This is a genomic window from Streptomyces roseus, assembly GCF_001044425.1.
Taxonomy (GTDB): domain Bacteria; phylum Actinomycetota; class Actinomycetes; order Streptomycetales; family Streptomycetaceae; genus Streptomyces; species Streptomyces roseus.
This window is the reverse complement of record NZ_LFML01000122.1, coordinates 77491-135161: the sequence shown is the minus strand read 5'-3', so window position 1 is coordinate 135161 and position 57671 is coordinate 77491. Positions and strand designations below refer to the sequence as shown.

Sequence of the window (57671 nt, the reverse complement as noted above, 5' to 3'; positions counted from 1 at the left end):
CGGCTCGCACATCACCCCCCGGGCCACGGCCGGCCCGAAGGGCAGCTGCTCCGCCCGGACTTCGGCGAGGATCCGCGGGTCGACCTGCTTGAGGTGGAGGTAGCCGATCCGCTCGGCGAACGTCTCGACGGCCTGGACGCTGTCGCCGCCGCAGTATGCGTAGTGCCCGGTGTCCAGGCAGAGGGAGACCAGCTCCGGGTCGGTGGCGTCCAGGAAGCGGGCCACATTCTCGGGGGTGTCGATGTGCGTGTCGGCGTGCGGGTGGACGACGATCCGCAGCCCGTACCGGTCGCGCACCTCGCGGCCCAGGCGCTCGGTCTGCGTGGTCAGTTCACGCCACTGCCCGGGGCTGAGGGTGCGGTCCTCCAGCACCTTGCCCGTCTTGTCGTCGCGCCAGAAGGACGGGATGACGACGAGGTGGCCCGCGCCCACCGCCTGGGCGAGCGCCGCGATCCGCGACACGTGCTCCCAGGTGTCCTCCCAGACCCCGGGCCCGTGATGGAGTCCGGTGAAGACGGTGCCGGCGCTCACGCGCAGACCCCGTCGCGCGGTCTCCTCGGCGAGGCGGGCGGGGTCGGTCGGGAGGTAGCCGTACGGGCCCAGCTCGATCCACTCGTACCCGGAGTCGGCGACCTCGTCGAGGAACCGCTCCCACGGGGTCTGGAGCGGATCGTCGGGGAACCAGACACCCCAGGAGTCCGGAGCCGAACCGATGCGGATACGGGTCAACGCGGGCGGGGAGGAGGTCATGACGGCCACCTTAGGGGGCGAGACGAGTGGGAGGACTGCCTGTGACGACCGCGGACGATGTCACGTTCGACCTGATCACCATGGGGCGGATCGGGGTGGATCTCTACCCGCTGAGAACGGGTGTACCGCTGGCGGAGGCGGACACGTTCGGGAAGTTCCTGGGCGGCTCGCCCACCAACGTGGCCGTCGCCGCGGCCCGGCTGGGCCGCCGGGTGGCGGTGATCACCCGGACCGGAGCGGACCCCTTCGGCGCCTATCTCCGCGCCGAGCTGCGCGCATTCGGAGTGGACGACCGGTGGGTGGGGGAGGTGGCGCGCTACCCCACCCCGCTGACGTTCTGCGAGATCTTCCCGCCCGACGACTTCCCGCTGTACTTCTACCGGCTGCCCAAGGCCCCCGACCTGGAGATCGAACCGCATGAGCTGGACCTGGCGGCCGTACGGGCCGCGCGGCTGTTCTGGATGACGGGCACGGGCCTGAGCGCGCAGCCGAGCCGCTCCGCCACCCTCGCCGCGCTGGAGGCGCGCTCGAAGTCCGGGATCACGGTCTTCGACCTCGACTGGAGGCCGATGCTGTGGGAGGAGGATCCGGGAGAGGCGTACGCGCGGGCGCTCGGCCTGGCCACGGTGGCGGTCGGGAACGTCCAGGAGTGCGCCGTCGCGACCGGCGAGAGCGAACCGCGGGCCGCGGCGCGGGCGCTGCTCGCGGCCGGGGTGGAGCTGGCGGTCGTCAAACGCGGGCCGGAAGGGGTGCTCGCCCTGCGGCGGGACGGAACCGAGGTGGAGGCCGCCGCGGTGCCGGTGGACGTGGTGAACGGGCTCGGCGCCGGGGACGCGTTCGGAGGCGCCCTGTGCCACGGCCTGCTGGCGGGGTGGGAGCTGGAGCGGGTGCTCCGTTTCGCCAACGCGGCGGGGGCGATCGTGGCTTCGAGGCTGGCGTGCTCGGCGGCGATGCCGTACGCGAAGGAAGTGGAGGAGGTGCTGGAGCCGTGACGCTGACGGCATCGCACGAGATGGAGTTCGCGGCGCTGCGGGTGCTGGAGCTCGGGCCGGGGGAGGTCCACGCGCACGCGTGCGGGGACCGGGAGTGGATCGTGCTCCCGCTGGCCGGGGGCTGTACCGTCCGCTGCGCGGAGCCGGCCGCCGCCCGCCCGTCTCCCGGTCACCGCGGCCCCGCCCCGGACCCCGCCCTGGACGCAGCTCCGCACCCGCCGGCGCGTGCGGACCGGCAGGTGTTCGAACTGCGCGGGCGGGAGGACGTGTTCGGCGGGCCGACCGACTTCGCGTACCTGCCCCGGGACGGGCAGGCCGAGATCGGGTCCACCGCCGGAGGCCGGTTCGCGCTCGTCGGGGCGCGGTGCGAGAAGGTACTGCCCGCCCGGTACGGGCCGGCCGGCGCAGTCCCCGTCGAGATCCGCGGAGCCGGCCAGTGCTCGCGCCAGGTCAACAACTTCGCCGCCGCCGGCGTCTTCGACTGCGACCGGCTGATCGCCGTCGAGGTGCTCACCCCCGGCGGGAACTGGTCCTCGTACCCGCCCCACAAGCACGACGAGTTCCACCCCGGCCGCGAATCCCGCCTCGAAGAGGTCTACTACTTCGAGATCGCCCCGCACGGCGACACGCCCGGCCTCGGCTACCAGCGTGTCAGCCCGTCCCCCACCGGGAAGACCGACATCCTCACCGAGGTGAGGAGCGGGGACGCGGTGCTCATCCCGGACGGCTGGCACGGGCCCTCCATCGCCGCGCCCGGGCACGACATGTACTACCTCAACGTCATGGCCGGTCCCCCCGGCCAGCCCCGCGCCTGGCTGATCCGGGACCACCCCGACCACGCCTGGATCCGGGACACCTGGACCGGGCGGGAAGCCGACCCCCGGCTGCCCTTCCACCGACCCCGAGCGGAGGACGCGACCCCATGAGGCTCACCGTCGCCCAGGCCCTCGTACGGTTCCTGGCCGCCCAGCACACCGAGCGCGACGGGCACCGCCGGCGGCTGATCGCCGCCACCTGGGGCATCTTCGGACACGGGAACGTCGCCGGCATCGGGCAGGCCCTCCTGGAGAGCGGACCGCGCGACATGCCCTTCCTCCAGGGGCGCAACGAGCAGGCCATGGTGCACGCCGCCGTCGGGTACGCCCGCCAGCGCGGGCGGCTCTCGGCCCACGCCGTCACCACCTCGATCGGGCCCGGCGCCACCAACCTCGTCACCGGGGCCGCCCTCGCCACCATCAACCGGATTCCCGTCCTCCTCCTGCCCGGGGACGCCTTCGCCACCCGGCCCGCCGATCCCGTCCTCCAGCAGCTGGAGGCGGCCCACGCCGGCGACGTCTCGGTCAACGACACGCTGCGCCCCGTCTCCCGCCACTTCGACCGGATCACCCGCCCAGAGGCCCTGATCCCGGCCGCCCTCCAGGCGATGCGGGTGCTCACCGACCCCGTCCAGACCGGTGCGGTGACGCTGGCGCTGCCGCAGGACGTCCAGACCGAGGCCCACGACTGGCCGCCCGAGTTCTTCGCCGAGCGCGTGTGGGCCGTACGCCGGCCCCGGCCCGACCGGGACGAGCTCGCCCGCGCCGCCGCGGCCGTACGGGGCTCCGCGCGCCCGCTGGTCATCGCCGGCGGCGGGATCCGGCACAGCGCGGCCCAGAGCGCGCTGGCGGAGTTCGCCGGGGCCACCGGGATCCCGGTCGCCTCCACGCAGGCCGGCAAGGGGGCGCTCCCGTACGACCACCCCGCCGACGTCGGCGGCATCGGGCACACCGGCACGGCCACCGCCGACGAGCTGGCCCGCGGCGCCGACCTGGTCATCGCCGCCGGGACGCGGCTCACGGACTTCACCACCGCCTCGGGGACCCTGTTCCAGAACCCGGCCGTCCGCTTCCTCGGGCTCAACATCGATCCGTACGACGCCCACAAACTCGCCGGCCAGCCGGTGGTCTGCGATGCGCGGGCGGGCCTGGAGGAGCTCCGGGCCGCGGTCGCCGGGTACCGCGTGGACCCCGGGTACGAGACGGCGTACAAAGAGCGGAAAAGCGGATGGGAGCTGCTGGTCGACCGGGCCTACGCGGCCCCCGACGAGGACCGGGCCCCGACGCAGGCGCAGGTGCTCGGGCTGCTCGACGCGGTGGTCGGCCCCGAGGACATCCTGATCAACGCCGCCGGCTCCCTCCCCGGCGACCTGCACAAACTGTGGCGGTCCCGCTCGGCCGACCAGTACCACGTGGAGTACGGGTACTCCTGCATGGGCTACGAGATCCCGGCGGCGATCGGAGTCGCGCTCGCCGCCCCCGGCCGCCCGGTCTGGGCGCTGGTCGGAGACGGGACGTACCTGATGAACCCGACCGAGCTGGTCACGGCCGTGCAGGAGGGCGTCCCGATCAAGGTGGTGATCCTCGACAACCACGGCTACGCCTCCATCGGCGGCCTCTCCGGGACGGTGGGCGCGGAGGGCTTCGCCACCGCGTACCGCTTCCGGGCGCAGGACGGTTCGTACACCGGTGCGCCGCTGCCGTTGGACCTCGCGGCCAACGCGGCCTCCCTCGGGGTGGCCGTGATCCGCACCCGCACCATCGGTGACCTGCGGAAAGCCCTCGCGGAAGCGCGTGCGGCGGACCGCCCCACATGTGTCTACGCACAGACCCGAACACCCGACACTGTGTCGGGCCCGCCCCCGGCACAGGCGTGGTGGGATGTTCCTGTGGCCGAGACCGCGACACGGAAATCCGCGGCCGCGGCCCGCGAAGAGTACGACCGGCAAGCCGCGCAGCGACGTCGCCATCTGTGAAGGAGCAATAGGCATGAAGACCGTCAACCACTGGATCGGTGGCAAGACCGTCGAGGGCGCGTCGGGCAACTACGGCCCGGTGACCGACCCGGCCACCGGCGAGGTCACCACGCAGGTCGCGCTCGCCTCGGCCGACGAGGTCGACGCGGCCGTACAGGTCGCCCGGGAGGCCTTCCAGACCTGGGGCCAGTCCTCGCTGGCCGCCCGCACCAAGGTGCTCTTCGCCTACCGCGCCCTGCTGGACGCCAACCGCGACGCGATCGCCGAGCTGATCACCGCCGAGCACGGCAAGGTCCACTCGGACGCGCTGGGCGAGGTGGCGCGCGGCCTGGAGATCGTCGAGCTGGCCTGCGGGATCACCACGCAGCTCAAGGGCGAGCTGTCGACCTCCGTCTCCAGCCGGGTGGACGTCTCCTCGATCCGCCAGCCGCTGGGCGTGGTCGCGGGCATCACCCCGTTCAACTTCCCGGCGATGGTGCCGATGTGGATGTTCCCGCTGGCCGTGGCCTGCGGGAACACCTTCATCCTCAAGCCGAGCGAGAAGGACCCCTCGGCCGCCAACAAGCTGGCCGAGCTGGCCTCCGAGGCCGGTCTGCCGGACGGTGTGCTGAACGTCGTCCACGGTGACAAGGTCGCCGTCGACGCGCTGCTCGCCCACCCGGGCATCGCGGCCGTCTCCTTCGTCGGCTCGACGCCGATCGCCCGCCACATCCACACCACCGCTTCCGCGAACGGCAAGCGGGTCCAGGCACTGGGCGGCGCCAAGAACCACATGCTGGTGCTGCCGGACGCCGACCTGGACGCGGCCGCCGACGCGGCGGTCTCGGCCGCGTACGGCTCGGCCGGCGAGCGCTGCATGGCGATCTCGGCGGTCGTCGCCGTCGGATCGATCGGCGACGCGCTGGTGGAGAAGATCCGCGAGCGCGCCGAGAAGATCAAGATCGGCCCCGGCAACGACCCGGCCTCCGAGATGGGACCGCTGATCACGGCCGCCCACCGCGACAAGGTCGCCTCGTATGTGAAGGGCGCGGCCGAGCAGGGCGCGGACGTGGTCCTGGACGGCACGGGGTACACGGTCGGCGGGTTCGAGAACGGCCACTGGATCGGCCTCTCGCTGCTGGACAACGTCAAGACCGACTCGGACGCCTACCGCGACGAGATCTTCGGACCGGTGCTGTGCGTGCTGCGCGCCGAGACCTACGAGGAGGGTGTGGCGCTCATCAACGCCTCGCCGTTCGGCAACGGCACGGCGATCTTCACCCGTGACGGCGGCGCGGCCCGGCGCTTCCAGCTGGAGATCGAGGCGGGCATGGTCGGCGTCAACGTGCCGATCCCGGTGCCGGTGGGCTACCACTCCTTCGGCGGCTGGAAGGACTCGCTCTTCGGCGACCACCACATCTACGGGAACGACGGCATCCACTTCTACACCCGCGGCAAGGTCGTCACGACCCGCTGGCCGGACCCGTCCGAGGCCCCGGCGGGCGTGGACCTGGGCTTCCCGACGTCTCGATAGTGCCTGACGCCTGACAGGCGCCCCAAACACAGGACCCCCGGCCCACCCTCACCGGCCGGGGGTTCCTGCCGTCCCGGGCTACTCGGGGGCGCGGCTGTACTGCTCCAAGACCGCCTTCGACGTGGACTCGTCCACCAGCCGCAATTCCCACGGCCCGGTGTTCACGTCGAAGTCCTTCCCGAATCCGACCACTTGCCGGCGATGCGTCGGCCGGTCGGCTCGACCAGGAGCTGAACGGCCCCGTGGTAGCGGGCGCCGTTGTAGTAGCCATCGCTCGCGGTCTGCTCCACCCACGACCCCGTGACCACGTTCCTGTCCACGGTGAGGTCCAGGGTCAACGGACACCCTCGCCCGTCAACGGGTGGGGGCCAAGTCCTGGGCGGGCTCGTACGGTTGCGAGGGGGCGCGGCGGCGACGCCGCAGGATCAGGAAGGTGAGCGCGGCGCCCGCCAGTACCAGCAGCGCGCCGAAGGCCGGCCACGGCACGGCGATGAACTCCGCCTCCGACGCCGACGCGAGGTCCGGGTAGGCCGTCGCCCCGGCCGAGACCCTCACGGTCACCCGGTCCGACTGGGGTGCGTCCGCCCAGGGTTCGGTCAGCTCGATCCGCTGACCGGGCAGCAGCACCAGCTTCAGCTCGCGGGCCGGCCGGTCCAGCACCGTACGGCCGAACAAGCCCTCGGCGGACACCGCCACCTTGGGCTCGACGACCACGTTGCCCCGGTTGACCAGCGCGTACGAGACCGTGGCGCGGGCGGTCCCGACCCACGGCAGCAGCGGCGCGGAGCGGCTGACCTCGACGTCCTCCACGCTCAGCCCCGGAGTCACGGGTCCCGGCACCCGGAAGTACAGCCGCGAGCCGACCTGCCGTTTCACCCCGACCTGGACCTTGCCCTCCTGCCGGACGCCCTCCACGGCGGTGTTGAGGGCGACGATCCCGCCGACGTGGTCGCCGGGCGTCGCGTCCACGGGGACCCTCACCGTGAACGGGATGTCCTTGCGGCTCTTGGGCGGCACGGTGACGGTGGTGGCCGCCTCGGGCGCCAGCGCGATCCACGCGCCCACGTCCTTGGGCTTCTGTTCCACCGGCAACAGCGCGAAGGCGCCGCCGGCCGGGGTGTTGACGGCGTCGGTGGCGAAGACCTGGAAGGTCAGCTCCCTGTCCGAGGAGTTCAGGACGGTCACGCTGTCGCTGACCGTGGTCCCGGCCGCGCCCTGGTGGAAGAAGTACGCGCGATCGGTCATCGCGGCGCCGGCCGGGGGCGTCGGGAACACCCCCCAGGTGCCGTTGTCCGCGGCCGTCGCCCGCGTGGCCGGCCCCAGGAGCAGGCCCGCGACCAGCAGCAACAGGGCGAGGAGCGGACCGTACGGAGCGATGCGGGGGCGGGGACGCATGGGCGGTTCTCCAGTCGGCGCGGGGGCGGAAGGCGAAGGGGTGGTGCGGCGCCGGGGCGCCGCACCACCCTGGGTGCGCTGTTCCTGCGGGGTCAGGCGGTTCCTGCCGGTCAGGTGCTACCTGGCCGGTCAGGTGGTTCTTGCCCGGTCAGGCGATCGAGAAGGTGACCACCGTCTGGTAGGTGTCCGCGAACATGAACGGCGGGAGCTGGATCATCCCGGCGCCGCCGACGGCGAACTCACCGCCGGTCAGCTCGTCCCCGCCGGCCGCCTGCGAGGCCACCTTCAGCGGGGTCTCGGAGATCGCGCCGGGCGTGCCCGCGGTGCAGGTGCTCGGGCTGTCCGGGTTGGTCACCGTGCAGGACGGCTGGATGCCGATCTGCGCCTTGGCCATCGAGTGGCCGGTCGTCTGGTTCAGGAAGGGCGTACGGGTCGCCGTCACGTCCCAGCCGAGGGTGCCGCCGCGGAAGTCCTGGACGGTCGCGGCGTTGAACACGCCGACCACGGACTGGGCCTTGCCGTTGATGGTGACCGAGGGGAAGGCGACGGCCGGCTGGCCGTCCTTCGGGCCGAGCGCCAGCGGGCCGGGGAGGACCTCGATGTCGACCGGGTTCTTCACGCCCGCCTGGTCCTCCAGGTACACGAACGACTTGTACGGGGTGACCGAGCCGTCGATCTTTATGGCGTCGGCCTTCTTGGTGACCGTGAGGTTGCAGGTGGCGGCGCCGCTCGCGTCCGCCGTGCCGGTCCCGGTGTCACCGGTCGCCGCGCCCGCGAGCAGGGCGGAGCAGGTGACGGGGCCTGCCGGGAAGTTGGCGCCGCTCACGGTGACGGCCGTACCGGCCTTGCCGCTGTTGGGCGTCAGCTTGGTGGTGACCGGGTCCTTGGGCAGGGCCTCGACGGCGACCGAGCCCAGGGTGGCGCTCGGGCGGGGCGCCGGGGTGCAGGTCGTGGTGAAGACGGAACCGCTGAGGTCCGCGTCGGTGACGGCCAGGTCGAGCTTGACGTCGACGGTGGTGCCCTCGGTGCCGTCCGGGATCCTGATGGTCCCCGAGAACGACTTCGGGTCGAGGGGGGTTCCGGCGACGACGCTGACGGTCTCGGGCGGGCTGGTGACGACCTGGGTGGTCGTGCCCACCTTGAGGGTGATCTTGGTGGTGTTCACCGTCGTGACGGAGAAGCCGGGGATCAGGGGGCTCGCACCCGGGTCGATCGTGATCGGTACGACGTCGCCGGCCTTGGCCGTGCCGGGCACCGTGATCGTGTAGTTCTGGTTGCCCGAACCGTCGGGCTGCGGCGCCGGGGCGTCGCAGTTCTCGAAGACGGGGGTGGTCACGGTCGCCGCCTGTGCGGTGCCGGTCAGGCCCACCACGCCGCCCGTCAGCGCGAGGGACAGGGCGCCGGCCCCGGCCAGGATTCTTCGTCGGAACGTTGTACTCACTGGGTCGCGACTCCTTCGTCAGACGAACCCCTCCCCCCACCCGCTGTGTGGGGGAGGACGAGCCGGTGCGGTGGCCGACATTGACGCGTCGCGGTGATGAGAAGTCAATGGCTTGCTTTCGCCCGAAGCACACACACATTGATGTCCCATCAGGCCGGGTCGTCAGGGGTGCGGGGCGGGTGGGATGGATGGGATGCGGGCGGGGGCCGGGCGGGCTTCGACCTGGTGCGCAACCGGTACGCCGAGCCGGGCGGGTGGGACGTTACGGATCACGCCGGCCAGGGCCGCCGGCCGATCGTGTCGGCTGTGGGCCTCCGCCGGTCAGGCCCGTCGGCCGGACCGGCCTGATCGACGAGATACCCGCTACGGGGTGTCCGATCCCGCGGACGCCGCCGGGGCCGGGGCCGGGGCCGCGGCCGGCTGGTGGTGGAGCAGGAGGTTCACCGTGCCGGCCGGGACTCCGGTGAGGCGGTCCCGTACGGCGTCGCGCACCAGCACGGCGGAGACCTCGGCGGGGGTCCGCGCCCCGCCGCCCGCCGCGATGCCCTCCGCCAGGATCAGCGCGGCGACGCCCGCCGCGTGCGGGGCCGCCATGGAGGTCCCGGAGGCGCGGGCGAGGGTGGTCGCCGAGCCCTTCCAGGCCGAGGTGACGGCCACGCCCGGCGCCACGAGGTCCACGCAGCTGCCGTAGCTGGAGAACGGGGCCCAGCGGTCGGCGGCGTCGGCGGCGCCGATCGTGAGCGCCGTGGGGGCGGCGGCGGGGGAACCGGTGCAGGCGTTGCCGGCGGAGTTCCCGGCGGCGACGGTGAAGGTGATCCCGGCGGCGACCGCCCGGGTCACCGCCGCGTCGAGGGCGCGGCTGCGGGTGCCGCCCATGCTCATGTTGGCGACCGCGGGGGTGCCGGGGGCCTTGACGGCGTCCTTCACCATCCACTCCAGACCGCCCAGGATGGAAGTCAGCGACCCCGACCCCTTGCAGTTGGCGACCTTGACCCCGACCAGGGAGACCCCCTTCGCCACCCCGTACGTCGCCCCGCCCAGGGTCCCCGCGACGTGCGTGCCGTGGCCGTTGCAGTCGCCGGAGGTCTCCAGGAACACCCCGTTGTAGCCGAGGCGGGCCCGGCCCCCGAACTCCTGGTGGCCGGTGTTGATCCCGGTGTCCACGACGTAGGCGGTGACGCCCCGCGCGGTGGTGGCGTACGTGTACGAGCCGTCGAGGGGGAGCTCGGACTGGTCGATCCGGTCCAGGGGCCACGGCGCCGGGCTCTGCGCGTCGCTGATCCGGAACTCGGCGTCCGGTTCCACCGAGGCCACCCGGGGGTCGGCGGCCAGAACTGCGGCGCGGGCGGCGGTGGTCCGGACGGCGAAGCCGCTGAGGACGGTGTCGTAGACCTCCCCGACCCGGTCGCCGGAGGCCGCGGCCTCGGCGGCCACGGCGCGGGTCGGGGCGCGGGAGGTGGTGTCCTTCAGGACGACGACGTACGGGGCGGTGGCGGCGGAGGCGGCTACCGAGGAAGCGGGCGGGGCGGAGGCCGGGGTGTCGGCGGCGGGTGCGGGGTGCGGCGGCAGGGCGGTGGCAGCCGCCAGCAGGGCGGCGGCCGGGAGCAGCGCAGTGAATGCGGTCATGCGCCCGATGCTCGGCGAGCCGCACCCCGCCCGCGCGGAGGGTGCGCCGACTGGCCCCAGGACACGCCGCCGAACGGGTGTCCGGTCCCCGGTCCGATCGGGAAGGCGGGCGTCAGCCGGAGAGGGGCCAGCCGCGCATCGCAAAGACGCCCTCGTCGCGGGAGCCGGCGGCGGCGTACGTGGCCAGGGCGGCCTCGTTGTCGGTGTCGACCCCCACCCACATGCCGTAGCAGCCGCGCGCCTTGGCCTCGGTGGCGAGGGCCTCGGTCAGCGCGCGGCCGATGCCGCGCCGCCGGTAGCCCTCGTCGACGCTGAGCTCGTACAGGCACATCTCCGTGCCCTTGTCGGGGTGGCTCATCTCGACCCCGGACACCATGCCGGCGGGGATCTCGTCGACGTAGGCGATGAGCATCAGGTGTCCCGGCGCGGTGAGGAAGCGCTCGGACCAGTCCAGTCGGGCGGGGCCGTCGAAGAGCCCCTCCGCGGCCTGGAGTTCGGCGACGGTACGGGCGGGGCGGATGTCCATGGCCGTCACGATAGGCGCCGGGCGTCGAGCGGACAGCTTGATTTCGGTCCGGCGTGGCGGGGGCGGGCGCGCCGCGGGGGCGCCCCGAGGGAGCGCGCGCCGCGGTGCGGGGCCGTTACGCGCGCAGGGCCAGGGCCGCCGCGTACCCCGGGGGAGCGGAGAGGTCGGTGAGGTGCCAGCCGGGGACCGGGGACGGGGTGGCGCCCGCGCCCACGTAGGGCTCGGCCACGCCCAGGGCCAGGCCGGTGCCCGTGCCCTTGAAGTAGGCCTCCTTGCGCGACCACACGCGGCTCAGCGCCTCCGCCCGCTCGGCCGCGGGCAGCGCGGAGAGCTCCGCCGTCTCGGCCGGATGCAGGGTGGTCAGTACGTCCTCCACGGCGGCCGCGCTCGGGAGCGCCTCCACGTCGACCCCGACCGGTGCCGCCGCGAACGCGAGGTACGCCAGGTCCCCGCTGTGCGAGAGCGAGAAGTGCACCTCTCCGCCCGCCACCGCCGGCCGCCCGTGCGGGCCGTCGCAGCACGGACAGTCCTCCCGGACCAGGACGACGTCCTGTGGGGCCTGCCCGAGGTAGCCGCCGAGCAGCACGCGCAGTCCCACGTGGGAGGCGAGGTACCGGTGCCGGTCCCCGGCCCGCACCATCAGGGCGGCCCGCTCCCGTTCGCCCGCGTCCAGGATCGCCGGTGCCTCGTCGATCCGGTGGCCGCCGACCGCGTCGAGGGTGGTGTCCAGGGACCACACCGCCACGGCGTTCCCCGCCGGGGCCGCGCCGATCCGGGGGAGGTCTTCGCCGAGTCGGTTCACGTACGTACTCACCCGTTGAGCCTAGACGAGCGCCGATCCGATCCGGTCCGGCCGGCCCGGTCAGTTGCGGTGCGGTGCGGTGCGGTGCGGTCCGGTCCTTTGTGGTCCGTTGTGGTCCGGACGGGCGGCCTAGCCCTGGCTGCCGGCCCGGGCCGTGGCCGGGGGGTTGTCCTGGGGCCGGGAGCCCGGCGACGGGGTGCCGTCGGTCCAGGCGTAGACGCGCTTGCCGCGCACCGCCACCTGGTACTGGTGGACGTCCCGGCATTCGGGCCGCTCCTCCGCCCGGGTCCCGTTCGGCCACCACTTGGCGTTCAGCCGCCGCCCGCCCATGTCCTTCGGCGTGCCGGCCGTGCACTGCGGCCCGTCCAGCGGGGTCGTCCCGAGCGTGAAGCGGATCAGCCGGGCCTCGTCCTGCGCGCGCGTGCGTATGCGTATGTCCGTGGCGTCCTTGGGCACCCAGGACGGCAGCGCGAAGGCCGCGTTGCCGCGGGTGGGCGCGGGCGCGTCGGCGGCGGTCGCGAAGTGCTTGCTCTTCTCCTCGAAGACCTTGTCGTTGATGGAGTCGGTCAAGGGGTTGGGCGGGAGGTTGGGCAGCGCGAGCGCGGCGGCGGCGACGACTCCCACGGTGACGGCGGCGATGGCGAGGGGACGGCGTTTCATGTGATCAGTCTCGGCTGCCCGCGCCCTCGTGCGCGTCCCTCCGCAGGACGAGCCTCTTCTCTGCCGGAAGTCTGACACCGCGTGCTACCTGAGAGCTGCACGTCCTCCAAGCGCCCTGCCCGCCGCACTCCTTACCGGCCGCCCACCCCGCCACCGGCGCCCGGCGGGCGCCGTTATAGCGGCGTTGGGCGGCGGCGCTAGTCCGCCCCCCGACGGTGGGATCCGACGCCGTACCGGGTTGCCTCCCGGCGGCCCCCACCCCGTCCTGGAGGAATGCCATGCGCCGTCGTCTCGTTCCCGTCCTCGCATCGGCGGCCGCGGCCGGCGTGCTGTTCGCCGCCACTCCCGCATCCGCGGCGGTCCCGGCCGACAAGCCGCAGGTCCTGAGCGGTTGGACGCAGACCAGCGCCGCCAGTTACAACGCCTGGGTCGCCGCGCGCGGAAACCAGGGCAAGTGGTCGGCCTACGGGTTCGACTGGTCCACCGACTACTGCTCCTCCTCGCCCGACAACCCCTTCGGGTTCCCCTTCCAGACCGCCTGCGCCCGCCACGACTTCGGTTACCGCAACCACAAGGCCGCGGGGGTGTTCCCGGCCAACAAGGCCCGGCTGGACGACGCGCTCTACGCGGACCTGAAGCGCGTCTGCTCCGCGTACTCGGGTGTGAAGAAGGGCTCCTGCGACAGCACCGCCTGGACCTACTACCAGGCGGTCAAGGCCTTCGGGGTCTCCCCCCAGGACGCGCCCGTCGCCTGAGCCCCGTCCTGATCGGCCCCGGCGCCCCTACCTCGCGGAACGGCCCGCGCCTGGCCCCCACCGAACACGCCCCCCACGAAAGCGGTGTTCGCCCCCCAGCGATCCCAGTCCACCGGACTACGTCAAGGGCCGCTCCGGCCGACCCGCCCGCGCCACCCGCAGGTCGACGACGTAATGCTCCGCGACCGTCCCCCCGGGGAACAGCCGCAGCAGCCGCTCCCTCTCCCGGACCAGGAACTCACCGGTCCCCGGCAGGCCGACCAGGAAGAGGGAGTGGGTCGCCAATTTGGCGAGGTGGGCGTCGACGCCGATCCGGCGGGACCAGCGCAGCGACCGGGTGGTGAACTCCAAGCCGCTCTGCGACCGGGGGTGTTCGTTGACGTACCAACCGGGGCCGAATTCCTCCTCGATCCGCGCCTGCTGGCCGGCGATCCACTCGATCCCGGTGTCCGGGTCGTTGGACCAGACGGCCAGCGCCCCGCCGGGCCGCAGTACGCGCAGGGCCTCCGGCCCGGACCGTGCCGGATCGGTCCAGTGCCAGGACTGCGCGTACGTCAGGAGGTCGAGGGACCCGGACGCGAACGGCAGCCGGTCCCCGTCCCCCCGTACGAGTGGTACCTGCGGATGGCGGCGCCGGAACTCGTCGGCCATGGCGGCCCCGGGTTCGACGCCGACCACGGCGGCCCCGCGGTCATGCAGCAGCCGGGTGGCGATGCCCGTCCCGGCGCCCACGTCGGCGACCCGCGCCCCGGCGAGCGCCACCCCGGAGACCTCCTCCAGGACGTCGAACAGCCCGTCCGGATACGAGGGCCGGTGGTCCGCGTACCGCCCGGCCGCCGACCCGAACGACCGCGCCCGCTCAACAGCTCCGTCCGCCACCCGCCCACCTTCCCGCACCACCCCGCCCCCGCACCAGGGCGCGGAAGGGGGACGGCCGGTCCCGTCCGCATGCGGACAAGCGGATTCCGGACACACGAAAGCCCTCCCCGGGGGGAGGGCTTGGGATGCGGCGTGAAGAGTGCCCCCGGCAGGACTCGAACCTGCGGCCAAGTGCTTAGAAGGCACCTGCTCTATCCACTGAGCTACGGGGGCCGGAAGGTGGCCGTGGTGGCCTGGAGCCCCGGGGTGGGGGTGGGACTGTCGTCCGGACCGGGTCAAGGATAGGGCTCCGGCTGCCTTGTCCCGGTTGCTTCACCCGCGTGCCACGATGTGGAGGTTCGGTGAAGCGGTCCCGATAATCGCAGGCAGGTGCGATTCTCGCACCGCTTTTGCGCCGCGGCGCCCCTGGTGTTGTGCACTCGTTATGCCCGGGTCCCACTCGTCCGGTGTGCCCGAAAGGTCTCACTGGACTCGCGATCGGCGCGCAGAGGGCCTATAAGCTTCAAAAATGGTCCCAAATTGGGCATTCTTCGCATGTGGTGACCTTGGATGTTCGGCCTCAGCTGCTCGATGCCCTGTCCGCCCTGCGCGACCGGGTCGCGTCCGTGCGTCTGCCGCTGCCCCTGCCCGGCGCCCCGCGCGCCCGCCAGACCAGAGCCGAGCTGCTGGCGCAGCTCGACGACTACCTCGTACCCCGGCTGAAGGCGCCCGAGGCGCCGCTGCTCGCCGTCGTCGGCGGGTCCACCGGGGCCGGCAAGTCCACCCTCGTCAACTCCCTCGTGGGACGCCAGGTGAGTGAGGCCGGCGTCCTGCGGCCCACCACCCGCGTGCCCGTACTCGTCTGCCATCCGGACGACCACCACTGGTTCGCCGGCCTGCGCGTGCTCCCCGACCTGATGCGGGTCTGGGCCCCGCCCGGCGAGGACGACCCCCTCCCCGGCTCCCGAACCCGCGGCCCCTCCCGCGGCTTCGGGACCACCGCCGCCACCCGCGAACTGCGCATCGAGACCGCCGCCGGCCTCCCGCGCGGGCTAGCCATCCTCGACGCCCCCGACGTCGACTCCCTCGTGGTCGAGAACCGGACCCTCGCCGCGCAGCTCATCTGCGCCGCCGACGTCTGGGTCATGGTGACCACCGCCTCGCGGTACGCCGACGCCGTCCCCTGGCACCTGCTGCGCACCGCCAAGCAGTACAAGGCCACCCTGGGCATCGTCCTCGACCGGGTCCCGCACCAGGTGCTCGCGGAGGTCTCGCGCCAGTACGGGGCCCTGCTCACCCGGGCCGGCCTGGGCGACGTGCCGCGCTTCACGGTGCCCGAGCTGCCCGAATCGGCCGGCGGGGGCGGGCTGCTGCCCGCCAGCGCCGTCGCCCCGCTCTTCGCGTGGCTCGCCCACCACGCGCAGGATCCCGCCGCCCGCCAGTACGCCGTCGGGCGGACCGCGCTCGGCGCGCTGGACTCCCTCGGGCGGCGGATGCCGGAGCTGGCGTCCGCGGTCGCCGCCCAGCACGCCGCCGCCGTACGGCTGACCTCGGCCGTCGAGGACGCGTACAAGCGGGAGGGCAAGCGGGTCCGGGCCCGCCTCGACCAGGGCGCCGTACTGGCCGGGGACGCCCTGACGCGGTGGCGCGGCTACCCCCTCGACACGAGCAACGACGAACTGCTCGACTCGCTCGCCGAGTCGCTCGCCGCGCTGCTCCAGTGCGCCGTGGCCGCCGCCGACGAGCGGATCGCCCAGGCCTGGCGGCGCGAGCCGGCCGCCGGGGCGGTACGGCTGCCCGGGCCCGACCGGGAGGCGGCGGAACGTATCGGCATGGCCGTACGGCACTGGCGGCGCGTCCTGGAGGAACTCGCCGAGGAAGAGGTCTCCCGGCTCGACAAGCAGCCCGCGCCCGACCCCGACGGGGTGGCCGCCCTCCTCGTCGCGGCCCTCCTCGGCGGCAAGCGGGCCCGCCCCGCCGGCGAGAAGCTCGCCGAGCGGATCGGCGTACAGGCCGCCGTACGACTGCGCGACCGGGGCGGGGAACTGGTCGCCGACCACCTGGAACAGGTGCTGCGCGGCGAACGGGACCGCCGGCTGGCCCCGCTGGAGGCGCTCGAAGTGACGCCGGAGCCGCAGGCCGAGCTGATCGCCGCGCTGTCCCTACTGCAGAAGGAGAGGTGACGCGGTGACCGCCTTGACCGACCGCGACCGCACCGAGGACCGCTGGGACGACGGATTCATCGCACGCTCGCGCCGCCCGGGTGCGGGTTCCAGCGGTCCCGGCGCCGGGGGCGAAGCCGACACCCCAGGCGGGGACGGCGGCGGCGACACGGACGAGGGGAGCGACGACGCGCTCGTGCGCGCGGTCTCCGGCGCCGGGAACGACGGGGGCAAGGCGCCCTCGCCGCCGATCAGCCCGGAGGGGCAGGCGCTGCGCACCCGTCTCGAAGCGCTGCGCCAGCTGGTCGGGCTCTCGCGGACCCGGCTCGACGGGAAGACCCTCGCGGAGGCCGGCCGGGTGCTCGACGAGGCGGCCGCGCGGCGCGGACTGTCGGCGCAGCACACGGTCGTCGCGATCGCCGGGGCCACCGGAAGCGGCAAGTCCACGCTGTTCAATTCACTCGCGGGAGTGCAGATCTCCGAGACGGGGCTGCGCAGGCCGACGACCGCGGCGCCGATCGCGTGCAGCTGGTCCGACGGCGCCGCCGGGCTCCTCGACCGCCTGGAGATCCCGGGCCGGCTGCGCCGCAGGCCGCGCGAGACCTCCGAGGCCGAGGCACTGCGCGGGCTGGTCCTGGTGGACCTGCCGGACCTGGACTCCGCGGTCGGCGCCCACCGGGAGCACGTGGACCGGGTGCTCGCCCTGGTCGACGCGGTGGTGTGGGTGGTCGACCCGGAGAAGTACGCCGACGCCGTGCTGCACGAGCGGTACCTGCGGCCGCTGGCCGGGCACGCCGAGGTGACGTTCGTGGTGCTGAACCAGATGGACCGGCTGCCCGGCGAGTCGGCCGATCTCGTACTGGACGACCTGCGGCGGCTGCTCGACGAGGACGGCATCGCCCTCGGCGAGCACGACGAGCCGGGCGCCACCGTCCTCGGCCTCTCCGCGCTGACCGGCGAGGGCGTCGGGGAACTGCGCGACCTCCTCGCGCAGTTCACCCAGGAGAAGGGCGCCGCGACCCGCCGCATCTGCGCCGATCTCGACCGTGCCGCCGGGCGCCTGCGCCCGCTGTACGTGGCCGACGGCCATCCGTCGCCGGAGATCGGGGAGGCGGCGCGCGCGGAGTTCGAGGACCGGCTCGCCGAGGCGGTCGGGGCGTACGCGGCCGGGCTCGCCGCCGAGCGGGCCTGGCGGCGCAACGCCGGGAAGGCGTGCGGCACGCCGTGGCTGCGGCTGTGGCGGTGGTACGAGAGCCGGCGCGCCCCGCGCACGCTGGCCGGGCTGGCCGCCCTGGCGGTGATCGGCGGCAGCCGGGGCCCGGCGAGCGCGGAGGTGCCGGCCGAGGAAGAGGTGACGGCGCGCCAGCGCGTGGAGCAGGCCGTACGGACGGTCGCCGACGCGGCGGCCGACGGACTGCCCGACGCCTGGGCGCAGGCCGTAAGGGAGGCCGCGGTACGCGGCGCCGACCAGCTCCCGCAGGCGCTGGACGAGATCGCGGTGACGCTCGGGTCGGCGGTGACGGCGCCCAGCGCCAAGCCGCCGCGGCCGGCGTGGTGGCCGGCGGCGGTGCTGGCGCAGGCGGCGATGACGCTGCTGCAGATCTACGGCGGGCTGTGGCTGGTGGGGCAGATCGTCGGGGTCCTGGAGCCGCGCCTGATGCCGCCGGTGCTGCTGATGGTGGCGGGCATCGTCGGCGGTCCGCTGGTGGAGTGGGCCTGCTCGATCGCGGCCCGGGGCCCGGCGCGGCGGTACGGGCAGGACGCGGAGCGGCGGCTGCGGCAGGCCGCGGCCGGCTGCGGGCGGGCCCGGGTGCTGGAGCCGGTGGCGGCGGAGCTGCTGCGCTACCGGGAGGTGCGCGAGCAGTACGCGACGGTCGCCGCAGGGGGGACGAAGTTGTCCACAACCCGCGAGTAATCCACAGGGCGCAGCGGGATGCGGGGCGCGGCGCCAGCATGGTTCGTACCTCGTGCGGATGGTCGTGGGGGGCGGGTCGCGGGGAAGAGCCCCGTGGTCCGTACGGGTACGGATGTGACGGGCACTCATGTGGGGGAGGGCTGCCGGGATGAACGACACCCTGGTGACGCTGGTCGGTTGTGTGGCCACGCAGATCGACTACAAGGAGACGGCGACCGGGCCGTCGGCGCGGTTCCGGTTCGCCGTGACGCCGCGGTACTTCGACCGGCGCAAGGAGGCGTGGGCGGACGGGCCCACCAGCTTCTACACCGTGTGGGCGCGGCGCGTGCTCGCGGTGAACCTGGCGGGTTCCGTCGCGGTGGGGGAGCCGCTGGTGGTGCACGGGAGGCTGAGGGTGCGCGACGATCCGCCCGACGGGGAGGGCAACCGCTGGTTCTCGGCGGACATCGACGCCATCGCCATCGGGCACGACCTGAACCGGGGGACCGCTGCGTTCCGGCGGGTGGTCAAGGCGGACCCGCCGCTGATGCTCACTCAGAAGGCGGCGGTGGTCTGAGTGTTCGAGGCGGTTAGGATTCCCCGGTACTCACGGGCACCTGGGTCATTGGCCCGAAGGGGAAGACTGTGTCGATTGCCGTTCCCGCATCCTCCGCTCCTGATTCCGTTCCTTCTTCGCCGTCCGCTGCCGCCGCTTCCGCGAGACCTGTTCCCGCGGCCGCGGTCGCGGCCGGAGCGGGGGCGCCTGTACGGGCTTCCGTGCGGCGACCGCTGGCCGCGGCGCTGCTGGCCGCGGCCCTGGCCGCCGCCCCGGGCGCGCGGGCGGCCGCCGACTCCGGGGCGCCCGCGCCCCGGACACCGGAGGGCGCGAGCGCCGTGCTGGACGGGCTGAAGACGTACGGGCAGGCGGTCCTGCACGCCAAGGACGGCTCGGTCCGCCAGATTCCGGCCGGGCTGTACGAGATGCGGGTCGACGGCGGCGGGATGCTCCAGACCTACGGGGTCGGCGTGACGGGCAACGCCCAGCCGCAGGCCCGGTACGCGGAGAGCGGCTGGGGCGGCAGCCCCCTCGACGGGAACGGGGAGGCGGGCCGGATCCGCTGGGTCCTGGAGCACTCGTACCCGCAGCTGAACGATCTCGCCGGACTGGCGAAGGCGGCCGGGGCCGGGGCCCTGACCGCGGAGAGCGCGGCGGCCGGGACCCAGGTCGCGATCTGGCGGCTGGCGGACGGGGCGCAGGTGGAGGCCGCCGATCCGGCGGCGCAGAAGCTGGCCGACTACCTCCAACGGTCGGCGGGCAAGCTGCCGGAGCCGCCGGCCTCGCTGGGGCTGGACCCCGGGAGCGTGTCGGGGCCGGTGGGCTCCCGCCTGGGGCCGGTCACCGTGCGGACGGGGGCGCAGAGCGTGACGGTCACCCCGGACGCGGCGGCCGCGGCGATGGGGGTGCGGGTGGTGGACGCCGAGGGGAAGCCGGTCACCACCGCGGCGAACGGGAGCACGCTGTACTTCGAAGTGCCCGCCGGCACCCCGGACGGCTCGGCCTCGGTCACCGTCCAGGGCTCCACGAGGGTGCCCGTCGGCCGGGTCTTCACCAGCGAGGTGCCGAGCCAGGCGCAGATCGTGGCGGGCTCCAGCCAGTCCGCCCTGGCGGCGACGGCGAGCGCGGTCTGGCCGCAGCCGGTGGTCGTCGAGGGAGCCGCCGCCACGGGCGACGGGTCGGCCGTGACGCAGGCCTCGGCGGCGGCTGCGGCCGCGGCCGCCGCGGCGTCGGAGTCCAGCCCGGACGACGAGCGCCTGGCCACCAGCGGCAGCTCGGCGGCGACCCCGGTCATCGCCTCGCTGGCGGTGGGCCTGGTGGTCCTGGGCGGCCTGGTGGTCCTCCTCCTCCGCAAGCGCCCCCTGGACGAAGAAGACCGGCCGTAGGGAGGGACCGGTGTCCGCGTTCCCCTGGGAGGGGGAACGGGGCCCGTGGGCGGCGCCGCGCGGCCCGCGAGGACGCCCGCACCGCGCAGGGATCCGGCATGGGCCGTACGAGGGTCGCTTCGGGCGCCGGCAGGTTTCAGGGCGGGCGTGCGGGTAAGCGGGGGGAATGGGCGATCAAGAATTGACGTGGCGGGGCGCCGCCGCACGCTGGGACCGCAAGCTGTTCGACGGGGTGGCCCGCCGGCGCTGGCCGGCCGGTGACCGTGTACTGCCGAGGCTGGGGCGGGCCGCGAACCACGGGGTGCTCTGGGGCGGGACCGCCGCGGCGATCGCGCTCCTCGGCTCGACCCGGGACCGCAAGGCCGCGCTGTGCGGGGCCGCGTCGCTGGCCCTGGCCTCGGCGACGGTGAACACCGTCGGCAAGTGGTCCGTGCGCCGGGCCCGGCCGCTGCTGGAAGGGGTGCCCGAGGTGCGGCGGCTCGTCACGCAGCCGAAGACCACCTCGTTCCCCTCCGGTCACGCCGCGTCCGCGTTCGCGTTCACCACCGGGCTGGCGCTGGGGGCCCCCGGCTGGGGCGCCCTGGTGGCCCCGGTGGCGGTGTCGGTGGCGTTCTCCCGCGTGTACACGGGGGTGCACTACCCGTCCGACGTGGCCGCGGGGGCTGCGCTGGGCGTGGCCGCGGGCCTCGTCGTACGCCGCGTCGCCCGCGGGGTGGAACTGGCGCGGCTCAACCCCGGCGACGAGCGGAAGGCCACCGAAGCTCCCGCGCTGCCGGACGGGGCCGGGCTCACCGTCGTGGTGAACACCGGGTCCGGTACGGCGGCCTACGCGGGCCTCGACGTACTGCGCGCCCGGCTGCCCAAGGCCGAGATCGTCGAGTGCGGCGGCGCGGAGCTGGCCGGGGAGCTGGAGGCGGCGGCCGCCCGGTCCGCCGTGCTCGGGGTCTGCGGCGGCGACGGCACGGTCAACGCGGCCGCCACCGCCGCGCTGCGGGCCGGGCTGCCACTGGCGGTGTTCCCCGGAGGCACGCTCAACCACTTCGCCCTGGACCTCGGCCTCGGCGGGGCCGAGGACACCTGCCGGGCCATCGCCGCGGGCCGCGCGGTCCGGGTCAGCGTGGGCCGTTTCACCCCCGGCCCGGACCCGGAGGACGGCCGCTCCGGGTACTTCCTGAACACCTTCAGCATGGGGGCCTACCCCGAGCTGCTGCGGCGCCGGCTGCGCTGGGCGCCGCGGATCGGCGGCGGCCCCGCCGCGCTGCTGGCCGCGTGGAAGGTCCTGCGCGCGGAGCGCCCCGTACGGCTCAGCCTGGCGGGGCGGCCGCAGAGCGTCTGGCTGCTCTTCGCGGGCAACGGCACCTACCACGGCACCGGGCCGACCCCCCGCCGCCGCGACAACCTCGGCGAGGGCCTGCTCGACGTCCGTCTCGTCCACGGCGGCGGCCGGCCCGGCCCGCGGCTGTTCGCCGCCGCGCTGGCGGGACCGCTGAGCCGTTCCCCCGTCCACACGGCCACCCGGCTGCGCAGCCTGCGCATCGGCGACATCCCGCCGGGCACCCCGCTCGCGTACGACGGGGAGTACACCCCCGCCCCGCCCGCCCTGGTCCTCGACACCCTCCCGGACGCCCTGACGGTCTACCGCCCGGCCTGAGCCGAGGGACGCGCGGCAGACCCCCCACCCTCGGGGATCGTGACGACCACCTACGTGCTCGACGGCAGCCGGATCAGCACGCTGGACGACTTCCGGGCGGGGGTGGGCGAAGCCGTCAACGGCCCCGGGGGCTACTTCGGCCGGAACCCGGACAGCTTCGCCGACTGCCTGCGCGGCGGCTTCGGAACGCCGTACGAGGACGGCTTCGTGATCGAGTGGCGCGATCACGGACCGTCCCGCCACGCGCTCGGCCACCCGGAGACCGCCCGCCACCTGGAGGGCGTACTGGCGCGCTGCCACCCCGCGAACCGCCCCCGGGTCGCCGAGCAGCCGGCCGAGGCGCGCGCCGGCCGCGGCCCCACCCTGTTCGACGTCCTCACCGAGATCATCGAGGACCGGGCCCCGGGCTCCCTGCGCCTGCGCTGACCGCCCCGCAGGGCCTTCCACGCCCGCCCGCCGATCCGGCGGCCGACCCCACCCATTCGCCCGTAAGGCTGGACGACTGGCAAGATGGGGTGTATCTGCCCACCCCACGATCTGCCGGACGGTTTCTCTTGGCTGAGTACATCTACACCATGCGCAAGACGCGCAAGGCGCACGGTGACAAGGTGATCCTTGACGATGTCTTCCTGAACTTCCTGCCGGGGGCGAAAATCGGCGTGGTCGGCCCCAACGGCGCCGGCAAGTCGACCGTCCTGAAGATCATGGCGGGTATCGAGCAGCCGTCCAACGGTGACGCGTTCCTCTCGCCCGGCTACACCGTCGGCATCCTCATGCAGGAGCCCAAGCTCGACGAGTCCAAGACCGTCCTGGAGAACGTCGAGGACGGCGTCGCCGAGATCAAGGGCAAGCTCAACCGGTTCAACGCGATCGCCGAGGAAATGGCGACGAACTACACCGACGAGCTGATGGAGGAGATGGGCAAGCTCCAGGACGACCTGGACCACGCCAACGCGTGGGACCTGGACGCCCAGCTGGAGCAGGCCATGGACGCCCTGGGCTGCCCGCCCGGCGACTGGCCCGTCACCACCCTCTCCGGTGGCGAGAAGCGCCGCGTGGCCCTCTGCAAGCTGCTGCTCGAGGCCCCCGACCTGCTGCTCCTCGACGAGCCCACCAACCACCTCGACGCCGAGTCCGTGAACTGGCTGGAGCAGCACCTGGCCCAGTACAAGGGCGCCGTCGTGGCGGTCACCCACGACCGCTACTTCCTCGACAACGTCGCCGAGTGGATCCTCGAACTCGACCGCGGCCGCGCGCACCCCTACGAGGGCAACTACTCCACCTACCTGGAGAAGAAGGCCGAGCGCCTCAAGGTCGAGGGCAAGAAGGACGAGAAGCGCGCCAAGCGCCTCAAGGAAGAGCTGGAGTGGGTCCGCTCCAACGCCAAGGGCCGCCAGGCCAAGTCCAAGGCCCGTCTCGCTCGGTACGAGGAGATGGCGGCCGAGGCCGACAAGATGCGCAAGCTGGACTTCGAGGAGATCCAGATCCCGCCGGGCCCGCGTCTGGGCTCGATCGTGGTCGAGGTCAACAACCTCTCCAAGGCGTTCGGTGACAAGGTCCTCATCGACGACCTGTCCTTCACGCTGCCGCGCAACGGCATCGTCGGCATCATCGGCCCCAACGGCGCCGGCAAGACCACGCTCTTCAAGATGATCCAGGGCCTGGAGACGCCGGACTCCGGCGAGATCAAGGTCGGCGAGACCGTCAAGATCTCGTACGTGGACCAGGGCCGCGCCAACATCGACCCCAAGAAGTCCCTCTGGGCGGTCGTGTCGGACGAGCTGGACTACATCAACGTCGGCCAGGTCGAGATGCCGTCCCGCGCGTACGTCAGCGCCTTCGGCTTCAAGGGCCCGGACCAGCAGAAGCCGGCCGGCGTGCTCTCCGGCGGTGAGCGCAACCGCCTGAACCTCGCGCTGACCCTCAAGCAGGGCGGTAACCTGCTGCTCCTCGACGAGCCCACCAACGACCTCGACGTCGAGACCCTGGGCTCCCTGGAGAACGCGCTCCTCGAATTCCCCGGCGCGGCCGTGGTCGTCTCCCACGACCGCTGGTTCCTGGACCGGGTCGCGACCCACATCCTCGCCTACGAGGGTGACTCGAAGTGGTTCTGGTTCGAGGGCAACTTCGAGTCCTACGAGAAGAACAAGATCGAGCGGCTCGGCCCGGACGCCACCCGTCCGCACCGCGCCACGTACAAGAAGCTCACCCGAGGCTGAGCAACATGGCCAGACATCACTACCGGTGCCCGCTGCGCTGGTCGGACATGGATTCCTTCGGCCACGTCAACAACGTGGTCTTCCTCCGGTACCTGGAGGAGGCGAGGATCGACTTCATGTTCCGGCTGGCGCCGGGGGAGGGCAGTGAGTCCTTCACGGGCGGGTCCGTCGTGGCCCGCCACGAGATCGACTACAAGCTGCCGCTCGTGCACCGTCACGAGCCCGTCCTGATCGAGTCCTGGGTGACGCGGATAGGTGCCGCGTCGCTGACCATCGGCTACGAGGTCAAGGACGAGGCGACCGAGGACGCACCGGAGAAGGTCTACGTGCGGGCCTCGACCGTGGTCGTGCCCTACAACCTCGCCGAGGGGCGGCCCCGCCGCATCTCGGCCGAGGAGCGGCACTTCCTGGAGAAGTACCTCGACGAGCCCGCGGGCTCGCGCGCGGAGAGCCGCGTCGCCGCATGACCGAACGGCTGTGCCTCGCCGATTCCGGGGAGGCGGCGGACCTCGCCGCCTTCCTGGGACGGCTCGTGCACTACGACCGCGCCGCCGCCGTCCGTCTTCAGGCAGCCGGCGGCGCGGTCGCCGTCTTCGGCCGGCCGGCCTCCTTCGAGGTGCTGGCCGTCCGCACGGTGCGCCTCGCCGTGCCCGTCTCCCGCCCCCTGGACGTGACCGTCTCGGCCGGGGAGCTGCTGGAAACCGTGGACGAGGCCGCCGCGAGCGCCACCGTCCCCGCGCCGGTCACCGGCCCGCCCTGGACCGGGGTGCTCCCGCCCCGCGGCGGCTGGCGGCAGCTGCCGGGGCTGCCCGGCCCCGAGGCGGTACGGGCCGCCGTGAGCGCGGCCGTCGCCGAGTTCCGCGCCCGCGACGAGGCCCTGCCCCCGCAGCACCGGACCCGCTCCGAGCGGGACCGCATCGGCCGCGAGATCTGGTCCCGGACGCTCGGCGACACCGAGCTCCCGCTGCGGGCCGTACACGCCGCGCAGTCCTTCGGCTTCCTGCGGCCGGTCCGCTCGTCCGTGGTGAGCGGCGCGGGCGCTCCCGGCGCCGCCCCCGAGCCGGTGGCCCTGCTCGCCTCCGGCAGCTGGCTCCGGCTGCGCACCCCGTACGGCTCGATCGCCATGCGCCGCCCCGGCGGCACCGGGGGCCTGGGCGCCCTCCAGGTGAGGCCCGTCTAGCTCCCGGGCCGCCTCCCCCGCTCGCGATTCCCCTTGCGGGCTATCCCGCGGTGTTGATCATCGAGGCGGCGGCGTACGTCAGGTACCGCCACAGCTGTGCTTCGAGTTCCGGCGCCAGTCCCAGCTCGTCCACCGCCACGCGCATGTGCCGCAGCCAGGCGTCGTGCGCCGCCGCGTCCACCTGGAACGGGGCGTGCCGCATCCGCAGCCGCGGGTGGCCGCGGTTCTCGCTGTACGTGTTCGGGCCGCCCCAGTACTGCATCAGGAACAGGGCGAACCGCTCCTCGGCCGGGCCGAGGTCCTCCTCCGGGTACATCGGGCGCAGCAGCGGGTCCTGGGCGACCCCCTCGTAGAAGCGCCGTACCAGGCGGCGGAAGGTCTCCTCGCCGCCCACCTGCTCGTAGAACGTCTGCTCCTGCACCGTGCCCCGCGGAATCTCATTCACCCGACCACCGTCTCAGACGCCCGGCGGAGGACGGAGGTCTTGGGACCGCCGTTCGCCGACCCCCGTTCGCCTCCCGGGCCCGGCCGCAGGACAGTGGAGCCATGGGTGCACACGCCGCTCGCTCCGCACGTTCCGCAGGCGGGCCCCGCGCCGCCCACGCCGAGGCGCGGGACCTGCGGGAGGCCGCCCACGCCGCGCAGGTGCGGGAGCTGACCGCCGCCGGCGTGCTGGACGATCCCGCCTGGCGGGCCGCCTTCGAGGCGGTGCCCCGCCACCTGTTCGTCCCGTACTTCTTCACGGGCCGCGGAGCCGGCCACGAGCGGCTCTGGGGCGAGGACCCCGACCCCGCCCACCGCGCCCGCTGGCTGCGCGGGGTCTACACCGACGCCCCGCTGCCCACCCGGCTGCGCGACGGCGAGCTGGTCTCCTCCAGCAGCCAGCCGTCCCTGATGGCGAAGATGCTGGAGGCGCTGGACGTACGGGACGGGGACGACGTGCTGGAGATCGGCACGGGCACCGGCTACACCGCCGCGCTGCTCAGCCACCGGCTCGGCGAGGAGCACGTCACCACGATCGACCTGGACGAGGAGATCACCGAGTCGGCGCGGGCGCACCTGGCCCTGCTCGGGTACCGGCCGGCCGTGGTCACCGGGGACGGGGCGCGCGGCTGCCCCTCCCGCGCCCCCTTCGACCGGATCCTGGTGACCTGCGCGCTGCCGCTGGTCCCGTACGCCTGGCTCGGCCAGTGCCGTCCCGGGGCGCGGATCCTGGCCCCGCTGTCGACCGGGCTGATCGCGCTGACGGTCCGCGACGCCGATTTCGCGGAGGGCCGCTTCCTGCACACCCCGGCGTACTTCGTCCCGCTGCGCGGGGCCACCGCCGCGCCGACGGAGCCCGGAGCGGCCTCGTACGGGCTCCCGTACGAGCTGGTGGAGAACGAGCGGTTCCAGTTCATGCTCGTACTGACGGCGGGCGTGCTCCACCCGCGCGAGGCGCTGGACCTGTGGCGCGGCGAGGGCCGGCCGGGCCGGGAGCGGTTCGGGGTGACGGTCAGCGCCGAGGGCCAGTGGTCCTGGCTCGACGACCCCCAGGGCCCGTACGTATGGCCCCTGGGGGAGTAGCGCGGCGGCCGGGACTCAGCCCCGGCGGACGGTGATGGTGGTCCAGGCGCCGACGTGGACCCGGTCGCCGTCGGCGAGGGGCACCGGGACGTAGGGCTGGATCGGTTCCTCGCCGCCGTTGATGGTGGTGCCGTTGGTGGAGTTCTGGTCGACGACCGCCCAGCTGAGGTCGGGCTGCTGGACGAGCACGGCGTGCTGGTGGGAGACGCCCGGGTCCTCCGGGGGCACCGACAGGTCGATGTCCGGGGACTCGCCCGTGGAGGCGCGGCGGCGGCCGATGGTGATCTGGCCGCCGGTGAGCGGAAGATGCTGCTCCGGGGAGTAGGCGGGCAGGTTGAGCCCGGCGGCCTCGGGGCCGCTGCGCTGCATCATCGCCATGAAGTACGAGCGGTCGGGGCCGATCGTCGCGCTCCACGTGCCGGTGCTCTGCGGCGGGAACGGCTGCTGGGGCGGAGACTGCTGCTGGTGCTGCTGCTGGGCCGGCGGCGCCTGCTGGTACCCGTGCTGCTGCTGGTACTCCGGCTGCTGGTACGCCTGGGGCGCCGGCGGGGGCGACTGCCGGTACGCCTGCTGCTGGTCCTGCGCCTGGGCCTGGTCCTGCTCCCGGTGCTGCTCGTGCGCCTGGTGCTGCTCGTGCGCCGGAGGCGGCAGCAGCCAGTCGTCCTCGCGCTGCAGCGGCTCGGCCGGCCGGTTGACGCGGGAGGGACGGGAGCCCTGGTACTCGAAGTGGTCCTGGGAGAAGGGCGCCTGGGCGGGCATCTGCGGCGGGGCGGGCGGCGGCGGAGGGGGCGGCGGCGGGGTGGCCCCGCTCCCGGTCCCGTGCCCGTTCCCGGTCCCGCCCGCGGCCCCCGCGTCCGTGCCGAGATGCGCCGGCGGCGTGTACGAGGTCGCCGAGCGCGTGAGGAAGTTGTACCGGCACTCCTCGCAGAACGGGGCCATCGCCTCGCGCGGGGTCCGGCACTGCGGGCAGAGCTCCGCCTGGGCGGTCGGCTCACCGGCGGTGGGAGGGTAGCCGTAGCCGTAGGAGGGCGCCGCTGGCGCGCCCGCGGCGGCAGCCATGCGGTGGCCGCAGACCTCGCACCAGTCGTCGGAAGCGGACTGGTGCCCGTTCGGGCAGGTCGGCATGGCGGCTCTTCCCCCTTCAGCCTGCGTCATCGCGTCAGGTCTACTCAGGTCTCTCGGTCGGTCTCAGGACTTCTTCACACGGACGGTCTGGATCGAACGCGTTTCGAGGGTCATCTCGTCGGCATCCGCCACCTTCGCCTTCAGCCGCACAGTACCCGCCGCCGCATCGACGACATCCACCACCTTGGCGAGCAGTTTGGCCGTGTCCGCGTTTCCGGAGGCACTGGCCAACTGCACGGCGCGGCCGAGCTTGGCCGTGGCGCCGTCGACATCGCCCATTTTGCGCGCTTCCAGCCCCTGTTGGATAGCCTGCGCGAGTTCCGCCTGCCCCGTGTAGTGCGCGACCTGCGCGTTGATGGCGGTGGAGGCGACGAGATCGTCCGTCCACACCGCGCGTACGAGTCCCTGTGCGAGCGTGGCCGGCGGCTCGCCCGGGGCGCCGGGGAGCAGGAGCGTGGCCCGGGCGGCCAGCATCTCCTGTCCGACCGAGGCGGCCGGGACCCGGACGCACACGTGGTACTCGCGGGACTCGTCGCCCCAGGAACCGGTCGGGTAGTCGCCGGCGCGCGGCCCGGCCTCGGTGCGGCGGTCGCTGAGGTCCTGGACGGTGGGCGCGACCTGCTTGACGTACTGGATCTCCACGCCGACCGGGGTCCACAGCCGCAGCGCGACGTCCGCGACCTCCTTGCCCATGACGTTCTCCATCATGAGCGTGAAGTCCTCGCTGAGGTGCGCAGGATCCGCCACGATGTCGGCCGAGCCGAGCAGCGCGCTCGCGATGCCGGTGACCTCCTTGACCTCCCAGTCGGTCCCCACCCCGCGGGCGTCGCAGGTGAAGCGGCCCGCACAGGCCTCCAGGGTGGCGCGGAGCACGGCCGGGTCCTCGTGCTCGTTGCGGCCGTCGGTGAGCAGGATGCCGTGCCGGATGGTGGCGGGGGACTGGCGCAGCAGGCCGTCGGCGAGGCGCAGCCAGGTGCCGATGGCGGTGCCGCCGCCGGAACTCAAGGACCGCAGGGCCTCTTTGGCCTGGGCGCGGGTGGCGGCGTCGGCCACGGCGAGGCGGCCCTGGCCGGGGTAGACCTCCTTGGCCACGTGCGTGCCGGCGATGACGGCGAACGCGGTGCCGTCGCGCAGGGTGTCGATCGCGGCGGCGGTGGCCTCGCGGGCGCCGCGCATCTTGTCCGGCGGGTACTCCATGGACCCCGAGCAGTCCACCATGATCACGACGGCGGCCGAGCCCCGGGTCGCCGCCGCGCGGGTGGCGGCGGCGCCGCCCGTGGAGGTGACGGTGACGATGGCGTGGACGTCCCGCCCGCCCTCCGGGAGGAACTCGTTCTGGTACACCTCCACGCTGAATCGCGGGGCGCTCGGCTTGGCGAAGTTCGCCATCGGCTGGACTCCTAGGAGAAGACGGGCGTGCGGGCGGGTGGGCGGATCGGGGCCGAGGGCGTGTCTACCTCTCCGGCTGTGCCTCCGTTTGCGGTTCCGCCCGTGCGGCGGCCGGCGGCGCGGACACGGACGCGGCCTCCGGGTCGGCCGGGGCGGCGAACGGGACGACGGCCACGGTGACGTTGTCGTGGCCGCCCCCGTCGAGGGCGTGCCCCACCAGGACCTGCGCGCTGTGCAGCGGGCGGGAGGCCGCGTCCACGGGCAGGACCTGGGCCATCTCCTGGGCGGACTCGGCGTAGTTCCACAGACCGTCGGTGCAGACGACCACCACGCCCGCGTGGTCCGGCTTGAAGCTTGCGGTGTGCGGCTCCAGGTCGTACGCGTCCGCCCCGAGCCAGCCGGTGATGGCGTGGGCCCGGACGTCGGCGTAGGCCTCGGCCTCGCCCATCAGCCCGGCGGCGACCATCTGGGCCGCCCAGGAATCGTCCTCGGTGAGGCGGCGGGGCAGCGCGCTGCGGTCGTCCGGGACCCAGTACGCGCGGCTGTCGCCGACCCAGCCGATGGTCAGCACCTCACCGCTGACGACGGCGCCGACCAGGGTGCAGGCGGGGGCGTTCTGCGCCCCGGGAACCTCCGGGGCCAGGGCGTTGACGGCGGCGGCCGCGGCCAGGATGGCGTCGTGCATGGCCTCCTGGGGGTGGGCGCCGCGCGGCAGGGCTTCGAGCAGGGCCTCGTTGGCGGCGCCGGCCGCCGCGGCCGAGGCCTCGTCGGGGCGGCTGGCGGAGGACACGCCGTCGCAGACGATGGCCACCGTGGCGGCCGACCCGTCGGGCAGGGCCGTGGCCGCGACCGCGAAGGAGTCCTCGTTGCGGTGGTGGCGCAGCCCCCGGTCGCTGACGGCCGCGACGCTGCCGAGCTCCTCCTCCAGGTGGTCCCGCTCGCGGGGCTGGGCGTGCCCGCAGTGCTCGCAGTACCCGTCGGTGTCGACCCGCCCCGCCCGGCAGGCCACGCAGGTCTTGCCGTCGCCGCCCGCGGGAGCGCCGCCCTGCACGGTGGCGGAGCCGTACGGGTCCTCGTGCCCGGGACCGGCACCGCCGTACGGGGCCTCGGGTGCACCCCAGGGGGTGCCCTCGGGCGGGGTGGGGGTGCTGCCGGGCCGGTCGTGGCGGATCTCGCCGCCGCCGTGCGCCGGCTCGGGCGCGCTGCCGTACGCCGGCCCGGGCGCTCCGTACGAGGAGCCCTGCGGCGGTACGGCGGCGGCCTCCGGGCCGGGCGCGGGCGCCGGCTCCGACGGCACTGACCAGCCGTCGGCCTCCCCGACCAGCGTGGGCGCCGATCCGGCGGCGACACTGCCCCACCCGGGCGCGGGTTCCGCGAGGGCGTAGCCCCCCGTCGGGCCGGCCGGGGCGGGGGGCGCGGCCGGGAGCGGCGGGATCGGGAGCGTCGGATCGTCCCGGGACTCCGGAGGGGAGGCGGCGGACACGGGCGAACCGCAGACACCGCAGAAACGGTCACCCTCCTCAAGGGGCTCCGCGCAGCTGGGGCAGCCAGACGGCCGATGCATCGACATCACTCACACCCACGTCCGGGGACGGAAACGGTTTGCCCGCTCCACCAGTTCGATCCTGTCCTCGCCCCGCTGCGCCAGCCGCGCGAGCACGCGGTACGAGCGCTCCAGCCCGAAGCGCAGGCCCCGCTCGTCCAGTTGACAGCCGAGCAGCGAGGTCCGGCCGGGGTCGGAACCCCGGCTACCCGACAGTACCCAGTCCAGGGCCGAGCCCAGAACCTCGGTCGACAGCCGTTCGCGGCGGACCGCGTCCAGCCCGAACCGCTCCAGGGCCTCCACCTGCGCGGCAGCCGCCGCCAGATCCGGAAGCAGTTCCTCCTCGGGAGACCGGTCGCGCAGGCGTGCCCGTACCGCCGCCACCCGTGCGGCGGTGTAGTGGATCGAGGACTCGGGCACGGACTCCAGCGTGCGCACCGCCCCCGCCCGGTCGCCCGCGGCCAGCTGGACCCGGGCCAGCCCGAAGGCGGCGCTCACGAACCCCGGGTCGGTGATCCAGACCAGCCGGTAGTACTCGGCGGCGTTGTCCAACTGCCCCAGGATCTCCGCGCACAGGCCCAGCGCCAGCTTCGGCGCCGGCTCACCCGGGAAGGCGTCGTAGATCGCGTCGAAGGACAGGGCGGCCATCGCGTCCTCGCCGGTGGCCAGGGAAGCGATGCCGCGCGCCCACACCACCCGCCAGTCGTCCGGATGCCGGCCTTCCAGATCGGCGAGGGCGGCTGCGGCCGCGGCCGGTTCGCCGAGCTCCAGGCGGGCCCGCAGCTCGCGCAGCCGCAGCTCGGCCGAGTCGGCGGGCGCGGCGTGCAGGGCGCCCAGCAGGTCGCCCGGTGCGGTGGCCAGCAGGCCGGCGAGGAACCCCGCGTTGGGATCGGCGGGGTCCACCAGCGGCACCGGCAGGGACAGCGCCATGTCCCGGGCGTCCGGCGCGGCCAGCTCGCCGGGGCGTACGCCCGGCGCCGGCGCGGGCGGTGCGGCCACCGGGGCGGCCTGCCGGGGTGCCGGTACGGGGGCCGGGCGCGACGCCGCGCCGACGCGGTGCGTCGCGCTCGTCCCGAGCGGCGCCGACAGGGCCGCCGCACCCGGAGCACCGGAGGGGGCGGCCATCGTGCCCGGACCCGCGGTCACCGCCGGAGCCGCAGCCGCAGCCGCCGCCGCAGTCGGCACCTTCGCAGGCCGCGCCGCCCGGCGTCCGAACAGCCGCCCGCCCGCCACCGGAACCGGCACGGCCCGCGCCCCCAGCCGGGACACCTCCGCCCCGGCCACGTCGGCGAACAGCCGGGTGTCCGGAACCCGCAGCTCCGGCCCGAAGAGCGTGGAGAGCTGCGGTCGCGGCCGGCCCGTCTGGAGGGCGACGACCTCGCGCAGCACGCCCGTCAGCTGGTCCGCCATCTCCTGCGCGGACGAGAACCGCCGCCCCGGATCGGGATCGGTCGCCCGGACGAGCAGCCGGTAGAAGGACTCGTACCGCCCGAACACCTCGATGTGCTCCGGATCCGGCAGCGAATCCACGAACACGTTCGTGTAGCCCTGGAAGTCGAAGGTCAGGACGGCCAGGGTCCGCGCCACCGTGTACAGGTCGGAGGCGACCGAGGGGCCGAGCTCGGCCACCTCCGGCGCCTGGTAGCCCACCGTGCCGTAGATGGCCGACTCCTCGTCGTCCATCCGGCGCACGGCGCCCATGTCGATCAGCTTCAGCTGGTCCTGCTGCTGGATCGCGTTGTCGACCTTGAAGTCGCAGTACAGGAGGTTCCTGCTGTGCAGGTGGCCGAGCGCCTCCAGGGCCTCGATCCCGTACGCGCAGGCCTGCTCCACCGGCAGCGGATCGCGCCGGCCGTCCGGCCGCCGCCGCTCGTTCGCTATCTCCTTCAGGGACTTGCCGCCGACGTACTCCATGACGATGTACCCGTCCAGCGATCCCGTCCGCTGGTCCAGGTGCTCCACGAAGTTGTAGATCCGCACGATGTTGGAGTGCTCGATCTCCGCGAGGAAGCGCCGCTCGGAGATCGCCGCCTCCATCGCGTCCTGGTCCCCGGTGTCCAGCAGGCCCTTGAGGACCACCCACCGGTCCGAGACGGCCCGGTCCACCGCCAGGTACACCCAGCCGAGGCCGCCGTGCGCCAGGCAGCCCGCCACCTCGTACTGGCCGTGCACGACCTCCCCCGCCCGCAGCTTGGGCACGAAGGAGTACGGGTGCCCGCACTTGGTGCAGAACCCTTCGGTCCGGCCCGGCCGGTCCCCGCGCGAGCGGCCCACCGGAGCCCCGCAGTCCGAGCGCGAGCAGAACCGCTTGCGCTCGGGCACCTCCGGGTTCTCCAGGACCGCCGCCGAGGGGTCCGGGCGCGGCACCTCGGGGACGTTGACCAGTCCGGCGCCCAGCCGGCTGCGCCCCGAGGGTCCGGTCGCCGCACCCGAACTGCGCACCGACACCGAGCGGCTCGACGCGGCGCCCGGCAGGGAGCGCGAGAGGCGGCCCGACACCGAGCGGCGCGAGGACGAGGAACGGGAGGACCGAGAGGAGCGCGCCGAGGCCGAGGTCGACCCCGAACGGCCGGACCGGTCCGAGCCGTGCGAGCCCTGTGACCCGTACGGGCCGCCGGACCCGTACGAGCCGTGGGACCCCGGCGCGTCGGGGTGCCTGGCCGCGCTCGTCATCCCGGTCGGCGGCGACACCAGCTCCTCCGCACCCGCCGCGACGGAGCCGATCGGCGCCAGACCGCAGGTGTCGCAGTACAGCCCGCCGTCGCCCATGTCCTCGTACGACCCCGGGCAACCGGGGCGAACGCACGCGGTTCCGACCGGACTCATGCGTCCTCCTTCCCCGGCCCGTCGGGCCGGTACTGCGGCTGCGGCGGTGCCAGTGACTCGGCCGTCGCCCGCTGGTAGCGCAGCACGGCCTGCTCGGCGGCCCGCAGATCGCAGGGCGCGCTCCACAGCATCCGCCGTGCCGTGTCGTACCGCTCGACGAGGAGCGGATCCTCCGCCAAGCCGTGCCGGGCCACCTTCGCCTTGTACGCGTCCAACCGCCCGCGCAGCTCCGCCCGTACGGCCAGCGGCGCCGTCACGGCGGTCAACGATTCGCGGGCCCTGCGCAGTTCCTCGTCTGCCCGCTCCTCCAGCGATTCCAGCAGCGGCGAGAGCCGGTGCCACTGGGCCTGGCGGCGGTACTCGGCCGCCGCGGCCAGCTGTTCCTGGAGCGCCGTCGGCGGCCCGCTCACGACGGGCACCTCCGAAGCCGCGATCTTCGCCAGCACCTCGCCGCGCGCGGTCCGCGCCTCCGCCAGGGTCCGGTCGGCCCGCGAGAGCACGTCCCGCAGGCTGATCAGCCGCTGCTCGGCGTCCTGCCGGACGTCCAGGACCGCCTCGATCTCGCGGCGTACGTCCTCCAGCGCGACCGCGGCCCGGTCGTACCGGGTGGTGTCCGGACGGCCGCCGCCGGGCGCGGAACTGCCCGCCACCGGCTGCCAGAACGCCAGCGGGTCCGCGATCACCTGCTCCCGCAGCCCGGTCAGCTCGGCGGTGATCGCCTCCAGGTCGTCTCCCGACGGGTGTTCGCCCGGGCGGACCCCCACCGAGTGGGCCAGCGAGCGGGTGCGGTGCAGCTCGGCCGCGAGCAGGTCGATGCGGGCGGGCAGCGCGGACCACACCGAGTCGGCGGCCACCACCACGTCCAGCGAGCTCGCGTACAGCTCGTTCATCCGCGACACCAGCTCCGCGAGCGAGAGCCGCTCCGCGAGCGCCACGCCCTCCGCCCCGGCGCCGGCGATCAGCACCCCGGGCCCGCGCAGCCGCTCGGTCAGTTCGATCAGTTCCTCGCGGCCGGGCCAGCGGCGCCGCTCGCGGATCTCCCGGGCGGCGGCCAGCGCCCCGCTGTAGGCGTCGAAGTACGTCCACAGCCGGGTGATGGCGGCATCCGCCGCCGCCCAGCGCTCCTTGGTGACGCCGGTCAGCCCGGCCCCTTCCAGCAGCCGGCGCCCGGCGTGGTCCTGGAGGGCGAGCAGCGAGGTCTCGACGGCCTCGTGCTCCGCGCCGAGCCGGGCCAGGGCGCGGTCGACGTCGTCCCGGTCCATCACTGCCGACTGCGCCTCCACAGGCCCCGCCTCCGCTTCCCTGACATCGGGCTCAGACTCTGCCACCTGTCTCAGCCGTCCCGGTACTTCGGCGCGGGCGGTCCGGCCACCCCGGGCAGAACGGGCTTGAGGTGCGTCACGTACGCCTGCATCCAGGGGCTGCCGTCACCGCCGGCACGGTAGTCCTCCAGCACCTTGTTGACCCGGCGCACCAGGTCGGAGGCGTCCTTGTTCATGGCCACCCCGTAGAACTCCCTGGTGAACGGGGAGCCGACGAGGCGCACCGAGGGGTCCTGCGCGGCCTGGCCGGCCGCGAGCGCGTTGTCCGTGATGATGCCGTCCACCTCGCCCAGCTGGAGCCGGACCAGGCAGTCGAGCTGGTTGGGCACGCTGACCGACACCGAGCCGTACGGCTGGGCCCTGAGCGCGGCCTCGGCCGTGGAGCCGGCGGCGGTGCAGATGCGGCGGCCCTTCAGGGAGGCGTCGTACCCGGTGATGGGCGAGCCCTTGGGGGCCAGGACCTGCTGCCCGGCCTCGAAGTACGCCGTCGAGAACGCGACGTCCTCCAGCCGCTTGCAGTTGATGGTCATGGTCCGCACGACCACGTCGACGCGGCCGTCCTGGAGCGCGGGGACGCGCTGGCTGGTGGGGATGGCCCGGTAGATGACCGCGTTCTCGTCGCCCAGGATGTCCTTGGCGATGGCCTTGACCAGAGCGATGTCGAACCCGTCGAGCCGGCCGTCGACCGGGTTGCGGTAGCCCCACTTGAAGCTGTTCTGGTCCACGCCCGCGACGAGCTTGCCCGCCTTGCGGATCCGCTCGATGGCCGGTCCGTCCACGCCGTTCGGACGCAGGCTGGCCTCCGGGTCCTGGCAGGTGTCGGTGAGGGACCAGGGGCCCGGGGCGGCCGCCATCGAGGCGGGTTCGCGGACCACGGCCGGGTGACCGCCCTCCGGGGCCGCCTGGGCCAGCGGCAGCAGGACGGCCGCGGCCGTCACCGCGCAGGCCGCCGCCATGGCACTCACCCCGCCCCAGCCGCGCAGCCGGGCGGCCATGCGCCGCGGCCGGGAGGGACGCGGCACCTGGCCGGGCGTCCCGGGCGCACCGGGTGTCCCGGCCGCACCCTGCGCCCCGCCGCCGTGGCCCTCGTCTTGGGACCTCACGCGTATCCGCATCGCTGTCACCTGTACTCCGAAAGCCGGCGCCCGATGCCGAGCAGAGCCGCCGCGGCGGCGATGACCGCCAGAGCCGCCGAACCCGTCACCAAACCGCCCAGCGCGCCGAGCCCGCCCCGGGCCGCCCGGGTGAACTCCTTCTGCTCATGGGCCACTGCCTGCTCCAAGGACGCGTCCACCGTGTCGAAGGAGGCCCCGCTGCTGTCCTTGTGGTCCTTGTCCCCGATGACCTGGGGCAGAGCGGCCTGGTAGTCGCCGCGCAGGTCGGTCTCCCGGGCCGCCGCGTGCCGCTGCTTCCACTGCTTGACGCCGTCCACGGCGCGGGCCACCGGATCCCGCCCGCTGCTGTCGTTCGCCAGCTTCTGCGCCCTCGCCAGGCCCGCGTCCAGCTCCTTCATCTCGGCCGTGAAGTCCACGTCGTACTTGTCCGACTTGTTGTCCTGGGCCAGTACGGCGCCCCGCGCGATCAGGGTCAGGTTCTCGCTGGCGCGCGCCTGGAGCGAGGCGATCCGCGCGTCGTTGAGCACCTTCAGCGACTCCTGGCCGTCCGATCTCGCCTGGGCCAGCTCCGCCCGGGCGACCGTGTGCCCCACGGCCAGCCACATGAGCACCACGAGCGTGGCGGCCGTCGCCGCCACGAGGCCGTGGTTGAAGACACGGTGGGTGCGCCGGTAGTTGCGGCGCTGGGCCCAGGCCAGCACGGCGAGCGCGAGGAGCCCCGTGCCGATCGAGGCCAGCGGGAGCGCGCGGGCGTCGTCGTAGTCCGTGTAGAGACGGTCCGTCTCCGCCTCGTACAGCCGCTGCGCGGCGGGCAGCAGCTGGGCGCTCATCTGCTCGTTGGCGTAGCGCAGGTAGGCGCCGCCCAGCGGCAGGCCCTGCTTGTTCGTGGCCCGTGCCTGCTCGATCAGGCCCGTGTAGCGCGGAAGCCGCTCGCTCAGCAGCGCGATCTGCTTGCGCGAGTCCTCGTCCGCACCGGTGTTGGCCGCCGCGTTCACGAGCAGCTTCGAGGCGTTGGAGATGTCCTTCTCGTACCGCTCGCGGACCTCGCGCGGCTCGTCGGCGCCGGCCAGGAAACCGCTGGAGGAGGCCGTGTCGGCATCGGCGAGCGAGCGGTAGATGCTCGCCGCGTCCGCGCTCAGCGGCTGGCTGCGGCCCACCACGTCGTCCGCGGCGCCGACCCGGGAGGAGATCTCCCACACGGTCACCAGGCCGAACAGCAGCACCAGGCCGGCCAGGACCGCCCCGATGATCCGCAGCCGGCCGGGCTCGGTCGTGGCGGCCGCGCGCAGCCGCTCCACGCCCTCGGCCCAGGCCGTGCCCGGCCGGGCGGGCCCGCCCGCGGGGCCCGGCGGCGGACCGGGCGGCGGCACGGCGACCGCGCCCCCGGGCGCGGGCGCGCGTGATGTGATGGCCACCGTGACCTCCCCCTCGGTCCTGACTGCTCCGCAGCAGTATGGCCGTAGTGGCGGTCGACCACAGCACCCGGTGCTCGATCTTGGCGATCCACCACCGTCGTGCGCCGACCCCACCCCTTCACCGTGGATACGACTCCACGGCCGCCACGGTTCCAGACGCGGGCCCTTCCGGGGCGGGTTCACCCGAAATGGGCACGGAGTTTCCCGTGCGCCTCGGGCAGCGCCCCGAGCGCGTCCAGGCCCAGCAGCCCGGCGCCCAGTACGGGCGGGGCCGAGACCACCGACACCCGCGCGTGCGGTGCCCGCCGGGCCAGTTCCACCGCGATCCGGCGGTCCAACTGCTCGTGGCCGGCCGTGAGGACACCGCCGCCGAGCAGCACCGGAGTCTCCTCCTCCAGCAGTTCCAGCCGGGTCAGTGCCACCGAGGCCAGTGCCACCACCTCGTCCGCCTGCCGCTCCACGATCGCCGAGGCCGCCGCGTCGCCTGCCGCGGCCACCGAGAAGAGCACCGGCACCAGCTCGTGGGTCCGGCCGTGCGCCAGGGTCCCCAGGTGCAGCGCCTCGATCAGCTCGGCCATCGAACCCAGCCCGAAGTGCCCCGGCAGCGCGGCCGCCAGCTCCGTCGGGCCGCCGCGGCCGTCCTCCGCCCGGGCCGCCCACCACAGGGCCTCCGCGGCCAGGCCGCCCCCGCCGCCCCAGTCCCCGGAGATCTGGCCGAGGGCCGGGAAGCGGGCCGTGCGCCCGTCGGGCCGCATCCCCACGCAGTTGATGCCCGCCCCGCACACCACCGCGACCCCCCGCGGCCGCTCGGCCGCGGTCAGCCCGGCGCGCAGGATGGCGAAGGTGTCGTTGAACACCCGGGTCCGCGCACCCCAGCCGCGCGCGCCGATCGCCTCCGTGAGCTGCCGCTCCTCCACGGGGAGATCGGCGTTGGCCAGACACGCCGAGACCTGCTCGGCGTACGGGGCCCCGGGCACGGACGGCGCCCGCGCGGCCGCCTCCACCGCCTCCGCCACCGCCCGCCCCAGGACGTCCACCGCCGCCTCGACCCCGGTGAGCGGCGGCTGGAAGCCGCCGGAGCGCCCGGTGCCGAGTACCGTCCCGTCCGCGGCGATCAGGGCCGCATCCGTCTTGCTGTTGCCCGCGTCGATGGCCAGGACGGCGGGCCGTGCGGGCCGGGGTGGCCGGTCCGGCCGGGCGGGAGGGTTCACGCCCATGCCAGGTGCTCCTTGTTGTGGGCGAGGAGACGGTCGGTCAGGCCCTGCGCGAGGTCGAACTGGCCGACCAGCGGGTGGGCCAGCAGCGCCTTGAAGACCCGCTCGCGACCGCCCCGTACGGCCGCGTCCAGCGCCAGGTCCTCGTACGCCGTGACGTGCGCGACCAGTCCCGCGTACAGCGGTTCCAGGCGCGGTACGGCCAGCGGCACCGGGCCGGAGCGGTCCACCCGGGCCTGCACCTCGATCACGGCGTCGTCCGGGAGGAACGGCAGGGTGCCGTTGTTGAGCGCGTTGACCACCTGCACGGATGCCGGGCCCGGCCCGCCGTCGCCCAGCAGCGCCGCCGCCAGGTCCACGGCCGCCTCCGAGTAGAAGGCACCGCCGCGCTTGGCCAGCAGCTCGGGCTTCTCGTCCAGTGACGGATCGGCGTACAGGCCGAGCAGTTCCTTCTCCATCGCGGCCACCTCGGCGGCCCGGGAGGGCTTGCCGCCCAGCTCGCGCACCACGGCGTCGTGCGCGTAGAAGTACCGCAGGTAGTACGAGGGGACGACGCCGAGGCGGTCCAGCAGGGCGCGCGGCAGCCGCAGGTCCTCGGCGACGGCCGCGCCGTGCTCGGCGAGCAGCCCGGGCAGCAGGTCCTCGCCGTCGGGGCCGCCCTTGCGCACCCCCAGCTCCCAGGTCAGGTGGTTGAGGCCCACGTGGTCCAGGTGGATGTCGGAGGGGGTGAGGTCCAGCAGGGCCGCGAACTTCCGCTGGAAGCCGATGGCGACGTTGCACAGTCCGACCGCCTTGTGCCCGGCCCGCAGGAGGGCGCGGGTGACGATCCCGACGGGATTGGTGAAGTCGATGATCCAGGCGTCCGGGCTGGCCCGCCGGACCCGCTCGGCGATGTCCAGTACCACCGGCACCGTCCGCAGCGCCTTGGCGAGGCCGCCGGCGCCCGTGGTCTCCTGGCCGACGCAGCCGCACTCCAGCGGCCACGTCTCGTCCTGGAGCCGGGCCGCCTGCCCGCCGATGCGCAGCTGGATCAGGACCGCGTCGGCGCCCTCCACGCCCGCGTCGAGATCGGCGGTGGTGGTGACGCGCCCCGGGTGCCCCTGCTTGGCGAAGATCCGCCGCGCCAGCGCGCCGATCAGCTCCAGCCGCTCGGTGGCGGGGTCGATCAGCACGAGCTCGGCGATCGGCAGGGTGTCGCGCAGCCGCGCGAAGCCGTCGATCAACTCGGGCGTGTAGGTGGATCCGCCGCCCACCACTGCGAGTTTCATGGTCACTAGCCTTTCACTCCCGTCAGGGTGACGCCCTCGACGAACGCCTTCTGGGCGAAGAAGAAGAGGAGGATCACCGGCGCCATGACCAGCACGGTCGCGGCCATGGTGAGGTTCCAGTTGGTGTGGTGCGCCCCCTTGAAGGACTCCAGTCCGTAACTGAGGGTCCAGGCGGCGGGGTTGTCCGAGGCGTAGATCTGCGGGCCGAAGTAGTCGTTCCACGCGCTGAAGAACTGGAACAGCGCGACGGCGGCGATGCCCGGTCTGGCCATCGGCAGGACCACGCGCAGCAGGGTGCGGAGCTCGCCGCAGCCGTCGACCTTGGCCGCGTCCAGGTACTCGTCCGGGATGGTCAGCAGGAACTGGCGGAGCAGGAAGATCGAGAACGCGTCGCCGAAGGCCATCGGGATGATCAGCGGCCACAAGGTGCCGGACAGGTCGAGCTGCTTGGCCCAGAACAGGTACATCGGGATGACCACCACCTGCGGCGGCAGCATCATCATGGCGATCACCAGCAGCAGCGACAGCCGCCGCCCGCGGAAGCGGAACTTGGCGAGCGCGTACGCCACGGGCACCGAGGAGAGCACGGTCAGCAGCGTGCCCAGCCCCGCGTACAGCAGGGTGTTGCGCCACCAGGTCAGGAAGCCGGGGGTGTTCCACACCTTGGCGTAGTTGCCCCATTCCCAGGTGTGGGGCACGAGGTCGCGGGTCAGCGCCTGCTGATCGCTCATCAGGGAGGTCAGGAAGAGGAAGACGAAGGGGAGGACGAAGAACAGGGCGGCGGCCACACCGAGGGCGTGTACGCCGATCCAGTGCAGGAGGGCCTTGCGGCCGGCGCCGGCGGCGGTGCCGCGCGGTCCCGCGGTCCGCGCGGGCGCCCCGGCCCGCCCCGTGGCGGCGGGCGCCGTCGTGTCGGTCGTGTCGGTCAGTTGGGCCATCTCAGTCACCTGTTCCGATCAGCCCGCCACGGCGGCGCATCAGGAGTGCGGTGAAGGCCATGGAGAGGGCGAAGAGGACCAGCGCGACGACACACGCGGTGCCGTAGTCGAAGCGCTGGAAGCCGACGTTGTAGACGACCTGGGGGAGGGTCAGCGTGGACTTGTCGGGGTAGCCCGGCTCGAACTGCTGGCCCGAGCCGCCGATGACACCCGCGGCGACCTTCCCCGCCACCAGGGGCTGCGTGTAGTACTGCATAGCCTGGATGACCCCGGTGACCACCGCGAACAGGATGATCGGCGCGATGTTCGGCAGGGTGATGTGCCGGAACCGGGCCCAGGACCCGGCCCCGTCCAGCTCGGCGGCCTCGTACTGCTCCTTCGGTACGTCCAGCAGCGCGGCCATGAAGATGACCATCAGGTCGCCGACCCCCCACAGCGCGAGGGCGGTGAGCGCGGGCTTGGACCAGTCGGCGTCGGTGAACCAGCCGGGGGCGGGCAGGCCGACCGACTCCAGCAGGGTGTTGACGGGGCCGGTGCCGGGGTTGAGCAGGAAGACGAAGGCCAGGGTCGCGGCCACCGGCGGGGCCAGGTAGGGCAGGTAGAACAGGGTCCGGAAGACCCCCGCCGCCGTCTTGATCCTGGTGATGAGCAGGCCGACGCCGAGGCCGAAGACGACCCGGCAGGTGACCATCACCAGGACCAGCCACAGGGTGTTGCGCATGGCCGGCCAGAACAGCGGATAGTCGGTGAAGACGTACGTCCAGTTGTCCAGGCCGTTGAAGACGGGCGGGCGGAAACCGTCGTACTTCGTGAAGGAGAAGTACACGGTGGACACGAGCGGGTACGCGAAGAAGACCGCGAACCCGATCAGCCAGGGCGACATGAAGGCCGCGGTCCGCAGGGCGGACCGCCTGCGCTTCGCCCGCAGCGCGGGCGCGACGGGGCCGGTGCCGGTGCTGCTGCCGGTGCTGGTGCTGGTCATCGCGGGTTACTTCGCCTTCGCGATGTCCGTGTCGATCTGCTGGTCGGTCTTGGCGAGCCCGGCCGGTATGTCGGCGACGTCGCCCTTCTCGACCGCGTACGCGAAGTCCTGGAAGGTCAGCTGGTAGGTGCCGCCGTCGGCCTGGGCCGGGGTGGTGCTCGACTTCGCGTTCCGGGCGATGTCGAGGAAGGTCTTGAACTCCGGGGTGACCTGGAGGTCCGGGGACTCCAGCGCCGCCAGCGTGGAGGGCACGTTGTGGATGGCGTTGGCGAACGCCACGACCGCCCCGGTGTCGGTGGTCATGTACTTCACCAGCTCCCAGGAGGCGTTCTGCTTCCTGCTGCCCGCCGCGATGCCCATGATCGTCCCGGAGAGGTAGCCCTTGCCGTAGTCGCCGGCCTGGTCGTCGGGCACCGGAAGCGGCGCGGTGCCGATCTCGAACGTGACCCCGGCCTCCTTCGCCATGGAGGCCCGCCACTCGCCGTCGATCTGCATCGCGACCTGCCCCTTGTGGAAGGGGTGCTCGGCGCTCCACTCGTCGCCGACGGTGTTGCGGAACTTCTCCAGCTTCTCGTAGCCGCCCAACTTGGCCACCAGGTCCTTCTGCGCCGTCAGCATGCTCGCGAACCCCGGGTCCTTGGCCAGGTTCGACTTCCCGTCGGCGGCGAAGTACTTCGGGCTCCACTGGGCGGCCAGGCGCGCGGGGGTGGTCTCGTAGCCGTGGTAGGTCGGCATGATGCCGAGCTGGTCGTACGAGTCCCCGTTGGGCTTGGTCAGCTTCTGCGCGACCTCGACGAACTGGCTCCAGGTCTTCGGCGGCTCGGTGATGCCCGCGGCCTTGAAGGCGTCCTTGTTGTAGACGAGCCCGTACGCGTCGTTCAGCAGCGGCAGCGTGCACTGGTTGCCGTTGAACTGGGTGTAGTCCAGCAGGGTCTTGGGGAAGATCTTCGCCTTGTCCATGCCGGCCTTGCTCAGGAACGGGTTCAGGTCGGTGAAGGCGCCGGTGTTGCAGAACTTGCCGACACTGTCGGTGGTGAAGGAGGAGACCACGTCGGGGGCCTTGTCCCCGCCCGCCCGGAGCGCCTGGTTGATCTTGTCGTCGGTCATGTTGCCGGTGACCTTGACCTTGATGTTCGGGTGCGCCTTCTCGAACCGGGCGATGTTTTCCTCGATCGCCTTGATCTCGCTCGGCGCGGACCAGCCGTGCCAGAAGTTGAGCGTGACCTCCTTGCCCGGATCGTCGGAGACCGCGCTTCCGCTCTGGCCCGTGCACGCGGTGGCGAGGACGGACAGCACGGCGACTGCGGTGGCCGCGGCGGTCGTACGGCGGGTTCTGGGCATGGCGGGGCTCGCTCTCTGCGGGAGGAACTTCCGGGACGGGTGCCAGGGGACGCGGGGTGAGGGGCGTGGCGCGGGAGGGGAAGCGGGTGCTCGGGGGAGGGGAGGTCAGCGGCGCGAGGTGTCGAAGACCTCGTCACGGGTGGTGGCGAGGGCGCTCTCCAGCGCGCCGCGCAGTACGGGCCGGTCGCGCACGGTGCCGGACACCAGACGCGGCCGCGAGGGGGCGAGATCGGCGAGCTCGGCCTCGACGAGGGAGCGCAGTACGTCCCCGCCGGCGGTGGTCACCGCGCCGGACAGCACCACGATCTCCGGGTCCAGTACGGCCACCAGCGAGGCGATGCCGGTGGCCAGGGCGGTGGCGTACTGCCGCAGGAACAGCAGGTTCGCCCCCTCGGGGTGCTCCGCCGCCTCCGTCAGGAGCGCGACGGCCGCGGCCACGGGCGAGGCGACGGCAGTGGCGACGGCCGTGGCTGTCGCCCCGGCGCCGGAGCCGGAGCCGGCGCCCGCCCCGGCGCCTCGCCGGGGCGGCGCCCCGATGCCCAGCGCGGCCGCCATCGCGGGCACCGCCTGCACACCGGCCAGCTCCTGGTAGCCGCCGGAGTTGACCTGGGCGACGTGCCGGACCAGCGGGTGGCCCGGTACGGGCAGGAATCCGACCTCCCCGGCGCCCCCGGTCCAGCCGCGGTGCAGCCGGCCGCCGAGCACCAGGGCGGCGCCGAGGCCCTCCTCGTTCCACAGCAGGACGAAGTCCCCGTGGCCGCGGGCCGCCCCGAGCCGCTGCTCGGCGACGGCGGCCAGGTTCACGTCGTTCTCGTACTCGACCGGCATCGGCAGGGCCGCCGCGAGTTCCTCCAGGAGGGTGGGGGAGTGCCAGCCGGGCAGGTGGTCGGCGTAGCGCAGCGCCCCGCTGCCGGGGTCGAAGGAGCCCGGGGTGGCGATGACGACCCGGTGGAGGTCGCGGCGTTCGAGGCCGGCGTCCCGGGCGGCCGCGCCGAGGGCCCGGGTGACCCGGTCGACGGCGCCGGCGCCCTCCGTGTACGGCAGGACGTGGCTGCCGACCACCTCGCCGGTGAGATCGGCGACGGCCGCGACGATGCCGCTCGGGGTGACGTCCAGCCCGGCGACGTGTGCGGCGCGCGGGTTCACCCCGTACAGCTGGGCGTTGGGTCCGGGGCGGCCGCCGGCGGTGCCGGAGGCCATCACGAGCCCGGCGGCTTCGAGGCGGGCGAGCAGCTGGGAGGCGGTGGGCTTGGAAAGCCCGGTGAGCCGGCCGATCCGGGTGCGGGACAGCGGACCGTGCTCCAGCAGCAGGTCCAGCGCGGCGCGGTCGTTCATGACGCGCAGGAGGCTGGGGGTACCCGGGGTGGTGCCGGTCATGGGCGCTCTCCGTCATCGGCTCGGTCGACGGCTGCGCCGACGGCACGGCTCCCTCCGTGGCCGTGCGGCCGTCAGGAACTGTTAGGTAAGTTTCCTATCGGTGTTCGAGCCGTGTCAATGCCGCTGCCCCCGCAGAAATGAACCTGCGGGGGCAGCCGGTGGGAGCGGGAGGGGGAAAAGGGCTACTTGGTGATCCGGGGGGCGCCGACGGACGGCGGGATCGGGGCGGTGGCCAGGGACTGGGGGGAGGCGGGGTTCGCGAGCGCCGACGGCGCGGCCACGGCGGCCGACGGGTCGGCCGCCTCCTCCTCGCCCCCGGCGGCCGGCAGGCCGCCGACGATCCCGATACCGGCCTCGTCGAAGGCCTCCTTGATCCGCCAGCGCAGCTCGCGCTCCACGGCGAACTGCTGGCCCGGCATCGTCTTCGCCGAGACCCTCACCGTCATCGAGGCCAGCAGCACCTCGTCCAGGCCCAGCACCTCCACCGGACCCCACAGGCGCTCGTCCCACGGGGACTCCTTGGCCAGGCCCTCGGCGACGTGCTTGACCACCTCGCGGATGTGGGTCAGGCTCTCCGACGGCTTGACCTGGACGTCCACACCCGCCGTCGCCCAGCCCTGGCTGAGGTTGCCGATCCGCTTGATCTCGCCGTTGCGGACGTACCAGATCTCGCCGCTGTCCCCGCGCAGCTTGGTGACGCGCAGGCCGACCTCGACGACCTCGCCGGAGGCCACTCCCGCGTCGATCTTGTCGCCGACGCCGTACTGGTCTTCAAGGATCATGAACACGCCGGACAGGAAGTCCGTCACCAGGTTCCGCGCACCGAAACCGATCGCCACACCGGCCACACCCGCGCTCGCGAGCAGCGGGCCCAGATTGATGCCCAGCGCACCGAGCACCATCAGCCCGGCCGTGCCGAGGATCAGGAACGAGGCCACCGAACGCAGGACCGAGCCGATCGCCTCCGAGCGCTGCCGCCTGCGCTCCGCGTTGACGAGGAGCCCGCCGAGCGCCATGCCCTCGACGGCCTCCGCACCGCGGTTCATGCGCAATATGAGCTTGGTCAGGGACTTGCGGACCAGCGAGCGGAGCGCGGCCGCGATCACCAGGATCAGCAGGATCTTCAGGCCGAGGTACAGCCATCCGGCCCAGTTCTCCTCGATGAAACTGGCGGCGTTCGTGACGCTCTCGTGGGCCTCCTTGACGGAAGCGGCCGGGTCCGGGGTGTCGGCTGCCAGGGGCAGCAGGGCGGCAGGCCAGGGCACGACGGGAACCTCCAGGTATAGCGGTCTGCCCGCGGAAAGGGGTGTGCGGGGCAGGCCATCCACACTAACGGGGCGTTCGGGGGTCCCCGGTGCCGTGTTCGAGGGAGAGACCGGACTCACCTGGGGATGAAGCGGGTGTGGTTGAAAACACCTCGGACCCGTTACGGGCGCGTGGTGGCGCTTCGACCAGCCGTAAGGGGAGACTGGAGAGCAGATCGTCCCGGCGCGAGCCACGCGCCGCCGACGTACAAGGAGGCAGTCCGTGCCGCACGTCCTGGTCCTCAACGCGTCGTACGAGCCGCTCGGCGTCGTACCGCTCCGCCGCGCGCTCGTCCTCGTCCTGGAGAACAAAGCCGTCTCCCTGGAGGAATCCGGCGCCTTTCTGCACAGCGCGACGAGAGTCGTCCCCGCGCCCAGCGTGGTCCGGCTCAAGCGCTTCGTGCGGGTCCCCTACCGGGGGCCCGTTCCTCTCACCCGCCGCGCGCTCTTCGCCCGCGACGGCGGACGCTGCATGTACTGCGGCGGGGTCGCCACCAGCGTCGATCACGTGATCCCGCGCAGCCGCGGCGGGCAGCACGTGTGGGACAACGTGGTCGCCGCATGCCGGCGGTGCAACCACGTCAAGGCGGACCGCCACCTGCTGGAGCTGGGCTGGCGCCTGCGCCACCAGCCCGCTCCGCCGTCGGGCCTGGCCTGGCGCATCATCGGCACGGGCCACCGTGACCCCCGCTGGATGCCGTACCTGGAACCGTACGGCGCGGAGGCGGCCCTGGACCGCATCGGCGCGGCGGCGTCGTAGCCCGGGGGCCCCGGGTCCAGTTCCCCGGGCCGGGCCAGGTCCCCGGCCCGGTCCCGGGGTCCTGTCCGGGCGCCGCCGCGCCCGGAGTCCGGGCCCCGGCCCCGGCAGCGAACCCGGCCTCGGGCGCCGGCACGCCCGCGCCGGCGAAGGAGCGTGCCCCGCGCCCGCGGCCGTGGGGGTTCTGACGGGATACGCCAGGAATGCGGCGCGGCACACGGGGTATGGCTGCGATGTTCCCCGGCGGTGTTCCATGGTTCCTGATCCACCCTCACGCCCCGTACGGACAAAGGAGCAACCGCCCGTGGACACCGCACCCGGCATCCCACGCACCCCCCTCCCCGCCCACCTGCCCGCGCAGGCCGGGCCCGCCGAGGGGCCCCTCACCAGCGAGCCCCCGCTCGCCGGCTGCGCCCATGCCCCGCTGACCAGTGAGCCCCCGCTCGCCGGGGTGACGCCGCTGACGAGCGAACCGACCACGCCCGCCTAGACACAGGGACACAGGTACTCACATGGACGACCTCGCCCGGCTCGCGGCCCTGCACGGAGTCGCCACCACCTACAAGCCCGCCGAGGACGTCACCGTCCGGGTCCCGGAGGCCACCGTCGCCGCCGTGCTGCGCGAGCTGGGCGTGGACTGCTCCACCCCGGAGGCCGTACGGGAGCAGCTGGCCGAAGCCGGGCGCGAGGTCTCCCGGCGGCTGCTGCCGCCCGTGCTGGTGTGGTGGGCCGGGTCGCAGCCGCCGACGGAGCTGGCGGCACTGCCTCCCGGTACGCGGATCGGCCTGGAGGGCGGGGAAGCCGGCGGCTGGGAGCCCGGCGGGCGCAGTGCGGTGCCGCCCCTCGGCGTGCACCGGCTGAGCGCCGAGACCCCCGACGGGCGGACCGGGGACGCCACCTTGATCGTGGCCCCCGAGCGGGCGCCCGGTGGGGGCGGGCGGGCCCACGGGGTGCTGGTCCAGCTGTACTCCCTGCTCTCCGAGCGGTCCTGGGGCATGGGCGACCTCGGTGATCTCGCCGCGCTCGCGCGGTGGGCCGGGCGGACCCACGGGGCCGGCTTCGTCCAGGTCAACCCGCTGCACGCCGCCGTCCCCGGGACGCCGACCGACCCCAGCCCGTACCGGCCCTCCTCGCGGCGCTTCCCGGACCCCGTCCACCTGCGCGTCGAGGACGTCCCCGAGTACGCCGACTGCCCGGAGCGCGACGCCCTCGCCGAACTCGCCGAGCAGGGCGCCGAGCTGCGCCGGCAGGTGCTGGAGAAGGGGGCGCTGATCGACCGGGACGCGGTGTGGGAGGTGAAGCGCCGGGCGCTGGAACTGCTCTACGCCGTTCCGCGCGGCACCGGACGCGAGAGGGAGTACCGGGAGTTCTGCGCCGAGCAGGGGGAGGCCCTCGACCGGCACGCCGCCTGGTGCGCGCGCGACGGCCGGCCCGCCGACTTCCACCGCTGGCTGGTCTGGCTGACGGACGCCCAGCTCGCCGCCGCCCAGCGGGCCGCCCGCGACGCCGGGATGCCGGTCGGCATCGTGCACGACCTCGCCGTCGGGGTCCACCCCCACGGCTCGGACACCCTCGGGCCCCCGCTCTACGCCAAGGGCGTCTCCGTCGGCGCCCCGCCCGACGCCTTCAACGCGCGCGGCCAGGACTGGGGGCTGCCGCCGTGGCGGCCCGACCGGCTCGCGGCCACCGGGTACGCCCCGTTCCGAGCGCTGCTGCGCGGGGTGTTCCGCTACGCGGGGGCCCTGCGCATCGACCACGTCATGGGCCTGTTCCGGCTCTGGTGGATCCCGGAGGGCGCGCCGCCCGCCGACGGCACGTACGTCTCGTACGACGGCGAGGCGATGCTCGCCGTCCTGGTCCTGGAGGCCCACCGGGCCGGTGCCCTCGTCATCGGCGAGGACCTCGGGACGGTGGAGCCGCGCGTCCGCGAGGCACTGGCCCGGCGCGGGGTGCTCGGCACCTCGGTCCTCTGGTTCGAACGCGACTGGGCGGGCGACGGGCAGCCCCTCGCCCCCGCGGCCTGGCGCGCCGACTGCCTGGCCACCGCCACCACCCACGACCTGCCGCCCACCGCCGCCAAGCTGGCCGGCTCCCACGTGGAACTGCGCGACCGGCTCGGCCTGCTGACCCGCCCGCTGGAGCAGGAGCGCGCCGAGGACGCCGACGACACCGCCCAGTGGCTGGACGTACTGGAGGGGCTCGGTCTGGACACCAAGGGCGAGGAGGCCGCCGTACGGGCCCTGTACGGGTTCCTGTTGCGCACCCCGGCCCGGATGGTCGGCGTATGGCTGCCCGACGCGGTCGGGGACCGGCGGCCGCAGAACCTGCCGGGGACCTGGGACCAGTACCCCAATTGGCGGCTTCCGCTCGCGGACTCGGCGGGACGGCCGCTGACCCTGGAGGCACTGGCCGCCTCGCCCCGGGCGAACGCCCTGCTGAGCGCGGTGCGGGAGGGGGCGGGTGCCCGTACGGCACCCCCGGGCGCGCGCGGCGTTTAGGTGTTCGCTACGTTTGCACCGTGGACAAGAAGAACGCTCTGCGCGCCGGCGCCGTCACGGCCGGATCGACGCTGATGATGCTGCTGATGACGTCTCCCGCCCTCGCGGTGGCCCGCGACGACGGCGACGACCCGGGCCCGGGCCTGAGCATTGCCCAGACGCTCGGCCTGTACGTGGCCACGCCGATCGTGCTGTTCCTGGTCATCGCGGGCCTGGTGATGGTCCTCGACAAGTCGGACAAGCGGCAGACCGCCAACTGAACAGGCTGAACGGCCGGCCCCGCTAGGGGTCTGCCGCCATCAGACCTCCGGAGCGCCGGGGGTCCGCAGACCGCTGCCTTCCCGGCTCCGGTGCGGACCTCCGGCGCTCCGTCGTGCTTTCGCGGGGCCGCGTCAGGCTCCCTGGACGTCGGCCGTCAGCTTGCGGAGCAGGCCCCCCAGGACGGCGACCTCCTCCTCGCCGAGCCCCTTGAGCGCGGCGCGCTGCACCTCCAGCCCGGCCGCGACGGCCTCGTCGATGAGGGCGAGCCCCCGGTCGGTGATCGTCACCCGCAGCCCGCGCCGGTCGTGCGGATCGGGCGTGCGGAAGAGCAGGCCCGCCTTCTCCAGCTTGTCCAGGCGCCCCGTCATGCCGCCCGTCGTGAGCATGAGCGTGGCCGACAGCTGGCGCGGCGAGAGCGTGTACGGGGCGCCGGAGCGGCGCAGCGTGGCCACGACGTCGAACTCGCCGCGCGAGATCCCGTACGGGGCGTAGGCCCGCTCCACCGCGTCCCCCACGGTCCGGGCGATCCGGTAGATGCGGCCGAAGACGGCCATGGGGGTGGTTTCCAGGTCGGGTCGCACGGCGTGCCACTGGTCGATGATCGCGTCGACGGCGTCTTTGCTGGCCTCGGTCATGCCCCCAAGTATCGAGTCTCCCTCCGGTAGTTCGCAAGAAAGTTGCTTGACGAAAAGTAGCTTAGGAGTAAGCTACTTGTCATCGACCTACTTGGGGGGAAGCGATGGACATGTCCAGGGGAGCAACGGTGGCGGGGGAGCGGTCCCTGCTCGCCGGCGCCGGCGTCAGCGCGGTCGGGACCGGGATGTACGTCCCGTTCTCGCTCGTCTTCTTCCACCACGTCACCGGCCTCTCCTTCGCCCTCGTCGGCCTGGTGATGACCGTCACCGGCCTGGCGGGGCTGGCGTTCCTCCCGCTGGCCGGCTCGGCCGTCGACCGGTTCGGTGCCAGGCGGATCGTGCTCGCCCTCTACGGGGTCCGCGCCCTCGGCTTCGCGCTCTACCCCTTCGCCGGCTCGCTGGCCGCCTTCGCGGCCGTCGCCCTCGTCACCGCCCTGGCCGACCGCTCCTTCCCCGCGGTCCAGCAGTCCCTGATCGGAGAGGTCGCGCGCGGCGCCGACCGGGACCGGCTCCAGGCCTCGCTGCGCGCCCTGCAGAACGCCGGGATGGGCGCCGGGGCCCTGATCGTCTCCGGAGTGCTCGCCCTGTGGGGGACGGCCGCCTTCACCTATACCGTCTGGGGCAACGCACTGGCCTTCGCCCTCGCCGGACTGCTCGTCCGCCGGGTCCGCCGGGTGCACGGCGCGCCGCCGGCCGGCGCCGGGCGGCCCGCCGCCGGCTACCGGATGGTCCTGGGCGACCGGCCCTTCCTCGCCCTGACCGCCGCCAACTTCCTGACCGCGCTGGGCTACGCCGCCCTGTCCGTGCTCTTCCCGCTCTACATCGCCACCTGGCTGCACGGGCCCGACTCCCTCACGGGAGCCGCCTTCACCCTCAACACCGTCCTGTGCGCCGGGATCGGCGTCCTCGTCGCGGGCCGGGTCCGCCGCCACGGAGCCCGCCGCACCCGCTCCGCCGCGCTCGGCGCGCTGCTCTTCGCCGCCGCCTTCACCGGGCAGATCGTGCTCGGCACCCTGCGCCCCGGGCAGAGCGCCACCCTGGTCTCCCTGATGGTCATCGTCGTCGTCTACACCCTGGGCGAGCTGGTGCACAGCCCCTCCAGCGGCGCCCTGTCGGTCTCCGCCGCCCCGGAAGCCGTGCGCGGCCGCTACCTGGCCACCTACCAGGTCTCCCACTCGCTGGCCTCGGCCCTGGCCCCCTCGCTCTTCACCGCCCTGCTCGCCGTCGACGGCCGGCTGCCCTGGGCCGTCCTCGCCCTCGCCGCCGCCGGGGCCGCCCTCGCCCTGGTCCGGCTGGAGCGCCGACTGCCCGCCGAGGCGGTGTACCCGCGGCCGTCGGCCGTGGCGGCCGCCTCGGCCCCGCGGAGCCCGGGGGCGAAGCCGGCTCCGGCCCCGGCGCTCTGAGCCGCCCGGCCGGGTCGGCTCCGGTCCCGCCCGCCCCACCTCTTCCGTCCCGCGTTCCTCATCCGTTCGAGGAGTCACCCGCCATGAAGCGTCTCGCCACCGTCGCCCTGACCGCCCTCGCCCCGATCTCCTGGGGCTCGACCTACGCCGTCGCCACCGAACTGCTCCCGCCCGACCGGCCCCTGTTCACCGGGGTCATGCGGGCCCTGCCCGCCGGACTGCTGCTCACGGCCCTGGCCCGTCGGCTCCCGACCGGCGCGTGGTGGTGGAAGTCCGCCGTCCTCGGCACCCTCAACATCGGCGCCTTCTTCCCGCTGCTCTTCCTCTCCGCCTACCGGCTCCCCGGCGGGGTGGCGGCCGTCCTCGGCTCCGCCGGGCCGCTGTTCGTCGTCGCGCTCGCCGCCCTCGTCCTCGGGGAGCGGGCGCGGCTGCGGACCGTACTCGCCGCCGTGGCGGGGGCGTTCGGCGTGAGCATGGTGGTCCTGACCGCGGCGGCCCGACTGGACCTCGTCGGCATCGTCGCCGGTGTCGTCTCCTCCGCCTCCATGGCCGCCGGCACGGTCATGACCAAGCGCTGGGGACGTCCGGAGGGGGTCGGCCCGCTGGCCCTGACCGGCTGGCAGCTCACCGCGGGCGGGCTGGTCATCATCCCCGTCGCGGCGCTGGTCGAGGGCGCGCCGCCCGCGCTCGACGGCAAGGCCTTCCTCGGCTACGGCTACATGATGCTGATCAACACCGGCATCGCGTACTGGCTCTGGTTCCGCGGGATCGGCCGGCTCACCGCCACCTCGGTCACCCTGCTCGGTCCGCTCTCCCCCCTCACCGCGGCCGCCATCGGCTGGGCGGCCCTCGGGCAGGCGCTCTCCCCGGTGCAGGTGCTGGGCATGGCGATCGCCTTCGGGGCCACGGTCGCGGGCCAGCTGTTCGCCGCCGGCACCAAGGTGGAACCTTTCAGTTCTACTGAAGAGAACGATCGAAACATTTCGATGGACCTCACGGATGTACCGGTGCGACGGTAGAACCACTTCAGGTCAGACCTGATCAGACCAGCACCCGAGGGGGAGACACACCGTGGCCGTCATGGACAGGGTCCGTACCGTCGCACAGCACACGCCCGGCAGCCGGGGGGCGGCCAAGGGGTCCACCGGACTCGGCCTCCTCCTCGCCCTGGTCGCGACGGTCGTCTGGTCCGGCAGCTTCGTCGCCACCCGGGGGATGGCCGACAGCGTCCCGCCCGTCCAGGCCGTGTTCTGGCGCTGGATCATCGCGACCCTCGCCGTCGCCCCCTTCGCGGCCCGCCAGGCCTGGCGGCAGCGGGCGCTGATCCGCCGCCACCTCGGATTCATCGCCCTCGCCTCGCTGTTCGGCGTCGCCCTCTACAACACGCTGGTCCACCAGGCCGGACTGACCACCTCCGCCTCCAACATGGGCATGATCATGGCCGCCTCACCGGTGGTCATGGCGCTGTACGCCCGACTCGGCGGCGAACGGCTCGGCGTCCGGCGGACCTTCGGACTGCTGCTCGCCGCGTTCGGGGTGCTGCTCCTCGTCGGGGACGGCTCGCTCGACGTCGACTTCGGGGCCGGCGACCTGTGGATGTTCGCCGCCGCGCTGTCGTTCGCCACGTACAGCGCGCTGCTCAAGCGCAAGCCCGCCGAGCTCGGCGGACCGGCCTTCCTGATCACCACCTTCGTGCTCGGCGCGCTGATGCTGGCCCCCGCCTACGCCGTGTCCCTCACCGTCCAGGGCGGTTTCGAGGTCACACCGGGCACCGGCGGGATGCTGCTCTACGTCGGCGTCATGTCCTCGGCCGTCGCCTTCTTCGCCTGGAACAAGGCCGTCTCGATCATCGGCGCGGCCCGGGCGGGAGTCGTCTACTACCTCCAGCCGGTGTGCGTCGCCGGCCTCGGCCTCCTCCTGCTGGGCGAGCGGACGGGCCCGGCCGAGCTGCTCTGCATGGCGCTGATCCTCGGCGGCGTGAGCCTGGGGGCCCGCCGGTAGGTTCGGTCCATGACCGAGTGGGACATCAAGAAGCTGCGGATCCTGCGGACCCTCGCCGACCGGGGGACCGTCACCGCGACGGCCGAGGCGCTGCACATGACGCCCTCGGCCGTTTCGCAGCAGCTGACCAATCTCGCCCGGCAGGTGGGCGTGCCGCTGCTGGAGGCGCAGGGACGCCGGGTCCGGCTCACGGACGCGGCGCACCTCGTACTGCGGCACGTGGAGGCGGTGTTCGCGCAGCTGGAGCGGGCGGACGCCGAGCTGGCCGGCTATCTGGCGGGGGAGGTGGGGGAGGTCCGGATCGGGGCCTTCTCCACGGCCGTGCCGGTGCTGGTGGTCCCGGCGGTGGCGGCGCTGCGGCGCAGCCATCCCGGGGTGGAGGTGCGCGTACGGGAGACCGAGGCGGCGCAGTCGTACGAGCTGCTGGCCGCCGGCGCCGTGGACCTGGCCCTCTCCCTGGCGGCGCACGCCCCCACCGCCCGGGACCCGCGGTTCACCCGCATCACGCTGCTGGAGGACCCCCTCGACGTGGCCCTCCCGCCGGACCACCCCCTCGCGGCGGCGCCGGCGCTGCGGCTGGCGGACCTCTCCGGGGACCGGTGGATCTACGGGGGCAGCGGCCCGTGGCAGGAGATCGCCCGCAACGCCTGCGAGGCCGCCGGCTTCGTCCCGGAACAGGCGCACTCGGCGTCCGGCTGGACCGCGATCCTGGCCATGGTCGAGGCCGGGATGGGCGTGGCCCTCGTCCCGCGCATGGTGTCGAGCCGGGCCTCGGGGGTGGCGGTGCGCGTCCTGGTCCACGACCGCCCCACCCGCCACGTCCTGGCGGCCACCCGGCGCGGCGGCGAATCCGCCCCGGCGGTCTCCAGGGTCCTGGCGGCCCTGCGCACCGTGGCCGCGCACCGCAATCCGTGACCGCACACCGGTGCCCCCGGCCCGCGGGAGCGGGACGGGGGCACCGGAGGTCAGGCTGCGGGGCGGGGGCGGGTCAGGAAGCCGACGCCGCGTCCGCGGAGCGGGCCTTCAGGGCGCGCTCCACGCCCGAGCGGGACTCCGAGATCAGCCGGCGCAGCGCCGCGTTCGGCTCCGCCGAGGCCAGCCAGGCGTCCGTCGCCGCCAGGGTCTGCTCGGAGACCTGGAGCGAGGGGTAGAGGCCCACCGCGATCTGCTGGGCGATCTCGTGGCTGCGCTCGTCCCAGATGCCCTTGACCACCGCGAAGAACTTCTCGGTGTACGGGGTCAGCAGCTCGCGCTGGTCGGTCTGGACGAAACCGCCGATCACCGCCTCCTGCACCGCGTTCGGCAGGTCCGCGGACTCCACCAGCGAGGCCCAGGCCTCCGCCTTGGCCTCGGCCGTCGGACGCGCGGCCCGCGCCGTGGCCGCGTGGCGCTCGCCCGCCGCCGTACGGTCGCGCTCCAGCTCCGCGTCGATGGCCGCGTCGCCCAGGACACCCGTGGCGACCAGGCGCTCCAGGAACGCCCACCGCAGCTCCGTGTCCACGACCAGGCCCTCGACCTCGGCCGTACCGTCGAGCAGCGCCGACAGGAACGTCAGCTGCCCCTCGGTGCGCGCCGTCGCCGCGAACGCGCGGGCCCACGCCAGCTGGTGGTCGCTGCCCGGCTCGGCGCCGCGCAGGTGCTCCAGCGCGGCCTCGGTCCAGGTCGCCAGACCCTGATCCCGCCACGCCGGGTCCGCGTACAGGTCCAGGGCCAGCTTCACCTGGCGGTGCAGCGACTGGACGACGCCGATGTCCGACTCCTTGCCGATGCCCGACAGGACCAGCGCGAGGTAGTCGCGCGTGGCCAGCTCGCCGTCACGGGTCATGTCCCAGGCCGAGGCCCAGCACAGCGCCCGCGGCAGCGACTCGGTGAAGTCGCCCAGGTGCGCGGTGACGTTCTCCAGTGAGACCTCGTCCAGACGGACCTTGGCGTACGACAGGTCGTCGTCGTTCAGCAGCACGACGGCCGGGCGGGCCCGGCCGACCAGCTCCGGAACCTCGGTCAGCGCGCCGTCGATGTCCAGCTCGACGCGGTCCGTACGGACCAGCTTGCCGGCGGCGTCGAGGTCGTACAGGCCGATCGCGATGCGGTGCGGGCGCAGCGTCGGCTCGCCCTTCGCGCCCACGGGCAGCGCCGGGGCCTCCTGGCTGACCGTGAACGCCGTGATCGTGCCGTCCGCGGCCGTCTCGACGCGGGGGCGCAGGACGTTGATGCCGGCCGTCTCCAGCCACGCCTTCGACCAGGCGGTCAGATCGCGGCCCGAGGTCTTCTCCAGGGCGCCCAGCAGGTCCGACAGACGGGTGTTCCCGAACGCGTGCGCCTTGAAGTACGCCTGCACGCCCCGGAAGAAGGCGTCCGTGCCCACGTACGCGACGAGCTGCTTGAGCACCGAGGCGCCCTTGGCGTACGTGATGCCGTCGAAGTTGACCAGGACGTCGTCCAGGTCACGGATGTCGGCCATGATCGGGTGCGTGGACGGCAGCTGGTCCTGCCGGTACGCCCAGGTCTTCATGGAGTTGGCGAAGGTCGTCCACGCCTGCGGCCACTTCGTTCCCTCGGCGGATGCCTGGCAGGCGACCGAGGTGTACGTCGCGAACGACTCGTTCAGCCACAGGTCGTTCCACCACTCCATGGTGACCAGGTCGCCGAACCACATGTGCGCGAGCTCGTGCAGGATCGTCTCGGCGCGGCCCTCGTAGGCCGCGTCCGTCACCTTCGAGCGGAAGACGTACTGGTCGCGGATGGTGACCGCGCCCGCGTTCTCCATCGCGCCCGCGTTGAACTCCGGCACGAAGAGCTGGTCGTACTTGGCGAACGGGTAGTCGTACGCGAACTTCTCCTGGAACCAGTCGAAGCCCTGGCGGGTCACGTCGAAGATCGCGTCCGCGTCCAGGAACTCGGCCAGCGACGGGCGGCAGTAGATGCCGAGCGGCACCGACTGGCCGTTCGGGCCCTCGTACGAGCTGTGCACCGAGTGGTAAGGGCCCGCGATCAGGGCCGTGATGTACGTGGAGATCCGCGGCGTCGGCGCGAAGCGCCAGACGTTGTCCTTGACGTCCGCGGCCTGGGGCGTCGGGGAGTTCGAGATGACCGTCCAGCCCTCGGGGGCCGTCACGGTGAACTGGAACGTCGCCTTCAGGTCGGGCTGCTCGAAGCTGGCGAACACGCGGCGCGCGTCCGGCACCTCGAACTGGGTGTACAGGTAGGCCTGCTGGTCGACCGGGTCGACGAAGCGGTGCAGGCCCTCGCCCGTGTTGGTGTAGGCGCAGTCCGCGACGACGCGGAGCTCGTTGTCGCCGGCCGCGAGGTGGTTCAGCGCGATGCGCGCGTCCCGGAAGACCTCGGCCACGTCCAGCGACTTGCCGTTCAGGACGACCTCGTGCACGGCCGGGGCGACCAGGTCGATGAAGGTCTCGCCGGCTTCGGCGGACCGGAACCGCACGGTGGTCACGGACGGGTACGTGCCGCCCTCCTGCGCACCGCTGAGATCGAGTTCGACCTCGTACGAGTCGACGGTGAGCAGCTTCGCCCGCTGCTGAGCCTCTTCACGGGTGAGATTCGTGCCAGGCACGCGGTCATCTCCTTTGATGGTGACGTTGCCCCGCCATACTTCCACGTGGGGCCGACCGGGCGCCCGCGAGTAATCCACGGGCGAAACGCGACGTCCGATTTCCGCCAGCTTCTGCGGATCCGGACCGCCACTCTGGCCGCATGACCACACGATCCGCGCCCCGACCGGCGCTCCACGCCGTGCGCCCCATCGCCCCCGCGACCCTCGCCGCCCTGCGCGAGCGCGACGACGCCGGCCGCCCCTGCGTCCCGTACGAGGACCCCGAGGGCGGCGCCCCGCTGCGCTGCTGCCTGCGCCGCAGCCGCCGCGGGGAGTGGATCGCGCTCGTCTCGTACGCGCCGCTGCGCCGCTGGGCGGCCGAGGCGGGCGTCGACCCCGGCGCGTACGACGAACAGGGCCCGGTGTTCATCCACGCCGAGGACTGCGGCGGCCCGGCCGGGGACGAGGGCCACCCCTTCGCCCGGCCCGGGGTCCTGCGCACGGTCCGCCGCTACGACGCCGGAGGCCGCATCCTCGGCGGCCGCGCCCTCTTCCTGGACGAGGAAGCGGACGCGGCTCTGGAGGCGGGCCTGGCGGAGGCCTTCGCCGACCCGCGGGCCGCCCTCGTGCACGTACGCGCCACCGAGTTCGGCTGCTTCCTCTTCGAGGTCCGCAGGCCCTGACG

At 73.8% G+C, this 57671-nt stretch carries 49 protein-coding genes, 1 tRNA gene and 1 pseudogene (1 of these 51 running past the window's edge); 24 read left to right on the top strand and 27 right to left on the bottom strand.

Going from position 1 to position 57671, the window contains the following annotated elements:
- Positions 1–750: the 5' portion of a sugar phosphate isomerase/epimerase family protein gene (locus ACS04_RS27180; RefSeq protein WP_048479411.1), read on the bottom strand. The gene continues 165 nt to the left of window position 1, outside the view; only the first 750 of its 915 coding nucleotides appear in the window; the start codon lies at positions 748–750; its stop codon lies beyond the left edge, outside the window.
- A gap of 80 nt (positions 751–830) precedes the next feature.
- Between ACS04_RS27180 and iolC the strand changes: the two genes are divergently transcribed.
- From iolC to ACS04_RS27160, 4 genes are read left to right on the top strand one after another with little or no spacing between them, the layout of a single operon-like run.
- The gene (iolC, locus tag ACS04_RS27175; RefSeq protein ID WP_048479445.1) at positions 831–1742 is read left to right on the top strand and encodes a 5-dehydro-2-deoxygluconokinase; all 912 of its coding nucleotides are present in this window, start codon (positions 831–833) and stop codon (positions 1740–1742) included.
- Between the two features lie 20 nt (positions 1743–1762).
- Positions 1763–2668 (top strand): 5-deoxy-glucuronate isomerase, encoded by a 906-nt coding sequence (iolB, locus tag ACS04_RS27170; RefSeq protein WP_053080959.1) that lies wholly within the window; start codon positions 1763–1765, stop codon positions 2666–2668.
- The gene (gene iolD / locus ACS04_RS27165) at positions 2665–4533 is read left to right on the top strand and encodes a 3D-(3,5/4)-trihydroxycyclohexane-1,2-dione acylhydrolase (decyclizing) (RefSeq protein ID WP_048479409.1); all 1869 of its coding nucleotides are present in this window, start codon (positions 2665–2667) and stop codon (positions 4531–4533) included. Before iolB ends, iolD begins: the two co-directional genes overlap by 4 nt.
- Before the next feature lie 13 nt (positions 4534–4546).
- Positions 4547–6046 carry a CoA-acylating methylmalonate-semialdehyde dehydrogenase gene (locus tag ACS04_RS27160; RefSeq protein WP_048479408.1) on the top strand — a complete coding sequence of 500 codons (1500 nt, stop codon included), beginning with the start codon at positions 4547–4549 and terminating at the stop codon, positions 6044–6046.
- A 78-nt stretch (positions 6047–6124) separates the two neighbouring features.
- On the opposite strand, the pseudogene ACS04_RS27155 reads toward ACS04_RS27160, so the two are convergent.
- From ACS04_RS27155 to ACS04_RS27125, 7 genes and pseudogenes are all read right to left on the bottom strand, one after another.
- Positions 6125–6387, bottom strand: a pseudogene (locus ACS04_RS27155) (XRE family transcriptional regulator); the annotation flags it as partial.
- 13 nt (positions 6388–6400) lie between these two features.
- A complete protein-coding gene (locus tag ACS04_RS27150; RefSeq protein WP_048479407.1) occupies positions 6401–7441 on the bottom strand; it encodes a WxL protein peptidoglycan domain-containing protein in 1041 nt (346 codons plus the stop codon).
- 148 nt (positions 7442–7589) lie between these two features.
- Positions 7590–8882 (bottom strand): hypothetical protein, encoded by a 1293-nt coding sequence (locus ACS04_RS27145; protein ID WP_048479406.1) that lies wholly within the window; start codon positions 8880–8882, stop codon positions 7590–7592.
- 363 nt (positions 8883–9245) lie between these two features.
- Positions 9246–10508 carry a S8 family peptidase gene (locus tag ACS04_RS27140; protein ID WP_048479405.1) on the bottom strand — a complete coding sequence of 421 codons (1263 nt, stop codon included), beginning with the start codon at positions 10506–10508 and terminating at the stop codon, positions 9246–9248.
- A gap of 112 nt (positions 10509–10620) precedes the next feature.
- Complete coding sequence (locus ACS04_RS27135) at positions 10621–11034, bottom strand: GNAT family N-acetyltransferase (protein WP_048479444.1); 414 nt, start codon at positions 11032–11034, stop codon at positions 10621–10623.
- Between the two features lie 115 nt (positions 11035–11149).
- Positions 11150–11848: a 4'-phosphopantetheinyl transferase family protein gene (locus tag ACS04_RS27130; protein WP_048479404.1), complete on the bottom strand. Its 699-nt coding sequence runs from the start codon at positions 11846–11848 to the stop codon at positions 11150–11152.
- 117 nt (positions 11849–11965) lie between these two features.
- Positions 11966–12496, bottom strand: a complete 531-nt coding sequence (locus tag ACS04_RS27125) for a hypothetical protein (protein ID WP_048479403.1) — start codon at positions 12494–12496, stop codon at positions 11966–11968.
- A gap of 278 nt (positions 12497–12774) precedes the next feature.
- On the opposite strand from ACS04_RS27125, the gene ACS04_RS27120 reads away from it, so the two are divergent.
- Complete coding sequence (locus ACS04_RS27120; protein WP_048479402.1) at positions 12775–13251, top strand: phospholipase; 477 nt, start codon at positions 12775–12777, stop codon at positions 13249–13251.
- Positions 13252–13368: 117 nt separating this feature from the next.
- Here the strand turns inward: ACS04_RS27120 and ACS04_RS27115 are convergent, their stop codons facing one another.
- Both ACS04_RS27115 and ACS04_RS27110 read right to left on the bottom strand, forming a co-directional pair.
- Positions 13369–14130 (bottom strand): class I SAM-dependent methyltransferase, encoded by a 762-nt coding sequence (locus tag ACS04_RS27115; RefSeq protein ID WP_048479401.1) that lies wholly within the window; start codon positions 14128–14130, stop codon positions 13369–13371.
- Between the two features lie 140 nt (positions 14131–14270).
- A tRNA-Arg gene (locus ACS04_RS27110) sits at positions 14271–14343 on the bottom strand.
- 332 nt (positions 14344–14675) lie between these two features.
- On the opposite strand from ACS04_RS27110, the gene ACS04_RS27105 reads away from it, so the two are divergent.
- From ACS04_RS27105 to ACS04_RS27065, 9 genes are all read left to right on the top strand, one after another.
- Positions 14676–16292 (top strand): GTPase domain-containing protein, encoded by a 1617-nt coding sequence (locus ACS04_RS27105; RefSeq protein WP_048479400.1) that lies wholly within the window; start codon positions 14676–14678, stop codon positions 16290–16292.
- 4 nt (positions 16293–16296) lie between these two features.
- A complete protein-coding gene (locus ACS04_RS27100) occupies positions 16297–18186 on the top strand; it encodes a GTPase (RefSeq protein WP_048479399.1) in 1890 nt (629 codons plus the stop codon).
- 148 nt (positions 18187–18334) lie between these two features.
- Entirely contained in the window at positions 18335–18742 is a 408-nt protein-coding gene (locus ACS04_RS27095) for a single-stranded DNA-binding protein (protein WP_048479398.1), read from the top strand.
- A gap of 200 nt (positions 18743–18942) precedes the next feature.
- Positions 18943–20106 carry a thioester domain-containing protein gene (locus ACS04_RS40125; protein ID WP_048479397.1) on the top strand — a complete coding sequence of 388 codons (1164 nt, stop codon included), beginning with the start codon at positions 18943–18945 and terminating at the stop codon, positions 20104–20106.
- Positions 20107–20272: 166 nt separating this feature from the next.
- Positions 20273–21757 (top strand): bifunctional phosphatase PAP2/diacylglycerol kinase family protein, encoded by a 1485-nt coding sequence (locus ACS04_RS27085; protein ID WP_048479396.1) that lies wholly within the window; start codon positions 20273–20275, stop codon positions 21755–21757.
- 39 nt (positions 21758–21796) lie between these two features.
- Positions 21797–22183, top strand: a complete 387-nt coding sequence (locus ACS04_RS27080) for a barstar family protein (RefSeq protein ID WP_048479395.1) — start codon at positions 21797–21799, stop codon at positions 22181–22183.
- A 128-nt stretch (positions 22184–22311) separates the two neighbouring features.
- A complete protein-coding gene (ettA, locus tag ACS04_RS27075) occupies positions 22312–23976 on the top strand; it encodes an energy-dependent translational throttle protein EttA (protein ID WP_078865379.1) in 1665 nt (554 codons plus the stop codon).
- Between the two features lie 5 nt (positions 23977–23981).
- Positions 23982–24443 carry an acyl-CoA thioesterase gene (locus tag ACS04_RS27070; protein WP_048479394.1) on the top strand — a complete coding sequence of 154 codons (462 nt, stop codon included), beginning with the start codon at positions 23982–23984 and terminating at the stop codon, positions 24441–24443.
- Positions 24440–25156, top strand: coding sequence for a DUF8010 domain-containing protein (locus tag ACS04_RS27065; protein WP_048479393.1), 717 nt, complete (start codon positions 24440–24442; stop codon positions 25154–25156). Before ACS04_RS27070 ends, ACS04_RS27065 begins: the two co-directional genes overlap by 4 nt.
- A gap of 40 nt (positions 25157–25196) precedes the next feature.
- Here the strand turns inward: ACS04_RS27065 and ACS04_RS27060 are convergent, their stop codons facing one another.
- On the bottom strand, positions 25197–25601 hold the full coding sequence (locus ACS04_RS27060; RefSeq protein ID WP_048479392.1) for a globin: 405 nt from the start codon (positions 25599–25601) through the stop codon (positions 25197–25199).
- A gap of 101 nt (positions 25602–25702) precedes the next feature.
- On the opposite strand from ACS04_RS27060, the gene ACS04_RS27055 reads away from it, so the two are divergent.
- Positions 25703–26722, top strand: coding sequence for a methyltransferase domain-containing protein (locus ACS04_RS27055; RefSeq protein WP_048479391.1), 1020 nt, complete (start codon positions 25703–25705; stop codon positions 26720–26722).
- Between the two features lie 15 nt (positions 26723–26737).
- Here ACS04_RS27055 and ACS04_RS27050 read toward each other — a convergent pair whose 3' ends face one another.
- The 14 genes from ACS04_RS27050 to ACS04_RS26985 form a co-directional block, all read right to left on the bottom strand.
- A complete protein-coding gene (locus ACS04_RS27050) occupies positions 26738–27847 on the bottom strand; it encodes an FHA domain-containing protein (protein ID WP_048479390.1) in 1110 nt (369 codons plus the stop codon).
- A gap of 63 nt (positions 27848–27910) precedes the next feature.
- Complete coding sequence (locus ACS04_RS27045) at positions 27911–29236, bottom strand: vWA domain-containing protein (protein WP_048479389.1); 1326 nt, start codon at positions 29234–29236, stop codon at positions 27911–27913.
- A 64-nt stretch (positions 29237–29300) separates the two neighbouring features.
- Positions 29301–30800 (bottom strand): PP2C family protein-serine/threonine phosphatase, encoded by a 1500-nt coding sequence (locus tag ACS04_RS27040; protein ID WP_398022764.1) that lies wholly within the window; start codon positions 30798–30800, stop codon positions 29301–29303.
- Positions 30801–30809: 9 nt separating this feature from the next.
- Positions 30810–33605: a serine/threonine-protein kinase gene (locus tag ACS04_RS27035; protein WP_048479388.1), complete on the bottom strand. Its 2796-nt coding sequence runs from the start codon at positions 33603–33605 to the stop codon at positions 30810–30812.
- Entirely contained in the window at positions 33602–34867 is a 1266-nt protein-coding gene (locus ACS04_RS27030; protein ID WP_048479387.1) for a coiled-coil domain-containing protein, read from the bottom strand. The genes ACS04_RS27035 and ACS04_RS27030 overlap by 4 nt, the downstream gene beginning before the upstream one ends.
- A 71-nt stretch (positions 34868–34938) precedes the next feature.
- A complete protein-coding gene (locus ACS04_RS27025; protein WP_048479386.1) occupies positions 34939–35922 on the bottom strand; it encodes a glutamate ABC transporter substrate-binding protein in 984 nt (327 codons plus the stop codon).
- A gap of 125 nt (positions 35923–36047) precedes the next feature.
- Positions 36048–37451 carry a hypothetical protein gene (locus tag ACS04_RS27020; RefSeq protein WP_398022822.1) on the bottom strand — a complete coding sequence of 468 codons (1404 nt, stop codon included), beginning with the start codon at positions 37449–37451 and terminating at the stop codon, positions 36048–36050.
- Between the two features lie 185 nt (positions 37452–37636).
- Entirely contained in the window at positions 37637–38674 is a 1038-nt protein-coding gene (locus tag ACS04_RS27015) for an N-acetylglucosamine kinase (protein ID WP_048479385.1), read from the bottom strand.
- Positions 38665–39939: a 6-phospho-beta-glucosidase gene (locus tag ACS04_RS27010; protein WP_048479440.1), complete on the bottom strand. Its 1275-nt coding sequence runs from the start codon at positions 39937–39939 to the stop codon at positions 38665–38667. The genes ACS04_RS27015 and ACS04_RS27010 overlap by 10 nt, the downstream gene beginning before the upstream one ends.
- Before the next feature lie 5 nt (positions 39940–39944).
- Positions 39945–40877, bottom strand: a complete 933-nt coding sequence (locus ACS04_RS27005) for a carbohydrate ABC transporter permease (protein ID WP_048479384.1) — start codon at positions 40875–40877, stop codon at positions 39945–39947.
- Position 40878: 1 nt separating this feature from the next.
- Positions 40879–41859, bottom strand: a complete 981-nt coding sequence (locus ACS04_RS27000) for a carbohydrate ABC transporter permease (RefSeq protein WP_048479383.1) — start codon at positions 41857–41859, stop codon at positions 40879–40881.
- Between the two features lie 6 nt (positions 41860–41865).
- Entirely contained in the window at positions 41866–43200 is a 1335-nt protein-coding gene (locus ACS04_RS26995; protein WP_048479382.1) for an ABC transporter substrate-binding protein, read from the bottom strand.
- Positions 43201–43305: 105 nt separating this feature from the next.
- Entirely contained in the window at positions 43306–44577 is a 1272-nt protein-coding gene (locus ACS04_RS26990) for an ROK family transcriptional regulator (RefSeq protein WP_048479381.1), read from the bottom strand.
- A gap of 182 nt (positions 44578–44759) precedes the next feature.
- Positions 44760–45842: a mechanosensitive ion channel family protein gene (locus ACS04_RS26985; RefSeq protein ID WP_209441788.1), complete on the bottom strand. Its 1083-nt coding sequence runs from the start codon at positions 45840–45842 to the stop codon at positions 44760–44762.
- Between the two features lie 262 nt (positions 45843–46104).
- Here ACS04_RS26985 and ACS04_RS26980 point away from each other — a divergent pair, with 262 nt between their 5' ends.
- From ACS04_RS26980 to ACS04_RS26965, 4 genes are all read left to right on the top strand, one after another.
- On the top strand, positions 46105–46641 hold the full coding sequence (locus ACS04_RS26980; RefSeq protein ID WP_030159431.1) for an HNH endonuclease: 537 nt from the start codon (positions 46105–46107) through the stop codon (positions 46639–46641).
- A 301-nt stretch (positions 46642–46942) separates the two neighbouring features.
- On the top strand, positions 46943–47128 hold the full coding sequence (locus ACS04_RS26975) for a hypothetical protein (RefSeq protein ID WP_048479380.1): 186 nt from the start codon (positions 46943–46945) through the stop codon (positions 47126–47128).
- A gap of 22 nt (positions 47129–47150) precedes the next feature.
- On the top strand, positions 47151–49136 hold the full coding sequence (locus tag ACS04_RS26970; protein ID WP_048479379.1) for a 4-alpha-glucanotransferase: 1986 nt from the start codon (positions 47151–47153) through the stop codon (positions 49134–49136).
- Between the two features lie 20 nt (positions 49137–49156).
- Complete coding sequence (locus ACS04_RS26965) at positions 49157–49396, top strand: hypothetical protein (protein WP_048479378.1); 240 nt, start codon at positions 49157–49159, stop codon at positions 49394–49396.
- Between the two features lie 132 nt (positions 49397–49528).
- On the opposite strand, the gene ACS04_RS26960 is transcribed toward ACS04_RS26965, so the two are convergent.
- Entirely contained in the window at positions 49529–50032 is a 504-nt protein-coding gene (locus tag ACS04_RS26960; protein ID WP_048479377.1) for a MarR family winged helix-turn-helix transcriptional regulator, read from the bottom strand.
- A 110-nt stretch (positions 50033–50142) separates the two neighbouring features.
- Between ACS04_RS26960 and ACS04_RS26955 the strand changes: the two genes are divergently transcribed.
- The 4 genes from ACS04_RS26955 to ACS04_RS26940 all read left to right on the top strand — a co-directional run bounded on the left by ACS04_RS26955 (position 50143) and on the right by ACS04_RS26940 (position 54351).
- Entirely contained in the window at positions 50143–51435 is a 1293-nt protein-coding gene (locus ACS04_RS26955) for an MFS transporter (RefSeq protein ID WP_048479438.1), read from the top strand.
- Positions 51436–51518: 83 nt separating this feature from the next.
- Positions 51519–52454, top strand: a complete 936-nt coding sequence (locus ACS04_RS26950; RefSeq protein ID WP_048479376.1) for an EamA family transporter — start codon at positions 51519–51521, stop codon at positions 52452–52454.
- A 52-nt stretch (positions 52455–52506) separates the two neighbouring features.
- The gene (locus ACS04_RS26945) at positions 52507–53436 is read left to right on the top strand and encodes a DMT family transporter (RefSeq protein WP_398022773.1); all 930 of its coding nucleotides are present in this window, start codon (positions 52507–52509) and stop codon (positions 53434–53436) included.
- A 9-nt stretch (positions 53437–53445) separates the two neighbouring features.
- Positions 53446–54351 (top strand): LysR family transcriptional regulator, encoded by a 906-nt coding sequence (locus ACS04_RS26940; RefSeq protein WP_048479375.1) that lies wholly within the window; start codon positions 53446–53448, stop codon positions 54349–54351.
- A gap of 73 nt (positions 54352–54424) precedes the next feature.
- Here the strand turns inward: ACS04_RS26940 and pepN are convergent, their stop codons facing one another.
- Positions 54425–57007 carry an aminopeptidase N gene (gene pepN / locus ACS04_RS26935; protein WP_048479374.1) on the bottom strand — a complete coding sequence of 861 codons (2583 nt, stop codon included), beginning with the start codon at positions 57005–57007 and terminating at the stop codon, positions 54425–54427.
- Positions 57008–57147: 140 nt separating this feature from the next.
- On the opposite strand from pepN, the gene ACS04_RS26930 reads away from it, so the two are divergent.
- Positions 57148–57669 (top strand): DUF1203 domain-containing protein, encoded by a 522-nt coding sequence (locus ACS04_RS26930; protein ID WP_048479373.1) that lies wholly within the window; start codon positions 57148–57150, stop codon positions 57667–57669.
- The last annotated feature ends 2 nt before the right edge of the window (positions 57670–57671 follow it).

Excerpts from the sequence above, each read along its gene's own strand:
- ACS04_RS26940 (WP_048479375.1), top strand. The coding sequence starts at position 53,446 with ATGACCGAGTGGGACATCAAGAAGCTGCGGATCCTGCGGACCCTCGCC.
- ACS04_RS27140 (WP_048479405.1), bottom strand. The coding sequence starts at position 10,508 with ATGACCGCATTCACTGCGCTGCTCCCGGCCGCCGCCCTGCTGGCGGCT.
- ACS04_RS27160 (WP_048479408.1), top strand. The coding sequence starts at position 4,547 with ATGAAGACCGTCAACCACTGGATCGGTGGCAAGACCGTCGAGGGCGCG.
- ACS04_RS27150 (WP_048479407.1), bottom strand. The coding sequence starts at position 7,441 with ATGCGTCCCCGCCCCCGCATCGCTCCGTACGGTCCGCTCCTCGCCCTG.
- ACS04_RS27065 (WP_048479393.1), top strand. The coding sequence starts at position 24,440 with ATGACCGAACGGCTGTGCCTCGCCGATTCCGGGGAGGCGGCGGACCTC.
- ACS04_RS26970 (WP_048479379.1), top strand. The coding sequence starts at position 47,151 with ATGGACGACCTCGCCCGGCTCGCGGCCCTGCACGGAGTCGCCACCACC.
- ACS04_RS27000 (WP_048479383.1), bottom strand. The coding sequence starts at position 41,859 with ATGACCAGCACCAGCACCGGCAGCAGCACCGGCACCGGCCCCGTCGCG.
- iolB (WP_053080959.1), top strand. The coding sequence starts at position 1,763 with ATGGAGTTCGCGGCGCTGCGGGTGCTGGAGCTCGGGCCGGGGGAGGTC.
- ACS04_RS26930 (WP_048479373.1), top strand. The coding sequence starts at position 57,148 with ATGACCACACGATCCGCGCCCCGACCGGCGCTCCACGCCGTGCGCCCC.
- ACS04_RS27030 (WP_048479387.1), bottom strand. The coding sequence starts at position 34,867 with ATGGACCGGGACGACGTCGACCGCGCCCTGGCCCGGCTCGGCGCGGAG.
- ACS04_RS27055 (WP_048479391.1), top strand. The coding sequence starts at position 25,703 with ATGGGTGCACACGCCGCTCGCTCCGCACGTTCCGCAGGCGGGCCCCGC.
- ACS04_RS26995 (WP_048479382.1), bottom strand. The coding sequence starts at position 43,200 with ATGCCCAGAACCCGCCGTACGACCGCCGCGGCCACCGCAGTCGCCGTG.
- ACS04_RS27070 (WP_048479394.1), top strand. The coding sequence starts at position 23,982 with ATGGCCAGACATCACTACCGGTGCCCGCTGCGCTGGTCGGACATGGAT.
- ACS04_RS27035 (WP_048479388.1), bottom strand. The coding sequence starts at position 33,605 with ATGAGTCCGGTCGGAACCGCGTGCGTTCGCCCCGGTTGCCCGGGGTCG.
- ACS04_RS27085 (WP_048479396.1), top strand. The coding sequence starts at position 20,273 with ATGGGCGATCAAGAATTGACGTGGCGGGGCGCCGCCGCACGCTGGGAC.
- ACS04_RS26955 (WP_048479438.1), top strand. The coding sequence starts at position 50,143 with ATGTCCAGGGGAGCAACGGTGGCGGGGGAGCGGTCCCTGCTCGCCGGC.
- ACS04_RS27040 (WP_398022764.1), bottom strand. The coding sequence starts at position 30,800 with ATGCATCGGCCGTCTGGCTGCCCCAGCTGCGCGGAGCCCCTTGAGGAG.
- ACS04_RS27015 (WP_048479385.1), bottom strand. The coding sequence starts at position 38,674 with ATGGGCGTGAACCCTCCCGCCCGGCCGGACCGGCCACCCCGGCCCGCA.
- iolD (WP_048479409.1), top strand. The coding sequence starts at position 2,665 with ATGAGGCTCACCGTCGCCCAGGCCCTCGTACGGTTCCTGGCCGCCCAG.
- ACS04_RS26990 (WP_048479381.1), bottom strand. The coding sequence starts at position 44,577 with ATGACCGGCACCACCCCGGGTACCCCCAGCCTCCTGCGCGTCATGAAC.
- ACS04_RS27125 (WP_048479403.1), bottom strand. The coding sequence starts at position 12,496 with ATGAAACGCCGTCCCCTCGCCATCGCCGCCGTCACCGTGGGAGTCGTC.
- ACS04_RS26950 (WP_048479376.1), top strand. The coding sequence starts at position 51,519 with ATGAAGCGTCTCGCCACCGTCGCCCTGACCGCCCTCGCCCCGATCTCC.
- ACS04_RS26960 (WP_048479377.1), bottom strand. The coding sequence starts at position 50,032 with ATGACCGAGGCCAGCAAAGACGCCGTCGACGCGATCATCGACCAGTGG.
- ACS04_RS27010 (WP_048479440.1), bottom strand. The coding sequence starts at position 39,939 with ATGAAACTCGCAGTGGTGGGCGGCGGATCCACCTACACGCCCGAGTTG.
- ACS04_RS27005 (WP_048479384.1), bottom strand. The coding sequence starts at position 40,877 with ATGGCCCAACTGACCGACACGACCGACACGACGGCGCCCGCCGCCACG.
- ACS04_RS27135 (WP_048479444.1), bottom strand. The coding sequence starts at position 11,034 with ATGGACATCCGCCCCGCCCGTACCGTCGCCGAACTCCAGGCCGCGGAG.
- ACS04_RS27025 (WP_048479386.1), bottom strand. The coding sequence starts at position 35,922 with ATGGCCGCCCGGCTGCGCGGCTGGGGCGGGGTGAGTGCCATGGCGGCG.
- ACS04_RS27050 (WP_048479390.1), bottom strand. The coding sequence starts at position 27,847 with ATGCCGACCTGCCCGAACGGGCACCAGTCCGCTTCCGACGACTGGTGC.
- ACS04_RS27045 (WP_048479389.1), bottom strand. The coding sequence starts at position 29,236 with ATGGCGAACTTCGCCAAGCCGAGCGCCCCGCGATTCAGCGTGGAGGTG.
- ACS04_RS27120 (WP_048479402.1), top strand. The coding sequence starts at position 12,775 with ATGCGCCGTCGTCTCGTTCCCGTCCTCGCATCGGCGGCCGCGGCCGGC.
- ACS04_RS27095 (WP_048479398.1), top strand. The coding sequence starts at position 18,335 with ATGAACGACACCCTGGTGACGCTGGTCGGTTGTGTGGCCACGCAGATC.
- iolC (WP_048479445.1), top strand. The coding sequence starts at position 831 with ATGGGGCGGATCGGGGTGGATCTCTACCCGCTGAGAACGGGTGTACCG.